Source organism: Pseudomonas bohemica (assembly GCF_002934685.1).
In the GTDB taxonomy this organism is placed as follows: Bacteria; Pseudomonadota; Gammaproteobacteria; order Pseudomonadales; family Pseudomonadaceae; genus Aquipseudomonas; species Aquipseudomonas bohemica.
Genome location: NZ_NKHL01000106.1, coordinates 57,201 through 112,640 on the forward strand (window position 1 = coordinate 57,201; position 55,440 = coordinate 112,640).

At 59.2% G+C, this 55,440-nt stretch carries 58 protein-coding genes, 1 other RNA gene and 1 pseudogene (2 of these 60 running past the window's edge); 32 read left to right on the forward strand and 28 right to left on the reverse strand.

What is annotated here, in order from left to right; all coding sequences use genetic code 11:
• Positions 1-294, reverse strand: the 5' end (the start) of a protein-coding gene (gene argE / locus CE491_RS12905) for an acetylornithine deacetylase (protein WP_110948740.1). It extends 855 nt beyond the left edge of the window; only the first 294 of its 1,149 coding nucleotides appear in the window; the start codon lies at positions 292-294; its stop codon lies beyond the left edge, outside the window.
• Between the two features lie 183 nt (positions 295-477).
• Here argE and CE491_RS12910 point away from each other — a divergent pair, with 183 nt between their 5' ends.
• Positions 478-1,845, forward strand: a complete 1,368-nt coding sequence (locus CE491_RS12910; RefSeq protein WP_110948741.1) for a CYTH domain-containing protein — start codon at positions 478-480, stop codon at positions 1,843-1,845.
• A gap of 337 nt (positions 1,846-2,182) precedes the next feature.
• Here the strand turns inward: CE491_RS12910 and CE491_RS12915 are convergent, their stop codons facing one another.
• The gene (locus tag CE491_RS12915; RefSeq protein WP_093465910.1) at positions 2,183-2,653 is read right to left on the reverse strand and encodes an Lrp/AsnC family transcriptional regulator; all 471 of its coding nucleotides are present in this window, start codon (positions 2,651-2,653) and stop codon (positions 2,183-2,185) included.
• 158 nt (positions 2,654-2,811) lie between these two features.
• On the opposite strand from CE491_RS12915, the gene CE491_RS12920 reads away from it, so the two are divergent.
• Together CE491_RS12920 and CE491_RS12925 are read left to right on the forward strand one after the other, a co-directional pair.
• Complete coding sequence (locus CE491_RS12920; protein ID WP_110948742.1) at positions 2,812-3,159, forward strand: hypothetical protein; 348 nt, start codon at positions 2,812-2,814, stop codon at positions 3,157-3,159.
• A gap of 111 nt (positions 3,160-3,270) precedes the next feature.
• Entirely contained in the window at positions 3,271-5,055 is a 1,785-nt protein-coding gene (locus CE491_RS12925; protein WP_110948743.1) for a GspE/PulE family protein, read from the forward strand.
• A gap of 120 nt (positions 5,056-5,175) precedes the next feature.
• Here CE491_RS12925 and CE491_RS12930 read toward each other — a convergent pair whose 3' ends face one another.
• Together CE491_RS12930 and CE491_RS12935 are read right to left on the reverse strand one after the other, a co-directional pair.
• Positions 5,176-6,222, reverse strand: a complete 1,047-nt coding sequence (locus CE491_RS12930) for an L-idonate 5-dehydrogenase (protein ID WP_110948744.1) — start codon at positions 6,220-6,222, stop codon at positions 5,176-5,178.
• A gap of 14 nt (positions 6,223-6,236) precedes the next feature.
• On the reverse strand, positions 6,237-7,007 hold the full coding sequence (locus CE491_RS12935) for a glucose 1-dehydrogenase (RefSeq protein WP_110948818.1): 771 nt from the start codon (positions 7,005-7,007) through the stop codon (positions 6,237-6,239).
• Positions 7,008-7,166: 159 nt separating this feature from the next.
• Between CE491_RS12935 and CE491_RS12940 the strand changes: the two genes are divergently transcribed.
• The 4 genes from CE491_RS12940 (at position 7,167) to CE491_RS12955 (ending at position 10,077) form a co-directional block, all read left to right on the forward strand.
• Positions 7,167-8,048, forward strand: a complete 882-nt coding sequence (locus CE491_RS12940) for a LysR family transcriptional regulator (RefSeq protein WP_110948745.1) — start codon at positions 7,167-7,169, stop codon at positions 8,046-8,048.
• Positions 8,049-8,134: 86 nt separating this feature from the next.
• Positions 8,135-9,088 carry an SPFH domain-containing protein gene (locus CE491_RS12945; RefSeq protein ID WP_110948746.1) on the forward strand — a complete coding sequence of 318 codons (954 nt, stop codon included), beginning with the start codon at positions 8,135-8,137 and terminating at the stop codon, positions 9,086-9,088.
• A gap of 3 nt (positions 9,089-9,091) precedes the next feature.
• Positions 9,092-9,538, forward strand: a complete 447-nt coding sequence (locus CE491_RS12950) for an NfeD family protein (RefSeq protein WP_110948747.1) — start codon at positions 9,092-9,094, stop codon at positions 9,536-9,538.
• 221 nt (positions 9,539-9,759) lie between these two features.
• Positions 9,760-10,077, forward strand: coding sequence for a DUF2388 domain-containing protein (locus CE491_RS12955; RefSeq protein ID WP_110948748.1), 318 nt, complete (start codon positions 9,760-9,762; stop codon positions 10,075-10,077).
• A 107-nt stretch (positions 10,078-10,184) separates the two neighbouring features.
• On the opposite strand, the gene gcvH is transcribed toward CE491_RS12955, so the two are convergent.
• The 8 genes from gcvH to CE491_RS12995 all read right to left on the reverse strand — a co-directional run bounded on the left by gcvH (position 10,185) and on the right by CE491_RS12995 (position 19,459).
• A complete protein-coding gene (gene gcvH / locus CE491_RS12960) occupies positions 10,185-10,568 on the reverse strand; it encodes a glycine cleavage system protein GcvH (protein WP_110948749.1) in 384 nt (127 codons plus the stop codon).
• A 54-nt stretch (positions 10,569-10,622) separates the two neighbouring features.
• Positions 10,623-11,705, reverse strand: coding sequence for a glycine cleavage system aminomethyltransferase GcvT (gene gcvT / locus CE491_RS12965; RefSeq protein WP_110948819.1), 1,083 nt, complete (start codon positions 11,703-11,705; stop codon positions 10,623-10,625).
• Between the two features lie 330 nt (positions 11,706-12,035).
• On the reverse strand, positions 12,036-13,652 hold the full coding sequence (locus CE491_RS12970; RefSeq protein WP_110948750.1) for an ABC transporter permease: 1,617 nt from the start codon (positions 13,650-13,652) through the stop codon (positions 12,036-12,038).
• Between the two features lie 134 nt (positions 13,653-13,786).
• Positions 13,787-14,788, reverse strand: coding sequence for an extracellular solute-binding protein (locus CE491_RS12975; RefSeq protein ID WP_110948751.1), 1,002 nt, complete (start codon positions 14,786-14,788; stop codon positions 13,787-13,789).
• 251 nt (positions 14,789-15,039) lie between these two features.
• Entirely contained in the window at positions 15,040-16,260 is a 1,221-nt protein-coding gene (locus CE491_RS12980; RefSeq protein WP_110948752.1) for a 2-octaprenyl-3-methyl-6-methoxy-1,4-benzoquinol hydroxylase, read from the reverse strand.
• Positions 16,261-16,309: 49 nt separating this feature from the next.
• Positions 16,310-17,497: a 2-octaprenyl-6-methoxyphenyl hydroxylase gene (ubiH, locus tag CE491_RS12985; protein WP_110948753.1), complete on the reverse strand. Its 1,188-nt coding sequence runs from the start codon at positions 17,495-17,497 to the stop codon at positions 16,310-16,312.
• Positions 17,494-18,828, reverse strand: a complete 1,335-nt coding sequence (gene pepP, locus CE491_RS12990) for a Xaa-Pro aminopeptidase (RefSeq protein ID WP_110948754.1) — start codon at positions 18,826-18,828, stop codon at positions 17,494-17,496. Before pepP ends, ubiH begins: the two co-directional genes overlap by 4 nt.
• A gap of 79 nt (positions 18,829-18,907) precedes the next feature.
• Positions 18,908-19,459 carry a YecA/YgfB family protein gene (locus CE491_RS12995; protein ID WP_110948755.1) on the reverse strand — a complete coding sequence of 184 codons (552 nt, stop codon included), beginning with the start codon at positions 19,457-19,459 and terminating at the stop codon, positions 18,908-18,910.
• A 150-nt stretch (positions 19,460-19,609) separates the two neighbouring features.
• Between CE491_RS12995 and CE491_RS13000 the strand changes: the two genes are divergently transcribed.
• The 4 genes from CE491_RS13000 (at position 19,610) to CE491_RS13015 (ending at position 21,069) form a co-directional block, all read left to right on the forward strand.
• A complete protein-coding gene (locus tag CE491_RS13000) occupies positions 19,610-19,819 on the forward strand; it encodes a TIGR02449 family protein (protein ID WP_110948756.1) in 210 nt (69 codons plus the stop codon).
• Positions 19,816-20,133 carry a cell division protein ZapA gene (locus CE491_RS13005; protein ID WP_110948757.1) on the forward strand — a complete coding sequence of 106 codons (318 nt, stop codon included), beginning with the start codon at positions 19,816-19,818 and terminating at the stop codon, positions 20,131-20,133. Before CE491_RS13000 ends, CE491_RS13005 begins: the two co-directional genes overlap by 4 nt.
• Positions 20,134-20,164: 31 nt before the next feature.
• Positions 20,165-20,343: non-coding RNA, 6S RNA (gene ssrS / locus CE491_RS13010), on the forward strand.
• Between the two features lie 99 nt (positions 20,344-20,442).
• Positions 20,443-21,069, forward strand: coding sequence for a 5-formyltetrahydrofolate cyclo-ligase (locus tag CE491_RS13015; protein WP_110948758.1), 627 nt, complete (start codon positions 20,443-20,445; stop codon positions 21,067-21,069).
• A 156-nt stretch (positions 21,070-21,225) separates the two neighbouring features.
• Here the strand turns inward: CE491_RS13015 and CE491_RS13020 are convergent, their stop codons facing one another.
• A complete protein-coding gene (locus CE491_RS13020) occupies positions 21,226-21,414 on the reverse strand; it encodes a hypothetical protein (RefSeq protein WP_199885095.1) in 189 nt (62 codons plus the stop codon).
• A 156-nt stretch (positions 21,415-21,570) separates the two neighbouring features.
• On the opposite strand from CE491_RS13020, the gene CE491_RS13025 reads away from it, so the two are divergent.
• Entirely contained in the window at positions 21,571-22,020 is a 450-nt protein-coding gene (locus CE491_RS13025; RefSeq protein ID WP_110948760.1) for an EVE domain-containing protein, read from the forward strand.
• A gap of 109 nt (positions 22,021-22,129) precedes the next feature.
• Here CE491_RS13025 and CE491_RS13030 read toward each other — a convergent pair whose 3' ends face one another.
• Positions 22,130-22,540: a flagellar basal body-associated protein FliL gene (locus CE491_RS13030; RefSeq protein WP_110948761.1), complete on the reverse strand. Its 411-nt coding sequence runs from the start codon at positions 22,538-22,540 to the stop codon at positions 22,130-22,132.
• Positions 22,541-22,675: 135 nt separating this feature from the next.
• Here CE491_RS13030 and CE491_RS13035 point away from each other — a divergent pair, with 135 nt between their 5' ends.
• The 7 genes and pseudogenes from CE491_RS13035 to glpT all read left to right on the forward strand — a co-directional run bounded on the left by CE491_RS13035 (position 22,676) and on the right by glpT (position 28,069).
• On the forward strand, positions 22,676-23,653 hold the full coding sequence (locus CE491_RS13035; RefSeq protein WP_110948762.1) for an NADPH:quinone oxidoreductase family protein: 978 nt from the start codon (positions 22,676-22,678) through the stop codon (positions 23,651-23,653).
• Between the two features lie 39 nt (positions 23,654-23,692).
• Positions 23,693-24,226: a hypothetical protein gene (locus tag CE491_RS13040; protein ID WP_110948763.1), complete on the forward strand. Its 534-nt coding sequence runs from the start codon at positions 23,693-23,695 to the stop codon at positions 24,224-24,226.
• Between the two features lie 422 nt (positions 24,227-24,648).
• Positions 24,649-24,702 (forward strand): annotated as a pseudogene (locus tag CE491_RS31235) (hypothetical protein); the annotation flags it as partial.
• Between the two features lie 6 nt (positions 24,703-24,708).
• Positions 24,709-25,176: a hypothetical protein gene (locus CE491_RS31240; protein ID WP_407681342.1), complete on the forward strand. Its 468-nt coding sequence runs from the start codon at positions 24,709-24,711 to the stop codon at positions 25,174-25,176.
• Entirely contained in the window at positions 25,133-25,390 is a 258-nt protein-coding gene (locus tag CE491_RS13050) for a bacteriocin immunity protein (RefSeq protein WP_110948765.1), read from the forward strand. The genes CE491_RS31240 and CE491_RS13050 overlap by 44 nt, the downstream gene beginning before the upstream one ends.
• Before the next feature lie 90 nt (positions 25,391-25,480).
• A complete protein-coding gene (locus CE491_RS30255) occupies positions 25,481-26,320 on the forward strand; it encodes a hypothetical protein (protein WP_199885089.1) in 840 nt (279 codons plus the stop codon).
• Positions 26,321-26,731: 411 nt separating this feature from the next.
• Positions 26,732-28,069, forward strand: a complete 1,338-nt coding sequence (gene glpT, locus CE491_RS13060; RefSeq protein WP_110948767.1) for a glycerol-3-phosphate transporter — start codon at positions 26,732-26,734, stop codon at positions 28,067-28,069.
• Between the two features lie 253 nt (positions 28,070-28,322).
• Here the strand turns inward: glpT and CE491_RS13065 are convergent, their stop codons facing one another.
• The 7 genes from CE491_RS13065 to CE491_RS13095 form a co-directional block, all read right to left on the reverse strand.
• A complete protein-coding gene (locus CE491_RS13065; protein WP_110948768.1) occupies positions 28,323-28,997 on the reverse strand; it encodes a gamma-glutamylcyclotransferase in 675 nt (224 codons plus the stop codon).
• A 185-nt stretch (positions 28,998-29,182) separates the two neighbouring features.
• Positions 29,183-30,151: a CDP-6-deoxy-delta-3,4-glucoseen reductase gene (locus CE491_RS13070; RefSeq protein ID WP_110948769.1), complete on the reverse strand. Its 969-nt coding sequence runs from the start codon at positions 30,149-30,151 to the stop codon at positions 29,183-29,185.
• Positions 30,151-31,617: a 4-hydroxy-3-polyprenylbenzoate decarboxylase gene (gene ubiD / locus CE491_RS13075; RefSeq protein WP_110948770.1), complete on the reverse strand. Its 1,467-nt coding sequence runs from the start codon at positions 31,615-31,617 to the stop codon at positions 30,151-30,153. The genes CE491_RS13070 and ubiD overlap by 1 nt, the downstream gene beginning before the upstream one ends.
• Positions 31,618-31,690: 73 nt before the next feature.
• Positions 31,691-33,655, reverse strand: a complete 1,965-nt coding sequence (locus CE491_RS13080) for an acyltransferase family protein (protein WP_110948771.1) — start codon at positions 33,653-33,655, stop codon at positions 31,691-31,693.
• A 105-nt stretch (positions 33,656-33,760) separates the two neighbouring features.
• On the reverse strand, positions 33,761-35,020 hold the full coding sequence (gene rho / locus CE491_RS13085) for a transcription termination factor Rho (protein WP_110948772.1): 1,260 nt from the start codon (positions 35,018-35,020) through the stop codon (positions 33,761-33,763).
• Positions 35,021-35,248: 228 nt separating this feature from the next.
• A complete protein-coding gene (gene trxA / locus CE491_RS13090; protein WP_110948773.1) occupies positions 35,249-35,584 on the reverse strand; it encodes a thioredoxin TrxA in 336 nt (111 codons plus the stop codon).
• Between the two features lie 309 nt (positions 35,585-35,893).
• Complete coding sequence (locus CE491_RS13095; RefSeq protein WP_110948774.1) at positions 35,894-36,598, reverse strand: FadR/GntR family transcriptional regulator; 705 nt, start codon at positions 36,596-36,598, stop codon at positions 35,894-35,896.
• Between the two features lie 266 nt (positions 36,599-36,864).
• On the opposite strand from CE491_RS13095, the gene CE491_RS13100 reads away from it, so the two are divergent.
• From CE491_RS13100 to ppx, 5 genes are all read left to right on the forward strand, one after another.
• Positions 36,865-37,650, forward strand: a complete 786-nt coding sequence (locus CE491_RS13100; protein WP_110948775.1) for a transporter substrate-binding domain-containing protein — start codon at positions 36,865-36,867, stop codon at positions 37,648-37,650.
• A gap of 41 nt (positions 37,651-37,691) precedes the next feature.
• The gene (locus tag CE491_RS13105) at positions 37,692-38,357 is read left to right on the forward strand and encodes an amino acid ABC transporter permease (RefSeq protein ID WP_110948776.1); all 666 of its coding nucleotides are present in this window, start codon (positions 37,692-37,694) and stop codon (positions 38,355-38,357) included.
• Positions 38,354-39,004, forward strand: coding sequence for an amino acid ABC transporter permease (locus CE491_RS13110; protein ID WP_199885094.1), 651 nt, complete (start codon positions 38,354-38,356; stop codon positions 39,002-39,004). The genes CE491_RS13105 and CE491_RS13110 overlap by 4 nt, the downstream gene beginning before the upstream one ends.
• A complete protein-coding gene (locus tag CE491_RS13115) occupies positions 38,991-39,725 on the forward strand; it encodes an amino acid ABC transporter ATP-binding protein (RefSeq protein ID WP_110948778.1) in 735 nt (244 codons plus the stop codon). Before CE491_RS13110 ends, CE491_RS13115 begins: the two co-directional genes overlap by 14 nt.
• A 264-nt stretch (positions 39,726-39,989) precedes the next feature.
• On the forward strand, positions 39,990-41,492 hold the full coding sequence (gene ppx / locus CE491_RS13120) for an exopolyphosphatase (protein ID WP_110948820.1): 1,503 nt from the start codon (positions 39,990-39,992) through the stop codon (positions 41,490-41,492).
• Here the strand turns inward: ppx and ppk1 are convergent.
• Positions 41,479-43,701, reverse strand: a complete 2,223-nt coding sequence (gene ppk1 / locus CE491_RS13125) for a polyphosphate kinase 1 (RefSeq protein WP_110948779.1) — start codon at positions 43,699-43,701, stop codon at positions 41,479-41,481. The two genes, ppx and ppk1, sit on opposite strands and share 14 nt — an antisense overlap.
• Before the next feature lie 342 nt (positions 43,702-44,043).
• Between ppk1 and CE491_RS13130 the strand changes: the two genes are divergently transcribed.
• Positions 44,044-44,661, forward strand: coding sequence for a DedA family protein (locus CE491_RS13130; protein ID WP_234407586.1), 618 nt, complete (start codon positions 44,044-44,046; stop codon positions 44,659-44,661).
• Positions 44,662-44,733: 72 nt separating this feature from the next.
• A complete protein-coding gene (gene elbB, locus CE491_RS13135; protein ID WP_110948780.1) occupies positions 44,734-45,411 on the forward strand; it encodes an isoprenoid biosynthesis glyoxalase ElbB in 678 nt (225 codons plus the stop codon).
• Between the two features lie 44 nt (positions 45,412-45,455).
• Here elbB and CE491_RS13140 read toward each other — a convergent pair whose 3' ends face one another.
• On the reverse strand, positions 45,456-45,917 hold the full coding sequence (locus CE491_RS13140) for a YaiI/YqxD family protein (protein ID WP_110948781.1): 462 nt from the start codon (positions 45,915-45,917) through the stop codon (positions 45,456-45,458).
• Positions 45,918-46,261: 344 nt separating this feature from the next.
• On the opposite strand from CE491_RS13140, the gene CE491_RS13145 reads away from it, so the two are divergent.
• The 4 genes from CE491_RS13145 to CE491_RS13160 are packed head-to-tail and all read left to right on the forward strand — an operon-like array spanning position 46,262 to position 49,423.
• On the forward strand, positions 46,262-47,665 hold the full coding sequence (locus CE491_RS13145; RefSeq protein WP_110948782.1) for a COG3014 family protein: 1,404 nt from the start codon (positions 46,262-46,264) through the stop codon (positions 47,663-47,665).
• A gap of 13 nt (positions 47,666-47,678) precedes the next feature.
• Positions 47,679-48,050 carry a YcfL family protein gene (locus CE491_RS13150; RefSeq protein ID WP_110948783.1) on the forward strand — a complete coding sequence of 124 codons (372 nt, stop codon included), beginning with the start codon at positions 47,679-47,681 and terminating at the stop codon, positions 48,048-48,050.
• Between the two features lie 35 nt (positions 48,051-48,085).
• On the forward strand, positions 48,086-48,676 hold the full coding sequence (gene lpoB, locus CE491_RS13155; protein ID WP_110948784.1) for a penicillin-binding protein activator LpoB: 591 nt from the start codon (positions 48,086-48,088) through the stop codon (positions 48,674-48,676).
• A 3-nt stretch (positions 48,677-48,679) separates the two neighbouring features.
• Entirely contained in the window at positions 48,680-49,423 is a 744-nt protein-coding gene (locus CE491_RS13160) for a penicillin-binding protein activator LpoB (protein ID WP_110948785.1), read from the forward strand.
• A gap of 133 nt (positions 49,424-49,556) precedes the next feature.
• On the opposite strand, the gene CE491_RS13165 is transcribed toward CE491_RS13160, so the two are convergent.
• The 3 genes from CE491_RS13165 to CE491_RS13175 form a co-directional block, all read right to left on the reverse strand.
• Positions 49,557-50,183, reverse strand: a complete 627-nt coding sequence (locus tag CE491_RS13165) for a LysE family transporter (protein WP_110948786.1) — start codon at positions 50,181-50,183, stop codon at positions 49,557-49,559.
• Between the two features lie 105 nt (positions 50,184-50,288).
• Positions 50,289-50,894, reverse strand: a complete 606-nt coding sequence (locus CE491_RS13170) for a mechanosensitive ion channel family protein (protein ID WP_110948787.1) — start codon at positions 50,892-50,894, stop codon at positions 50,289-50,291.
• A complete protein-coding gene (locus CE491_RS13175; RefSeq protein ID WP_110948788.1) occupies positions 50,894-52,804 on the reverse strand; it encodes an ATP-binding cassette domain-containing protein in 1,911 nt (636 codons plus the stop codon). The genes CE491_RS13170 and CE491_RS13175 overlap by 1 nt, the downstream gene beginning before the upstream one ends.
• A gap of 46 nt (positions 52,805-52,850) precedes the next feature.
• Here CE491_RS13175 and CE491_RS13180 point away from each other — a divergent pair, with 46 nt between their 5' ends.
• Entirely contained in the window at positions 52,851-53,318 is a 468-nt protein-coding gene (locus CE491_RS13180; RefSeq protein ID WP_110948789.1) for a TIGR02444 family protein, read from the forward strand.
• On the opposite strand, the gene CE491_RS13185 is transcribed toward CE491_RS13180, so the two are convergent.
• On the reverse strand, positions 53,315-54,469 hold the full coding sequence (locus CE491_RS13185; protein WP_110948790.1) for an AlgP family protein: 1,155 nt from the start codon (positions 54,467-54,469) through the stop codon (positions 53,315-53,317). The two genes, CE491_RS13180 and CE491_RS13185, sit on opposite strands and share 4 nt — an antisense overlap.
• 180 nt (positions 54,470-54,649) lie before the next feature.
• Between CE491_RS13185 and CE491_RS13195 the strand changes: the two genes are divergently transcribed.
• Positions 54,650-55,327 (forward strand): FKBP-type peptidyl-prolyl cis-trans isomerase, encoded by a 678-nt coding sequence (locus tag CE491_RS13195; RefSeq protein ID WP_110948792.1) that lies wholly within the window; start codon positions 54,650-54,652, stop codon positions 55,325-55,327.
• Between the two features lie 74 nt (positions 55,328-55,401).
• Here CE491_RS13195 and rsd read toward each other — a convergent pair whose 3' ends face one another.
• On the reverse strand, positions 55,402-55,440 hold the 3' end of the coding sequence (rsd, locus tag CE491_RS13200; RefSeq protein WP_110948793.1) for a sigma D regulator. Its footprint extends 420 nt past the window's final position; 39 of the gene's 459 nt are visible here — the last part of the coding sequence; the start codon falls outside the window, past its right edge — the gene reads right to left on this strand; it ends in the stop codon at positions 55,402-55,404.

Here is a 55,440-nt window from a genome sequence, read left to right on the forward strand (position 1 = left end):
GTCAACTTCTGTCAGCTTCAGCGGATCGGTCTTCCATAGCGCGTCGTCATAGGGAACGGTGTCGCTGTGGCCGGACAGCACAAGACCGCCAGGGCCGGAACCAAAAGTCGCCAGCAGATTGAACTTGCCCGGGCTGACTTGCCGGATGTCGCAGGCGAAACCCAGATCGCCGAGCCAAGTGGCCAGCAGGTCGATGACAGTGCGGTTGGATTGGTCCAGCGCGGGCTGCGTACAGCTCACCGAAGGCGCGGCGATCAGGGCCGCGAATTGGTCTTTCATGGACGGCAACGGCATAGGCGACTCCTCTAATGCTGGCGCATGGCGAACCATCATAGGGTGATTGGACAGCAGGAATAAACCGTCACGGGTGATGTCCTGTACACTGCACGACCCACGCAGCTGTGTCGATTCCGGCTGCGTCCCCTTCTTCTCAGAGAAAGAGCGCCTATCAGCGATAGAGCGCCTGGATTCCCGGCCATGCAGAAAGAAACCGAAATCAAACTCCGCGTCAGCCGCGAAACCCTCATTGCCCTGCGCGAGCACCCGTTGCTGAAGAAACGCAACAAAAGCGGCTGGGAGCGGCTGGAGCTGTTCAACCAGTACTTCGACACCCCCGAGCGTGAACTCGCCCACGCCAAAGTTGCCTTGCGCCTGCGCCGTGATGGCGATGCGATCATCCAGACCCTGAAGACTCGCGGCCAGAGCGTTGCCGGCCTGTCGGAGCGCAACGAGTACAACTGGGATCTGCCCAAAGCCAAGCTGGATGTGAAAAAGCTGGACGGCGAGTGCTGGCCAGAGCAACTGGCGAATCTGGACAAGAAAACCATCAAGCCGGTGTTCACCACTGATTTCGTTCGCGAGAAAGCCGAGATCGCCTGGGGTCGTGGCAAGTCCAGGGTGGTGATCGAGGCTGCGCTGGACCTGGGCAAGGTCATCGTGGGCAAGCAGCAGGAAGAAATCTGTGAGCTGGAACTGGAACTGCGTGAAGGCGAGCCTGCCGCACTCCTTGAGCTGGCCGCGGAGCTGGCCGAGAAACTGGCGCTGATGCCGTGTGACATCAGCAAGGCTGAGCGAGGCTATCGCCTGTTCGACGCCAGCAGCTACTCGATCAAGCTGCCAGCCCCAGAGCTGCATGCCGAGACGTCCGTAGACGACGCCTACAGTGCGCTGGCCTGGTATCTGTTGGGCAGCAGCCAGCGTCTGGCCGAGCAATATCGTTTCAACGGGCACTGGAGCCTGTTGCAGGACTGGGTCGAGGTGCTTGCCGAGCTGCGTGCACTGACGGGCAGCCTGGGCCAGGCCGCCCCGCGTGCCACTACTCACGACCTGCGGGCCGCGCTTGACGCGTTGCTGGAAGACTGGCGCACGCTGGTTCAGGCCGGACAGGAAGATGCCGATGTGCGCGCCGCGGCCCATGAACAATTCATCGAAGAACTCGAAGACCCGCGTTGGGGCCTGTTTTCGCTGACCACCTCGCGTTGGTTGATGGCGCAAAGCTGGACCGTCGAGCGCAACAACCGCGGCAATCGTCAGGGCCACGCGATGCTCAGCAGTTGGATGCCGCGTTTGCTCGGTGATGAGGCAACTGCGTTGAATCTTGCGCGCTATCAGCAGCAGCCGGAAGATCTGGCCGAGCAATTGCCGCGTATCGAGCGCATCCAGGTCTGGCTGCACCATGCACGCCACACTTTGGAATTGCCGGAGCTGGATCGTCTGTATGGCGAGTTGAACAAGCTGGAGCAACTGGCGCACCTGGACATCAGCGATGAAATCCTCGAAGCCCGCGTGCAACAGACCATCACCGTGCTGCAAAGCCGGGCCTGGAAGACGTTGTTGAAGATCTAGGTAACGTCACAATCCGCTCACCACTGGGCGGATGAAGCTACCTCCTATGCGAGCTATGTGAAAACCTCAGCAACTCGGTGACTGGTTAAAAAATGAACTGGAAATTGCGCCTCCACGTAAATTCCAGGTCCGCCACACCGGCCGATCTTTTTCAGAATACGTAGAAAGGCGCAGTTCAATCTTTCGCTAGGGTTTTCACACTGTGTGGGAGTGAGCTTGCTCACGAAGGCGTTTTTTCAGATGTCGCCAGGATGACTGACAGATTGCATTCGTGAGCAAGCTTATTCCCACAAATTCCGGTTCCCACCTCTCCCGCGCTTTTTTCCAGGTCTGCGTTTCACCTGACAATCGGCAAACTCGTCGTCGACTTGATCTCCGAAAGCGCCACGGTCGAATTCACCTCCTGAATCCCCGGCACCAGCGATAGTTTTTCGAAGAAAAAACGCTCATACGCTTCGATGTCCGGCGTCACGATGCGCAGCAAAAAGTCTACTGACCCCATCAGCACATAACACTCCAGCACCTCCGGAAATCCGCGAATCGCTTCGGTGAACTCAGTGAAGTTCGAGCGGCCATGGGCGTTGAGTTTTACCTCGGCGAATATCTGCGTATTGAGCCCAATCTTCTTGCGATCCAGCAGGGTCACCTGTCGCCGGATCACGCCCTCGTCCTTCAAGCGTTGAATCCTGCGCCAGCACGGCGATTGCGACAGCCCCACCTGTTCAGCGATTTGCGCGCTGGATAACGAGGCGTCCTCCTGCAGCAATGCCAGAATCTTACGGTCGTAGGCATCCAGCTCGATTTGCATAATCAATTCCCAATAACAGCTAATAGAGCATTAACAAGTCGTACCAAGCGTAATTCAGTCGATCATGGATCAGAAATTTCTTTTTCGGTATGTAAAACTTTCTTTCACTCAATCGCCCGTCACATTCATTCACGTAATCGACGAAACAGGAGTTCAGCATGCCGCACCTCGAAGCCGTCACCACCGCCCCGCTTCGCCACGACGCCTGGTCTGCCAATAACGCCCATTGCCGCTCGCGTTATCAGATCTTCGCCGAAGCCGAGCCCGACCTGATCTGCCGAGTGCTGAACCTGTTCGCCATGCAGTACCTGATCCCGCAGCAAGTTAGCGTGCTGCAGCAGGAAGACATGCTGATGATCGAGGTGGAAGTGGACGGCATGACCTGGCATCGAGCCCAAGTCATTGGTGAAAAAATGCGCAATTTGATCAATGTTTGCACAGTCGCACTGGAACCGATCGGCGATTTCCACGTCCTATCCGAGCCCGTCTCACTCGCCGTCGGTTGAGCGCGCCGAAAATATTGGCAACGCTTCACTACCTGCAGGACGCAACAACTGGCACGCTTGGGACTACTCTTGCTATCTACGAAGCAAGCCGTCTCGTCCAAAGGAGCCCGCATGTCCGTCCTTGCCTCATCTTCTCAGGACCGCTGGCTGGATCTGAATGAAGTGCTGCGCGATCTGGTCGCGCAGGGATACCTCGACCAGGATAATGCCGAATACGCACTGACCTTACGCCGTGCTGGGCAGAATCTGCAGACCCATCCGCTGGAATTCGTCGCTGCGCAGCAGTTCGACAACCTCAAGCGTGCGGGCAAGACGCTCGATCTGGAAACCCTCACCGCCTGGCTGGCCGAACAGGCCGGTCAGCCCTACTTGCGCATTGACCCGTTGAAGATCAACGTGGCCGCCGTCACGCCTTTGATGTCCTACGCCTTCGCCCAACGCCACAAGATCCTGGCCGTCGCCGCGGATCGCGAATGCGTGACCATCGCCAGTGCCCAGCCCTACGTGAAGGCGTGGGAAGCGGATCTGACGCATGTGCTGAAAATGCCGATCAAGCGTGTAGTCGCCAACCCGGTCGATGTGCAGAAACTGGCCGTCGAGTTTTATCGGCTGGCGAAATCGGTCAGTGGCGCCAGTGCGACTGATCAAAAAGTGAGCAACCTGGGTAACTTCGAACAGTTGCTCAAGCTCGGCGCCAGCGACCAGGAACCGGACGCTAACGATGCGCACATCGTCAATATCGTCGACTGGCTGTTCCAATACGCCTATCAACAGCGCGCCAGCGATATTCACATCGAACCTCGCCGTGAGGCCGGGACCGTACGTTTTCGCATCGACGGCGTGCTGCACAACGTCTACCAGTTTCCGCCACAGGTGACGATGGCGGTGACCAGCCGCCTGAAGAGTCTGGGGCGGATGAACGTGGCCGAGAAACGCAAACCGCAGGATGGCCGGGTCAAGACCAAGACACCCGATGGCGGCGAAGTGGAATTGCGCTTGTCGACGTTGCCTACGGCATTCGGCGAAAAGATGGTGATGCGGATCTTCGACCCGGAAGTGCTCCTAAAGGACTTCGATCAACTGGGCTTTTCCGGTGACGACCTGCGTCGCTGGGAAGGCATGACCCACCAGCCCAACGGCATCATTCTGGTCACCGGGCCGACCGGTTCCGGCAAGACCACCACGCTGTACACCACGCTAAAGAAGCTGGCGACCTCGGAGGTCAATCTGTGCACCATCGAGGACCCGATCGAGATGGTCGAGCCTGCGTTCAATCAGATGCAGGTTCAGCACAACATCGACCTGTCCTTTGCCAGCGGCGTACGCGCCCTGATGCGGCAGGACCCGGACATCATCATGATCGGCGAGATTCGCGACCTGGAAACCGCTGAAATGGCGATTCAGGCTGCGCTCACCGGTCACCTCGTACTTTCAACGCTGCACACCAACGATGCGCCGAGCGCCATCAGCCGTCTGCTGGAACTGGGGGTGCCGCATTACCTGCTTAAGGCGACGATTCTGGGCGTGATGGCACAGCGTCTGGTGCGTACGTTGTGCCCGCACTGCAAAGCCCCAGTGGAGATCGATGAGGTCGACTGGCAAACCCTGACCCGGCCCTGGCAGGCACCTGTGCCGAGCGGTGCGCAGCGGGCGGTCGGTTGCGCGGAGTGTCGCGACACCGGCTATCGCGGACGCGCGGGGGTGTATGAAATCATGCTGATGTCCGATGCGGTGAAAACCCTGATCACTGCGGATCTGGATCTCACGGCGTTACGGCGCCAGGGCTTCAAGGACGGCATGCGCAGCCTGCGCTTGTCCGGCGCGCAGAAGGTCGCGGCGGGTTTGACCACGATCGAGGAAGTGCTGCGGGTGACGCCGCAGAGTGAGCAGCGGTAGATCACACCGCCGATCGACGGTAGGAGCGCGCTTGCCCGCGATTGCGTTGTGCCAGGCGATGAAATCGTTTCTGACTCACCGCAATCGCGAGCACGCGCGCGTCTACAGGTTGTTTACCCATTACTCCTTCACCCCAAAATCCAGGACCACTTTCATCGCCTGCTGCTTGTCCCCCGCCAACTCAAACGCCTGCACGGCTTGGTTGAACGCGATGGTGTGGGAAATAACCGGCGTGACATCGACGACTTTGCGATTGAGCAGATCCACCGCCTGCGCGAACTCCGAATGAAAGCGGAAGGTGCCGCGCAGATCGATCTCCTTGCCGACCACCAGATTCAACGGAATCGACACGTCGCCGCCCAACCCGACCGTCACCACCATGCCCCGAGGCCGCACGCAGGTCAGGCCGTCTCGCAGCGCCTGAGCGCTTCCGGATGCTTCGAACATCACATCGAAATGACCTTTGTCTGCGGTATATCGCGCCAGTGCCTCGGGCTCGTCCTTGAGGTTGTGCGTTTCGCTGGCGCCCATGCGGCGAGCACAGGCCAAGGCGCTGTCGCTGAGGTCCGTGGCGACGATTTGCAACGCACCGGCCGCCCGCAGGCTGCCGATCAGCAGATTGCCAATCGGGCCACATCCGGTGACCAACACGCGCTTGCCGAACACCCCGCCGGCGCGCTGAATCGCGTGCAACCCGACCGATAGAGGCTCGGCCAGCGCGCCCTCCGCCAACGTAGTGGCGGGCGCCAGAATATGCGCCTGGCTGCCGTCGATCACCAGGGTTTTGCGGAAGGCGCCCTGAATGTGCGGAAACGGCATTGCACTGCCGTAAAAGCGCATGTTCAGGCAATGATTGGGCAAACCTTCGTGACAGTATCTGCAGTCGCCACATGGCCGCGACGGCGAAACGGAAATACGCTGACCTACGCTAAAAGCGCTCTGTGAATCGCCCACTTCATCGATCACCGCCGAGATTTCATGACCGAGCACCATCGGCTCTTTCAGGCGCACAGCCCCGAAACCGCCGTGCTGATAGTAATGCAGATCAGAACCGCAGATCCCGCCTCGGGCAACCCTTACACGCAACTGGCCAGGCGTTAGCGCAAGCGCTTGCTCTTCAGCTTCTACGCGCAGGTCTTTGGGGGCATGGCAGACAATGGCTTGCATATGAACTCTCCGGATTACAACGACGCCGTGATGGCGCCATCGACGTAAAGAATGTGACCGTTGACGAAGCTTGCGGCATCGGAAGCCAGGAACACCGCAGCCCCCGCCAGCTCCGACACTTCGCCCCAACGACGGCTCGGCGTGCGCTGCACCAGCCAGTCGCTGAACTCAGGATTGGCGACCAGCGCCGCGTTCAGCTCGGTCTTGAAGTAACCCGGCCCGATCCCGTTGACGTTCAGGCCATGCGGCCCCCAGTCGATCGCCATGCCCTTGGTCAGCATCTTCAGCGCGCCCTTGCTTGCGGCGTAGGGCGCAATGTTTGGCCTGCCCAGCTCGCTCTGTACCGAGCAAATGTTGATGATGCGCCCGCGACCACGGGGGATCATGCAGCGGGCCACGGCCTGACCGACGAAGAAGGCGCTGTCCAGGTTGGTGCTCATCAGCTCGTGCCAGTTGGCTTCAGTGAACTCGGCCAACGGCGCGCGACGTTGAATGCCGGCGTTGTTGACCAGAATTTCCAGCGGACCAATGCGGGTTTCGATGTCCTGAATCGCGGCGTTGACCGCTGCGCTGTCGGTCACGTCGAACGACTGAGTGTGGACGTCGTGGCCCTGCGCTGCCAGAGCTGCAGCGGCTGACTGCAAGGTGTCGATATTGCGCCCGTTCAGGACGACCCGCGCACCCGCCTCGGCCAGACCGCGTGCAATGGCCAGACCGATACCAGCACTTGAGCCGCTAATCAGTGCAGTTCTTCCGTCGAGCCGAAAGCTTTCCAGGACAGCCATGTTGTATTCCTCTTGTTCGACCAATCTAGGATCATGCATTGTGATGAATCGCTTAAGAACTCATCATTTAGCAGTCCATACTTCAACGTCGGCTCGGTTCCGGTCCAATGGTCATTACTGATCTGCTGATCACGAAATCTGATAACCAGTGGAGCGTTCATGGAACTCAAACACTTGAGGGCCTTTGTCACCCTTGCCGAGGAGCTGCATTTCGGTCGCGCAGCGCAGCGCCTGGCCATCGTGCAGCCCGCCCTGAGCATGCAGATCAAGGCGCTCGAGGACTGGCTTGGGGTTCGCCTGTTCGATCGCAATCGGCATTCGGTAACGCTCACGGAGGTGGGTCGGCTGTTTCTCGACCAAGCACGTGCCACATTGCACCAGGCACAGCGCTCGGCTGATGTGGCGCGGAGCCTGGGGCGTGGGGAAACCGGCCGAATCCGTCTGGGATTTGTGTCATCGGTGCTGCCGGAATTACTGCCAACGCTGATCCGGCAGGCGCATCAGCTTTATCCCGGCATTGAGCTCGAGCTCAAGGACATGCCGGGGCCGGATCAGGTGCTGGCCCTTAAAAGCGGACAGCTGGATTTTGGCTTGATGCGCCTGCCCGCTCCTCATGCCGGGGTGCAGACTCAGGTCGTGCTGCATGAATCGATCATCGTCGCGTTGCCCGCTGACCACCCGTTGGCCGCGCTGCCGATGATCCAGGTGCAAGCCTTGTCGCACCAGCCTGTGCTGATGCTCGCCCGACGTTATGCAGCGGGGTTTCATGACGGGCTGCTGCGGGCGATTGCCGATCAGGGCGGCAAGCTCGATGTGGCGGATGAACTGGGCGAGTTCACCACCATGCTGGCGCTGGTTTCGGCGGGGCTGGGCATCGGCCTGCTGCCCCACCACGCGGGCCGCGCGCTGCCGCCTAACGTGGTGTCGCGCCCGCTGCAGCTCGGGGATTACCGCGCCGTCACTGGCTTGGCCTGGACCTCGCTGGACACGGCGGTGAAGACCACGATCTTCAACCTCATGCGCGAGCTATTCTTCGGCTGATACAAGAAATATTTCCAGAGCGGAGTGCGGGACCGTACTCCTCGCCGACTCATCTACTCATCAATCGCAATCAACAGGGACAGGTTATGCAAATCGGTAGTGTGGTTTTACTGTTCGTCGCGCTGGCCATCGCCATCGTGTTCATGGGCTTCAAGGTCGTGCCCCAGGGTTATCAATGGACCGTCGAGCGCTTCGGGCGGTACACCAACACCCTCAAGCCGGGCCTGAACATCATCGTGCCGGTGGTGGACCGCATCGGGCACAAGATCAACATGATGGAAACCGTGCTGGATATTCCGCCGCAGGAAGTCATCACCTCCGACAATGCCACGGTGCAGATCGACGCGGTCTGTTTCTATCAGGTAGTCAATTGCGCCCAGGCCGCCTACGAGGTAAACAACCTGCAGCACGCTATCCGTAACTTGCTGCAGACCAATATCCGTACCGTGCTCGGCTCCATGGAACTGGACGCCATGCTCAGCCAGCGCGACGGCATCAACGAACGCTTGCTGCGCATTGTCGACGAAGCCACGGCGCCTTGGGGCATCAAGATCACGCGCATCGAGATCAAGGACATCAGTCCGCCCGCCGACCTGATGGCGGCCATGTCCGGGCAGATGAAAGCCGAGCGGATCAAACGCGCCCAGATTCTTGAAGCAGAGGGGCTGCGAGCGTCGGCCATTCTCACCGCCGAAGGCAAGAAACAGGCGCAGATTCTCGAAGCGGAAGGCGAACGCCAGGCTGCATTTCTGGAGTCCGAAGCACGTGAGCGCCAGGCCGAAGCCGAGGCCCGCGCGACCCAGGTGGTGTCCGAAGCGATCGCTGCCGGTGATGTACAGGCCATCAACTATTTCGTCGCGCAAAAGTACATCGATGCAGTCGGCAAACTGGCGTCAGCCAACAACAGCAAGGTCATCCTGATGCCGCTGGAGGCCAGCCAGATGATCGGTGCCATCGGCGGCATCGGCGAGATCGTCAAGGCGACTTTCGACAAGGGGAGTCTCGACAAGAGCAGGCCCGACACCGGCAAGCGAGTCTGAGCCATGTGGGAATACCTGCAAGATCTGTCGTTCTGGGACTGGCTGGGGCTCGGCACAGTGCTGCTGATTCTGGAAGTCTTTGGTGCAGGCGGTTATCTGCTGTGGATCGGCGTGGCGGCTGCGGGGGTTGGCATTCTCACGTACATCATCCCGGCGATGAGCTGGGAGGTGCAGTTCCTGCTGTTTGCCGTGCTTTCGGTGCTCACGGCGCTGTATTGGTGGCGACGCCAGCGCAGTGTGCTGCGCAAGTCCGACCAGCCGGGCCTCAACATGCGTGGCTCGGAGCTGATTGGCAGGACGTTCGTCGTGCATGACGCCATCGTCAGCGGCCGCGGCAAGATCAAGGTGGGTGATGGCGTGTGGATGGTCGTAGGGCCTGATACTCCGGCCGGGGATCAGGTGAGAGTGATCGCGCAGGAGGGCGCGATTTTGAAGGTTGAGGTGGTGTGATCACCAACGGTGACGCGGATCGGGAACGTTCCGCGGTGGCGCTACAAACTCGGTCGCAGCATGGCTTGCCAGCGGTGACGTCCTTCAGATCGCTACCGCCGCCAAGCCGTGTTGCGGATGTGCCTTGCGAAGCCCACAGGGCTTCAGCTCGAGATATGGAACTAGATCACGGCCGGGCGTATCAAACCGTTTCAGAACAACCAAAGTCGGAGTGCCCTGCCATGCGTCTAAAACTTGCTGTAGCCACGTTAGCTCTGCTTTCCCTGCCGGTCGGTTCAGCAATGGCTGACGGCTTCCTGCGCGACGTTCTTTCGTCCGGCGCAACCACGGGTTCGACCTACCTCACTTTCCGGCATCACAAACTGATCGTTGCAGCGCAGGACGATGCAGGTAGCTTCGTTGCCAGCAACGGCGTCATTCGCGGCCCGTATCTGGAAGCGGCCATGAATCAGCTTCGTCAGGACAACCCAGGCTTGAACGCTTCGGACATGGATCTGGCCAACGCAATTCTCGCAAAAAATCTCGTTGCCGAGCAGTAACACCCTCTAGGAGCGAGTTTGCCCGCGATGGCGATTCATCCGTCACCATCGCGGTTAGATCCAACGCTATCGCGGGCAAGCGCTCCTACAAGCGTTGCGTCACCTGCTTATTCGCCTATCGCAGCCTTGTAGCCAGCAGCATCCAGCAGACTGGCCAGATCGCCATCAGCATTGCTCGCCTTGACCTTGAAGATCCACGACTCGTAAGGCTTGTTGTTCAGCGCTTCAGGCGCATCGCCCAGTGCTTCGTTCACCTCGACAACCTCACCGGCCACCGGGGAGTAGATGTCGGAGGCAGCCTTTACTGACTCGACCACGCCCGCTGCATCACCGGCCGCGAACACTTTGCCGATTTCAGGCAACTCGACGAATACCACATCGCCCAGCGCTTCCTGCGCATGATCGGAAATACCGACAACGATCAGATCGCCATCTTTCTTCGCCCACTCGTGGCTTTCGGCAAAACGCAGTTCGGCGGGAATGTCGCTCATAATTTTTATCCTCTCTACTTCATCAGGTCAGCGGAAAAACCCGCCAGGGAGTTATTAAATCAGGGCCTTGCCGTGACGCACGAACGTCGGCTGAACCACTCGAACCGGGTACCACTTGCCGCGGATTTCGACTTCGGCACGGTCGGCCGTCGCGATCGGAACACGCGCCAGGGCAATCGACTTGCTTAGCGTAGGAGAGAAACTACCACTGGTGATCTCTCCTTCGCCAACTTCCGCTATTCGGACGACCTGATGTGCACGCAAAACCCCGCGCTCCTCAAGGACAAGCCCTACAAGCTTCGAGTTGACGCCTCTTGACCGCTCCGCCTCCAGCGCAGCACGGCCGATGAAATCGCGCTCTTGCGGCGCCCATGCGATGGTCCAGCCCATGTTGGAGATCAACGGTGAAACCTGCTCGTCGATTTCCTGCCCGAACAAGTTCATGCCTGCCTCCAGACGCAGCGTATCGCGCGCACCCAGGCCAATCGGCGAGATGCCGGCACCCACCATGTCGTTGAAGAAGCTGCAGGCCTGATCGCTCGGCAGGATAATTTCCAGCCCGTCTTCACCGGTATAGCCGGTGCGGGCAATGAACCAGTCGCCTTCCTGCTGTCCTTCGAAGGCTCGCAAAGTGTGGATAAGTTCGGCGCGGGCCTGGGTCACGAGTTCAGCGATTTTCTGGCGGGCGTGTGGCCCCTGGATGGCCAGCATGGCCAACTCGGAGCGGTGAGTCAGCTGCACGTCGAAGCCGGAAAGGTGGGCGTTCATCCAGGCCAGGTCCTTGGCGCCTGTGGCCGCGTTGACCACCAGTCGATAACCCTCGTCGGTGAGGTAGACGATCATGTCGTCGACGATCCCGCCCTGGGCGTCGAGCATCGCGCTGTAAAGCGCACGCCCGGTTTGCTGCAGCCTGCCGACGTCGTTCGCCAGCAGATATTGCAACCAGGGCTTGGCCTGGCTGCCTGAAACGTCGAGCACATGCATGTGCGACACGTCGAAAATTCCACAGTCGCGGCGCACCTGATGATGCTCTTCGACCTGTGATCCGTAGTGCAACGGCATATCCCAACCACCAAAATCGACCAGCTTCGCGCCGAGCGCGAGGTGCAAGTCAAAGAGCGGCGTACGCTGTCCCATGGGTTTCTCCTTCCGGGCCAGGAATGTGAAAACTACTGCGGGCTGGGCACCTTCGGCGTTACGCACGTATTGCTGCGTTAGAAACAGGCGAAAAATGCTCATTTAGAACACCTGGAGTCGAACGCGCCCCCGGCGCTTTTCGCCTGTTTTGCCTTGTATTACCTTCGCTCGCTACGTTTTCATACCCCTGGGGCGTGGCGAAGACGTGATCGTCAAAAACAACGGCAAATCCTCCGTAACTTGGGGTCTGGAACCTTTGTAATTTGCAGAATTGTCTGACAGACCGCGTCGATTGCGGCGCATTGTAGCCGCAAGGTTGTGACCCCGCACCTAGCCGATCGGTCTGGCCGAGCGTCTGATCAGGCCAATTACCGGTAGCAAACCGACCATCACCAGCGTCAGCGCTGGTAAAGCGGCTCTCGCCCACTCACCTTCGCTGGTCATTTCGAAGATGCGCACGGCGAGCGTGTCCCAGCCAAACGGGCGCATCAGCAAGGTGGCGGGCATTTCCTTGAGCACATCGACAAACACAAGCAACGCTGCGCTCAAGGTGCCGGGGATCAATAGCGGCAAATAAATCTTGAAAAACAAACGTGGCCCACTGACACCCAGACTGCGTGCCGCCTCGGGCAATGACGGGCGAATTCGCGACAGGCTGTTCTCCAATGGCCCGTAGGCAACGGCGATGAAGCGCACCAGATAGGCCAGCACCAGCGCGGCCAGGCTCCCAAGCAACAACGGTTTGCCCGCGCCGCCGAGCCAGCTGGACAACGGCACCACCAGCTCACGATCCAGATAACTGAACGCCAGCATGATCGACACCGCCAGCACAGAACCCGGCAGCGCATAGCCGATATTGGCCAGGTTCACACCCGACCGGATGGCGCGGGTGGGCGCAAGAAGACGGGCGAACACCAGAATCATCGCCACGCCGACCGTAACCAACGCCGCGATGCCCCCCAGATACAAGGTATGCAGAATGAGGCCCGTATAGCGATCATCCAGATCGAATCGCCCGCGTTGCCAGACCCAGACGATCAGTTGCAGCATCGGCACCACGAATGCACAGGCAAAGACCAGCCCGCACGCGGTACTGGCCGCAATCGCCTTGAGTCCGCCCAGGTGATACAGCGCTTTGGCCCGCGGCCGCTCGTTGCTCGCACGACTGGCACCCCGGGCACGACGCTCGCCGTACAGCACCAGCATGACTGCCAACAGCAGCAGGCTGGCCAGCTGGGCTGCGCTCGACAGACTGAAGAAGCCGTACCACGTCTTGTAGATAGCGGTAGTGAAAGTATCGAAGTTGAAGACTGCAACAGCGCCGAAATCGGCCAGGGTTTCCATCAAAGCGAGTGCGACGCCAGCACCAATCGCAGGCCTGGCCATCGGCAGCGCGACCCGCCAGAACGCCTGCCACGGCGACTGCCCGAGAATCCGCGCGGCTTCCATCAAGCCTTTGCCCTGAGCGAGAAAAGCGGTGCGCGCCAGCAGGTAAACGTAGGGATAGAACACCAGCACCAGAACGATGATCACTCCGCCAGTCGAGCGCACCCGGGGAAAGCGGATGCCACTGCCAAACCACTCCCGCATGAGAGTTTGCAAGGGGCCGGCGAAATCAAGCAGGCCGACGAAGACGAAGGCCAGGACATAGGCAGGAATGGCGAACGGCAGCATCAGCGCCCAGTCGAGCCAGCGCCTGCCGGGGAACTCACACAAGGCCGTGAGCCAGGCAAGGCTCACGCCCAGCAGCGTCACCCCGATACCGACGCCGATCGCCAGCGTAAGGGTGTTGCCCAGCAAGCGGGGCATCTGGGTTTCCCAGAGGTGCGACCAGATTTCGTGGTCGATGGTTTGCCAGGACAGCAGCAGGACGCTCAGGGGCAGGAGCACCAATGCCACGATGGTGAAGACCAGGGGATACCAGCGGCGCTGGGCAGGATGGGCCAAGTGGGATTCTCAAATGTCGGTGGCTTCAGTAGGAGCGCGCTTGCCCGCGATGCGGTGTATCAGATACGAATTCGCTATCTGGCTACCGCAACCGCGGGCAAGCGCGCGCCTACAGACAGGCGGCGTGTTTTAGATCAATTCCAACCCGCACGATCCATCATGCGAATCGCCTCGGCCTGGCGCCGTCCAGCGACCTCGACAGGGATGGTGTCGGCCTTGAACTCGCCCCAGCTCGCAACTTCTTCAGACGGCGCGACCTTCGGGTTAGCCGGGAATTCCTGGTTGGTGCCGGAGAAGATCGTCTGCGCTTGCGGCCCGGTCATCCATTCCACCAGCGCTTTGGCCGCATCGGCGTGGGGCGCGTATTTGGTCAGGCCGATGCCCGACAGGTTCACGTGTACGCCGCGATCGGACTGGTTCGGCCAGAACAGACGCACGGCCAGATCAGGGTTCTGCTTGTGCAGACGGCCGAAGTAATAGGTGTTGACGATCCCAACGTCGCACTGCCCGGCGTTGATTGCTTCGAGCACTGCAATGTCATCGGAGAACACGTCCGTGGACAGGTTGTTGACCCAACCCTTGAGGATCTTCTCCGATGCTTCGGCGCCGTGGGTTTCGATGAGCGTGGCGGTCAGCGACTGGTTGTAGACCTTCTTCGCGGTCCGCAGGCACAGACGCCCTTCCCATTGCTTGTCAGCCAATGCCTCGTAGGTCGTCAGATCTTCGGGTTTGACCCGGTCGGTGGAATACGCAATGGTCCGCGCACGCAGGCTCAGCCCGGTCCAGCTGTGAGTCGAGGAGCGATATTGCACCGGGATGTTTTCATCGATAACCGGCGAGGTGAATGGCTGGAGGATGCCCATCTGCTCGGCCTGCCAGAGGTTTCCGGCATCGACGGTAAGCAGCAGGTCAGCGGTGGCGTTCTGACCCTCGGCCTTGATGCGCTGCATCAACGGCGCTTCCTTGTCGGTGATGAACTTCACCTTCACGCCGGTCTTGGCGGTATAGGCATCGAATACCGGCTTGATCAGCTCGTCGATCCGGGAGGAATACACCACCACTTCATCAGCGGCCTGGGCGGTGCTGCCGAGCACGGTCAATGCCAGGGCAGCCAGAAGACGCTTGCTCGCCTGCATGCTGATTTCTCGTCTTGGGAAAATGAGGCGAAATGGTAGTGAATCGCATCTGGCATCTCAACCGAAGTCCAGATTGAGCAGTTACCAGATGTTGCAAGGGGCCAAACCTGGGAATTTACTGAAGAAATGCCGAAAATTGCAGGAGCGCGCTTGCCCGCGGTGTCAGGGAACAGATTGGTTCCTGACACATCGCCATCGCGGGCAAACGTGCTCTTACATGGGATTCGGTTTCAAGTCCGGACTGCGCCGTGTCAGAGCTTCGCCAACTCCGGCAAATCCCCAGTCAACCCCAGCGCCTGACGCACGAATATCGCCTTGGCCTCGGCCGATTGATCGACCATCTTCAAACCGGTATTGCGCACCCAGCGCAGCGGCAGCGGATCGGCCTGGAACAACCGTTCGAAGCCTTCCATTGCCGCCATCAATGCCAGATTGTGCGGCATGCGGCGTCGTTCGTAGCGGCTGAGGACCTTCTCGTCAGCAATACGCTCGCCGCGCTCGATCGCGCCCTGCAGCACCTCGGCCAGAACCGCCGCATCCAGAAAGCCCAGATTCACGCCCTGGCCCGCCAATGGGTGAATGGTATGCGCTGCATCGCCGATCAGCGCCAGACCCTCGGCCACATAACGCTTGGCATGACGCTGACGCAACGGCACGCACAGGCGCGGATCGGCGGAAATCACCTGACCAAGGCAGCCTTCGAACGCGTTCTCAAGCTCGCGACAGAATGCCTCGTCCTGCAGCTTCATCAATCGCTCGGACTCGGCAGGCGTCACCGACCAGACGATCGAACACCAATGCTCCCCTTCTCGATCAAGGGGCAAAAACGCCAGCGGACCTTCATCGGTAAACCGCTGCCAGGCGGTCTTGCGGTGGGATTGGTTCGTGCGCACGCTGGTAACGATGGCGTGGTGCATGTAGTCCCATTCGCGCGTCGCAGTGCCAGTCATCCGTCGAACCGTGGAATTTGCCCCATCTGCGGCGACCACCAGGGGCGCGCGCAGGGTGCGGCCGTCGGACAGCGTCAACAGCCAGTCATCCCCGGAATGTCTTATCTGCTCGAGACGCGCGTTGGCCAGCAGGCCGATATCAGAGTCGTGCAAACGCTCGATCAAGGCATCCTGAACCACACGATTTTCGACAATGTGGCCGAGCACCTGAGCGTGCACACTGGATGCCGAGAAATGCACCTTGCCCGTGCCGCTACCATCCCACACATGCATCTCCCCGTAAGGGCTGACGCGTCGCGAAACGATGCCGTCCCAGACGTTCAAACGCTCGAGAATGCGCTGACTGGCCGCGGACAGGGCACTGACTCGCGGCTCGAACGGCGCGGCCCGGTCGAACGGTTTGACGCTCAACGGGCTGCCGTCGACCACGAGGATATTCAGCCCCCTGTTTTGCAGCGCCAACGCGAGTGCGCTTCCGACCATTCCGGCCCCGACAATCAGCAGATCTGCGCGCGTTTCCATGCTTTAAATCGTTCTCGCGGGTGGCATCGGCCACAGATGGAGGAAGGGGTTAGACATCGGCTCGTGTTCCCAGCCCCATGGCCTGACGGGCAAACCAGCTCTTGGCCGATGGCAGCAGATCCAGACCCAACAAGCCGATATTGCGGCCCGCCGTGATCACCGGTTGCTGGCTGCCGAACAGCCGCGTGACCTGATCGGAAAAGCCCACTGTAAGCTTCTGGTCCAGATACTGGCGATCGCGATAAGCCTGCAAAATCGCCAGATCTCCGGGCGCGGCATCGCTGGCGAGCAGGGCTTCAGCCAGCGACGCGGCATCGCGCAGGGAGAGGTTGAAGCCCTGTCCGGCAATTGGATGCAGGCTATGCGCCGCGTTACCCAGCACGACCAGATGCGAGCGCACTTGCTCCTCGGCCTGGATCAGCGACAACGGATAGGTATGTCGAGCGCCGACCTGTTTCAGCGCGCCAAGGCGATAGCCGAATACATTCTGCAATTCGTTGAGAAAGCTGCGATCGTCCAGCGCCAGCAGGCGCTTCACTTCGTCTGCCTTGCGGGTCCAGACCAGCGCACAGCGATTTTCCGGCAGCGGCAGCAGCGCCATCGGGCCTTCTTCGGTGAAGCGCTCAAAGGCCTGGCCGCCGTGAGCCTCACCCGGCGTGATGTTGGCGATCAACGCGCTCTGATCGTACGGCGTGGCCCGCACGCTGATGCCCAATTGTTCGCGCAGACTTGAGCGCCCGCCGTCGGCGAGCACCGCCAGGTCGCAGTCCAGTTGAGTTTCATCGTTCAGAGTGAGGCGATAGCCGTCGGGCAGCGCTTGCATCTGTTTGACTTCAGCCGGCACGCGCCAACTGATCACGTCTTTATCCAGCGCTTGCCACAGGCATTGGCCGAGCCAGGCGTTCTCTGCCACGTAGCCCAGGGCAGGGACGCCTTCCTGCATCGCCGATAAGCGCGCCGCGCCGAAGCGGCCTTTGTCGGATACGTGAATCTCGCGAATGGGCTCGGCCCGGCGACTGATCTGCTGCCACAACCCAAGACGTTCGTAAATCTGCCGCGCGCCGAAAGACAGCGCCGACGAGCGTGCGTCGTAACTGGGCTGCCAGGTATCGCCCGGAGCGAAGGGCTCAATCATGACGATCTTCCAGCCCCGCTCCCTGGCCCCGGCCTGCAACGCCAGCGCCAGACTCGCGCCGACCAGCCCGCCCCCAACAATTGCCAGATTGAAGCGGCTCATGCGGCTTCGGTACGCGCAGCGGCCATCAGGCCCTCGATGTCAGCGACGGATTTGGGCACGCCACCGGTGAGAATCTCACAGCCTTTTTTGGTCACCACGACATCGTCCTCGATTCGCACACCGATCCCGCGCCATTTCTTCGCGACGTTCAGATTGTCCGGCGAGACGTAAATTCCGGGTTCGACGGTCAACGCCATGCCGACCTCCAGCACCCGCCATTCGCCGCCGACTTTGTATTCGCCGACGTCGTGCACATCCATGCCCAGCCAGTGCCCGGCGCGGTGCATGTAGAAAGCTTTGTACGCCTCACTGGCGATCAGTTCATCGACATCGCCCTGCAGCAGACCCAGCTCCACCAATCCGGCGGTGATCACCTGCACCGTGGCCTCATGGGCCTGGTTCCAGTGATTGCCCGGTTTGATCGCTGCAAAGGCCGCTTCCTGGGACTTGAGCACCACCTCGTAGATCGCCTTCTGTTCTGCCGAAAACTTCCCGTTGACCGGGAACGTGCGGGTGATATCGCTGGCATAGCAGTCGATCTCGCAACCGGCATCGATCAGTACCAGATCGCCACCCTTCAACGGCGCGTCGTTTTCCTGATAGTGCAGGATGCAGGCGTTACGGCCCGCCGCGACGATAGAACCGTAGGCAGGCATCTTCGCCCCCCCCTTGCGGAATTCGTAATCCAGCTCGGCTTCCAGGCTGAATTCGTACAACCCGGCGCGACTGGCCTGCATCGCTCGAACATGAGCGCGCGCGGAGATCTGTGCCGCTTCGCGCATCACCTTTATTTCCGCCGCCGATTTATACAGGCGCATGTCGTGCAGCAAGTGATCCAGAGCAACGAACTCTTTCGGCGGTTGCGCGCCCAGGTGCGCCTTGGAGCGAATGACGTTGATCCACTCCATGGCGTGCCGGTCGAACTCGGGGTTGCTGCCCATCGACGAATAGACCCGGTCACGACCTTCGATCAGGCCCGGCAAAATGTCGTCGATATCGGTAATCGGAAACGCGTCGTCAGCGCCGAAATCGCGGATGGCGCCGTCCTGTCCAGCGCGCAGGCCATCCCACAGCTCGCGCTCCGGATTGCGCTCGCGGCAAAACAGCACGTACTCGCCGTATTCACGGCCAGGAATCAGCACGATCACCGCTTCAGGCTCGGGGAAACCACTCAGGTATTGGAAATCGCTGTCCTGGCGGTACACATGTTCGACATCACGATTTCGAATGGCCACAGCGGCTGCCGGAAGGATGGCGATGCTGTTGGGCTCCATCTGCTCCATCAAGGCTTTGCGACGACGAGCGTATTCGGCTTTCGGGATATGGATCATGGGCAAGTGCGGTCCTCCGGATTGGCGGTCCGGTCATCGACGCACGCAGGCAATGATGACCGGACGGCAGCGATGGTGATCAGTGCAAAGACGGTTTCGCTTCAGGTTCCGCTTTCTTGTTGAACTCGGTGAACAACAGCAACGGCGCGACGCGCAGGTATTCCATAACTTCCATATAGTCACTCTCGCCGTCTTCGGATTCTTCCAGGGCGTCCTGAATCTGGGCGATGGCTGCGAGGTCCTGCAACACGTCCCTGGCATCTTCGCTCAGCGACTGGCCACCAACCCGGGCGAACCCGTTTAGGAAACCCTGGCACCATTGGCCCATCGCGGCTGTACGGGCAGTCAGCGGTTCATCGTCACCGGGCAACAGCAGCACGACGGCCATGTCGTCACCGGTCAGCTCGTTTTTGACCATTTCCTGCAGGCCGATCAATGCCTGGCGGACATTGGCCTCAGGTTCTGTTTCCAGCAGCAGGAGCGCATCGGCGATCCAGTCATCGGCGTCGAAGCCTGCGCCGGCGCAGCTGCGGCCCAGCAACAGGCCCTGCAGCTCGGCAGGAGAGACGGGATGACCGCTGCTGTTGAGCAGGGTAGCGAATGCGTTGTACGGGGAATTCTGATTAGGCATGGGCAACTAGGCGCCAAGCGGCGCAATGTCTAGAATGAAGGCCTTGTATCGTAGCACCGGCAGACGCGCCCAAGCTATCCAGGCGATATTGAAGGCAGTTCCTGAGGCCAGCACCTGCACCACTCATCAGAAAATAATCAGTGGAAAACGATGGAAGACAACGATCTGCAAGCGCTGATGGCTCGACTGGAGTTATTGATCCATCGTGTCGAGCAACTAAAAAGTCAAAATGGACTCCTATTAGCTCAGGAAAAAACCTGGCGCGAGGAACGCGCTCACCTCATTGAAAAAAACGAAATCGCCCGGCAGAAGGTCGAGTCCATGATTTCGCGCCTCAAGGCCCTGGAGCAAGACTCATGAGTAATGGCAACAGCATCACCGTGCAAATCCTCGACAAAGAATATTCGATCATCTGCCCTCAGGAGGAGCGCACCAATCTGGTCAGCGCCGCACGTTACCTGGATGGCAAGATGCGCGAGATCCGCAGCAGCGGCAAAGTCATCGGCGCCGATCGAATCGCGGTCATGGCAGCGTTGAACATTACACACGACCTGCTGCACAAACAGGAGCTGCCTGAAACCCAGGCCAACGGCTCGACCCGTGAGCAGGTTCGTGACCTTCTCGACCGTGTGGACCTGGTCCTTGCCACGGATGAGCCTAAAGCACAAGGCTGATTGTTCGGACATGTTTCGGTATACTTGGCCCCGCTCCCTGGAGTGCTTGCCAGTCGGTCATGTCCCTGAGCCGATACGCACAACCACGGGGGTTGCACGTTGGGGTTGGTGTGCATGTCCGCTCGACGGAAAGCCTTAAAGCCTCCTGCAATCTCCACCTTGAACTTTCGGGTTCAAGGGCTACACCGACAGCGGTTCGTCGGGGAGTCTCGAATCTTCAACCCATTGCCAGGCGTCCTGTCTGGCGATGGGGGTCGTGAATCACACCTGATCGCACGATCCCTCTCCAAACCTCATGGACCCGCCTGCATGACCTCTTCTGGCGCTGCTTCCCTGAACGATCCTTCTTCGCTCTCCCGTCCTCAACTGCGTCGTCTTTTGCGCGCGGCCCGGCGCGCGCTCAATCGAGCCGAACAGCGACGGGCGGCACAGGGTCTGTATCGGCAACTGGCGCAAAATCCGCTTTTCCGACGTGCGCGGCACATTTCTCTGTACCTTCCGATGGACGGTGAAATCGATCCGCGCCTGCTTCTGGGTGAGGCCCAGCGTCGTGGAAAAGCGACGTATCTGCCGGTGCTCAGCGCGTGGCCGCGGACCAAGATGGTCTTTCAGCGGGTGCAACCGGGGGACAGATTCAGACCCAATCGCTTCCGCATTCCCGAACCTCGCTTCAACCCAAGGCAACAGCGCAAGATCTGGGCGCTGGACCTGATTCTGATGCCGCTGGTGGGGTTCGACGATCAAGGTGGCCGACTGGGCATGGGCGGCGGTTTCTATGATCGCAGCCTGGCCTATCAGGCACGCCGAAAAGGCTGGCAGAAACCCGTTTTACTGGGATTGGCTCACGAATGTCAGAAGGTCGCAAAGCTGGCCGTGGCCAGTTGGGATGTACCGTTGCAGGGAACGGTGTCGGACAAGCGTTGGTATCTGGCGTAGCTGGCGTGAGGTGCAGCTGATATTGCGGCTGATGGGGTCTCTGTGGGAGTGAGCTTTCTCACGAAGGCGTCACTGCATCCGTCGCGTCTACGACGCCTGGAAATCCGTTTTCATGAGCAAGCTCACTCCCACTGTTTGATCCAATCAGGCTATGACTTATCGGCGCCCTTGCGGCGACTGTTGCTGAGTGACTTCAATCGGTGCATCCGGCTTGGCGGCCCACAAACTTTGTGCGTAACCGGTGGTGACAATGCCCAAGCCGAACAAAATGACCAAAATCCAAAGTAAATCCGGCTTGCGTTGCATTGATTGCCCCCCTTTGGCAAACAAAAAGCTGACGTCCACGGCTTGTTTCTGTAGGCCGCGTAACGGTGTAACCCTTAAAATCCCGGCATTCTGCGATAACGTGAACTAACACGCAAATGCTGGCGTCAACCGACTGTCGGTTTGTCATAAAAGCGTAGGACAACCTGTCCATAACGCCTTCAGGAGCCCCGATACATGGCCTATTGGCTGATGAAATCCGAACCCGACGAGCTGTCTGTTACTGGCCTGCAAACGCTCGGCCAAGCCCGCTGGGACGGCGTTCGAAACTACCAGGCGCGCAACTTTCTACGTGCAATGGCCGTCGGTGACGAGTTCTTCTTTTATCACTCAAGTTGCGCGGAACCCGGAATCGCCGGCATCGGAAAAATCATCAAAGCCGCCTACCCCGATCCCACGGCGCTGGACAAGAAAAGCCACTACTTCGACGCCAAGGCCAGCCAGGAAAAGAATCCCTGGAGTGCCATCGATGTGGCATTCGTCGAAACCTTTCCCAAGGTCCTGAGCCTTGGCCACTTGAAGCAGCAGGCCGCACTCGAACAATTGCCGCTGGTGCAAAAAGGCAGCCGACTTTCAGTCATGCCGGTAACGCCCGAGCAATGGGCGGCCGTCCTGGCGCTACGTTGATCTTAACGACCGAAGCCATGTAGGAGCGCGCTTGCCCGCGATTGCAATCTGCCTGTGAGGCATTCTTTGAATGACACACTGCAACCGCGCTCCTACACGATCAGATGTATCACTGCGCAATAAAGTTGTTGAACAACAAATCCTCGACCACAGGCTTGCCAGTCTCCTGAGTCAACACCTGCTGCGTCTGCTTCAACGCTTCCTGACGCAATTTCTCTTTGGCGTCGACATTGCTCATGCTGTCGACCGTCTGCTGAGAGAACAGCGCCACCAGTTGATTACGAATCAGCGGCTCGTTCGCCTGGACCAGCTTCTGCGCTTCAGCACCGGTAACACGCAAGGCCACATCGGCTTTATAGACGTGCAGCTTGGGACTGCCATCCAGCGCGTAGTTACCCACGAACGGTGGCGTCAGCGCCACGTAGGACACCTTGTTCGGGTCGTCCTTCTCGCCGCCTTCTTCGGCCATTGCCACGACAGGCATCGACAAGGCCAACAACATCAGAATCCACGCTTTCACAGTCCACTCCTCAATCCGCTTCGCGCCATAGCTTACTTCAGCTTATGCACGCCTATCAGGCCGGGGCATGCTCATTGACCCCGCAACCTCTCTACCTACACTTATCGGCCATCACAGGAAAAGGAATAGCCCCCGATGAAAGCCGTGCTCTGCAAAGCCTTCGGCCCCGCCGACAATCTGGTGTTGGAAGACATTCCCGCACCGGAACCGAAGAAAAACGAAATCCTGCTGAACGTGCACGCCGCTGGGGTCAACTTCCCCGACACCCTCATCATCGAAGGCAAATACCAGTTCAAACCGCCCTTTCCGTTTTCACCAGGGGGCGAGGCGTCAGGCGTGATTGCGGCGCTAGGCGAAAAAGTCAGCCACCTGAAAATCGGTGATCGGGTCATGGCGCTCACCGGCTGGGGCAGCTTCGCCGAACAAATCGCCGTCGCCGGATACAACGTTCTGCCAATTCCCGAGGCAATGGACTTCACCACCGCCGCCGCTTTCAGCATGACCTATGGCACTTCCATGCACGCACTCAAACAGCGCGCCAACCTGCAACCTGGCGAAACCCTCCTGGTGCTCGGCGCCTCCGGCGGTGTTGGCTTGGCAGCAGTGGAAATCGGCAAAGCCATGGGTGCCCGCGTCATCGCCGCCGCTAGCAGTGCCGAGAAACTGCAAGTCGCCAAAAACGCCGGCGCCGACAACCTCATCAACTACAGCGAAACCAACCTCAAGGACGAACTCAAACGCCTCACCAACGGCAACGGCATCGACGTCATCTACGACCCCGTAGGCGGCGACCTATTCGACCAGGCCGTACGCTCCATCGCCTGGAACGGCCGATTCCTCGTCGTCGGCTTCGCCAGCGGCCGCATCCCCGAACTCCCGGTAAACCTCGCACTATTAAAAGGCGCATCGGTGATTGGCGTGTTCTGGGGTTCATTCGCACAGCGTCAGCCGCAGGACAACGCTGCAAACTTTCAGCAGTTGTTCAACTGGTTTGGTGAGGGGGAGTTGAAGCCTTTGGTGTCGAAGGTTTATCCGCTGGAACAGGCGGGAGAAGCGATTGATTCGTTGGGGCGGAGAAAGGCGGTCGGGAAGGTGGTGGTTGAGGTAAGGTGATTTGAGAATCATAAATAAAACCCCGCCGTGAGGCGCCGCTTGCGCCTTCAAGACAAACGCCGCCGGGAATGGGAGGCACGTCACCGGGCGGAAGCTGAACGGATCAAGGCAGAGGCTGCTGCGCAAGAGCAAGCAGATGCCCGAGCCAAAGCCATTGCACATGCCCAAGCGCAGGCGCATGCACAAGTCGAAGCTCAAGCCCGGCAAATGGCGCATGCTGCGGAGCAAGCCCGGGAAGCTGCGGAAGAAGCGAACGCAAGGGCTGACCGCGAACGAGCAGTAGCCGCTCATCGCGAAGCGTTAGAGTTACTTCCACAAGTCCAAGCAACTCAAAAGCAAGAGCTAGAGCGCAAGCACGCTAATGATTTAGCGGCACTGCCGAATTCATTGGCCGTGGAGACGCAACGAAGCTCGGTTCTAGAAAACTTGCGCGGCGCGGAGCTCCTCAACTCGATTCTGGAGGAAAAGGCTCGAATAAACTATTTGATTGCGCACAAGTCCCAGATATCTGAAAACCGGCATGAGAGAGCACTTCTATTTGTTGGAACTGACCCCCTCGAACTTACCAATTAACAATACAAAGCAATTCTAGGTTCAAGGAGCGTTAATGCCGGGCAGGCCCATCAAGTTCACCAAGCGTGGGCACAGGCATACGCCGATGCTCTAGATGCGAAACTGTGCTCTTATGCCGTCACACAGCTGAATGATAGATCTGCCTCACTCTCTGAACACTACGCAAAGGCAAGCTGGACGACCCAACAAAGCGCAAATAATGATGAGAAACTAAGCCTCAAGAAGTTGGCTGAGACAGGCCGGTTTTGGTCAGTAGTCGCCGGGCCCACTGCGCCAAGCAAGGAGTTCCCTAGTGCGGCAGATAAAGCGAAGGCAGTGGCAGAAAAGTTTTTTACTCGGCAGGCTTCCAAGATATTGGGCCGAGCACTGCCTCGCTTGGCTCTATATCCAACCGAACTGGCTAACAGACCTATGACGTTGAGGAGATCGAAGACTACATATTGGTTTTCCCGGCTGCTTCCGGGCTGGATCCCGTTTATGTCATGTTCAAAAGCCCCAGGTATTTACCTGGGGTGGTTAGCGGCATGGGAGGTCCCGTTGATCCAAGCTGGGAAGCCGCCGCGTCCAAACGGCTAGGTTCATCGATACCGTCGGCCGTAGCAGATGCTCTTCGTGGTAAAGAATATTCAGAATTTCGAAGCTTGAAAAAAGCGATCTGGAGAGAAATGTCAAAACTTCAAGCGATCACTAAAGATATGGATGAGAGTAACATTGCGCTTATCCGAAGCGGCAAATCTCCTATCGTTCCAAGAGGCGAGCGCAAAGGCAGTCGGATTCGGTATGAAATCCATCGCAGAATTCCAATTTCCAAAGGAGGAGACGTTTATGGAATTGATAATCTAGTGTTTAGTACGCCAGCAACCATGACAATATCCACAGAGACTTGCGTCATAAGGAGAGTGCCCAATGAACAATCTCATTCAACACATGAGAGAGGAAGACTTTCTTGAGTTAGTAAAGAAAATCTGCTCTGCCGAACAAATGACTGAGCGGCAGCATACTAAGGCGATTTTAGAATTCGAGAGACTGAGCGAGCATCCGGATGGTTCAGATCTCATCTATTACCCCAAAGCCTTGGCAGACAATTCGCCCGAGGGGATCGTCAATACGATTAAAGAATGGCGCGCAGCAAACGGAAAACCTGGCTTAAAAACTGACAACTAAGCAATCCGGTAGTAAATGCGCTATTGATATAGGGACATTCCAAATGACTCATTACAACACCTTGTTTCAACAGCTCCCCAACGGCTGCAAGTGGAAATTTCTGCGCACCTGGGTTCAACCGCAGGTATGTCAGAGGTTCAGATCGCCACACGATACAAAGACGTCGCTTGGTGGCTGAGGTCCGTAAAGCTCGCAACGCTGCCGCCAAGCTATGCACCTCACAGCGGCCACCTGACTGCGCAGGAATTCAATGGTTTGGGGGCGCCGGTCGGCGTAGCGCCAGAACTCGCTGAAATCCTGAATCAGTTCATTGCCTACGAAAGCTCCTGGCATCTGGACAATTTCGTCCATCAACTGCTGGCGGTGATAACCCAACTGCATGAAGCTGCACGTCAGCAGACTCAACGCGAAGCCGAACAAGCCGCGCGCCAACTGGCCCAACGCCAAGCCGAAGAAGCAGCTCGTCAGCTTGCACAGCGTCAAGCTGAAGAAGCAGCTCGTCTGTACGCTCAGCAGCAGGCTGAGGAAGCGGCGCGCCAATTGGCGATGCGTCAGGCTGAAGAGGCCGCTCGGTTGGCAGCCCGTCAACTTGCCGAGCAACAGACTCACGCATCAGCCCAAGCATTGGCCCAACAGAAAGCGCAAGAAGCAGCTTTGCAGGAGGCACGCCGGGCGTTAGAGATAATGTCCGCAGTCCCAGTTAAACCGGCAGGTGCGCCCGCCCAGACAGCTTCTACTTCTGTAGAGACCGCATCACGTGGACGTGCAGCTCAGGCCATCTCTTTTGTTCCCGGGCCTGCGGCGATGGCTGAAATCGACCGCGCTACGTTGGTGCTCAAGCAAGGTATCGAGGCCGCTCTAACGCAGTATGCACTGGCGATCGCGCCATACCTGAATACACCTGAAATTGCTGCGAACGTTACTCATTGAGTGCGCGCGCGGTGAGTCAAAACTGATGAGAAACGCAGACCGAGGATCTGCGTTTTCCGCGCGTGGCACTCTACCCGATGCCGGAAATCAATACCGCCCAAGCACGCAGTTCCAAGGCTACCGCTTGCGCGACACTGACCTTGCGGTAGTGCCTCAAAACCTGAACGCCTTAAGGCAGAGGGCCGCGATGGTATGGCGCGGACCACCTGGCAGCAACGTTATCGATTCCTGTTCTCAAGAAGACAGATCTGAAACGCAAGCATCCAGATACACATTCACGCCATGTTCATATTCCAACATGTCTGATCGCCTGAATCTGGAGCTTTGATCGACCAGAAGCCTTTCTATTTTCTGTAACGAAAATGTAATATTCGGATTCGCATAACAATACAAAAAATGTGGAGTGTCTCGATGTTTGCCTTTTTCAAACCTGCCGCGCATCAGGCCCCGTTGCCTGCCGAGCGTGTCGATAGCACCTACCGCCGCCTGCGCTGGCAGATTTTCGCCGGTATTTTCTTTGGTTATGCCGGCTACTACCTGCTGCGCAAGAACTTCTCGTTGGCCATGCCTTACCTGATCGACCAGGGGTTTACCCGAGGTGAATTGGGGGTGGCGATTTCGGCAATTGCCATCGCGTATGGCTTGTCGAAATTTCTGATGGGGCTGGTGTCGGATCGCTCCAACCCACGTTATTTCCTGCCTTTTGGTCTGCTGATTTCGGCAGCCACAATGTTTGTGTTCGGTTTCGCGCCTTGGGCGACGTCGAGCGTGACGATCATGTTTACTCTGCTGTTCATCAACGGCTGGGCGCAGGGCATGGGCTGGCCGCCAAGCGGGCGGACGATGGTGCATTGGTGGTCGCAGAAGGAGCGCGGCGGCGTGGTGTCAGTGTGGAACGTGGCGCACAACGTCGGCGGTGGCCTGATCGGCCCGCTGTTCCTGTTGGGCCTGGGTTGGACCAATGACTGGCATGCGGCCTTCTACGTGCCTGCGGCTGTGGCGCTGTTCGTGGCGCTGTTCGCCTTCATCACCATGCGCGATACCCCGCAATCAGTGGGTCTACCGCCGGTTGAGGAGTACAAGAACGATTACCCGGAAGGCTACGATGCGAGCCACGAGGAAGAATTCAGCGCCAAGGAAATCTTCGTCAAATACGTGCTGCGCAACAAAATGCTCTGGTACATCGCGCTGGCGAATGTGTTCGTTTATCTGTTGCGTTATGGCGTGCTGGACTGGGCACCGACCTATCTGAAAGAAGCCAAGCACTTCAATGTCGACACCACGTCGTGGGCGTATTTCTTTTATGAGTGGGCGGGTATCCCGGGCACGTTGTTGTGCGGCTGGATGTCGGACAAGATTTTCCGCGGCAACCGTGGCCTGACCGGCATCGTGTTCATGTTGCTGGTGACTGTCGCGACACTGGTGTACTGGCTCAACCCTCCGGGCAACCCGACGATCGACATGATCGCGCTGATTTCCATCGGCTTCCTGATCTACGGCCCGGTAATGCTGGTCGGTCTACAGGCACTGGAATTGGCACCGAAGAAAGCAGCGGGCACGGCTGCAGGCTTCACGGGGCTGTTCGGTTACCTGGGTGGTTCGGTCGCGGCCAGTGCGCTAATGGGCTACACCGTGGACCGTTTCGGCTGGGATGGTGGTTTTGTGATTCTGGTGGCGGCGTGCGTCCTGTCGATCGTGTTCCTGGCGCCGACGTTGCGGCATACGCGGGTGGCGAGCCAGTCGCGTTAAGCGTGGCATAAGAGGTCTAGCGCGCCAGTGGCTACACGACGGCGAGCTGGCTAGTCGGCCAAGCGGTATGTCAGATAGATAAATGCTGACTGGCTTACCGCGTTCGCTGCCGTCGTAACCTCCGACGTCTCCTACATACCGCGTCGTTCCAAGAGGTGCGAACCACAGCATCGGTCCTAGAATTGCGAGTGACTACAGCATCGGCCCGAGGTGCGAGTGAGGCGGCGTTGCGCTGCGGTTTTGGATCAAGGCGTTAAACCGCCATTACAATCGGCTTACACCGCTTGAATCGCTCTTCAAGGCTCAAATCCGGCATCGCGTGGTTACGCAGTGCATGAATCGTCTGCTCGACATATTCCCAAGTGGTGCCGTAGCGGCCGCTGGCGCTTGCCAATACCTGAGTGAGCACGCTGTCGGGCAGGTTGCCGGCGTAGCTGGGAAGGTGCCGTTCGAGTACGAAACCCAAGGCCTGGACTTTGCTGCCATCTTCAAGTCGACAGCTGAGCCAGTGCGGGCGATAGGAGGGGAATGGCATTTCACGCTCCCACAACGCCAGCAACGACGCCTGGATATTTTCTTCAGGAAGGCGATAGGCGAAACCGCTGCAGGAGCCACCGCGATCGAGGCCAAAAACCAGACCGGGCTGCTCCGGTGTACCGCGATGTTCGTGAGACCACAGGTAGAGGCCCCGATGGTAGCCATACACCCGACCGCGCTGACGCTCCACGGCAGAGCATTCAGGGCGCCAGATCAGCGAGCCATACGCAAACAACCACACAGGACCGCCGTCGTGCCGGCTCATGGTGGCGCGCATGGAGGCAAGGAGTTGTTCGCGGGTCAGTTTCGGCCCAAGGTCGATAACGGGTGGATAGGACAGCCCAAGACCGTCGTGTACGGCCTCCACCAAGCTATTGATTTGATTCTCCATCTGGCTCCCTCACTGGCTGAAATAATGCCAGTGCAGTGCTGAACACTTTCAAAGCGGCTCGGGCAACAGTGAATCAACACTCTGCGGTTGCTGCGAGCAATGTGCAGGTCGAAACGCCTTAAAATGACACCTGCCCACATTCTGATGCAATTAACTCTCCACCGCTGCTGCCGTCGGGCGAACGGTCAGCTGCGCGGTGCGTAGGCGAATACGTCGGCGCGCATCTGGTGGGCATCCATTCCGGCGACGACCAGGGCGTCCAGTGTGGAATAGACCATCGCAGGGGAGCCGCTGGCGTAAACGTAAATGGATTTCAGATCGGCGAAGTCTTCGCAAACCACCTCGTGCAGCATGCCGCAGCGACCTTCCCAGCCACAAAGGTCACTGACGATTTTATGCAGGTACAGGTTGGGCAGGGTTTTCCATTCGTCCCAGTGCTTGAGCTCGTAGAAATCCTCGGGGCGGCGCACGCCCCAATACACGTGCACCGGGTACGGGAAGCCCTTGGAGCGGCAATGCTCGATCAAGCTATGCATCTGGCCCATGCCGGTGCCCGCAGCGATCAACACCAGCGGGCCGTCAGGCAGCTCACCCAAATGAGTGTCGCCAAACGGCAGTTCGACGCGGGCCATGCCCTCACGCTGCAATTGCTTGATCAGACTTTGCGCGCTGGCTTCGCGAGCCAGGACGTGAAATTCCAGGTCGCGGCCGCTTTCCGGCGACGAGGCCATGGAGAAGGCGGATTTCTCGCCGTCATCGCGCTCGATCATCAGGTACTGACCGGCGTGATAGCGCGGCGGCTTGCCGGCCGGGGCGCGCAGCATCACGCGCCAGACATCGCCGCCGACTTCGACGCACTCGGTCACCTGGCATGGGAACTTGCGCACCGGTAATTCCCCTAAGGGCAATACGCTGTCCCACAGCACTACACAGTCTTGCTGCGGCACAGCCAGGCACGTGTAGATTTCGCCATGGCCCTTGACCTCGCCCGCTTGCTCGACACTGCCTTCGACCAATAGCGCAGAGCAGATATGGCAGTTGCCGTTGCGACAGCTTTGCGGACATTCGTAGCCCAGGCGCTGGGCGGCATCGAGGATCCGCTCGCCGGGGAAGGTCTCAAGTACTGCACCCGATGGCTGCAAGGTTACGCGCATCAATCTATTCCCAGCTGATTCCAGATATCGTCGATCCGGCGAGTGACGGCTTCGTCCTTGACGATGGCGCGACCCCATTCACGAGTAGTCTCGCCCGGCCATTTATGCGTGGCATCGAGCCCCATCTTCGAACCCAGCCCTGAAACCGGCGAGGCGAAATCGAGGTAGTCGATCGGTGTGTTGTCGATCATCACCGTATCGCGTTTGGGGTCCATGCGCGTGGTGATCGCCCAGATGACGTCGTTCCAGTCCCGGGCGTTGATATCGTCGTCGGTGACGATAACGAACTTGGTGTACATGAACTGTCGCAAAAACGACCAGACACCCAGCATCACGCGCTTGGCATGGCCAGGGTACTGCTTCTTCATGGTCACTACGGCCATGCGATACGAGCAACCTTCGGGCGGCAGATAGAAGTCGGTGATCTCCGGAAACTGCTTCTGCAGGATCGGCACGAATACTTCGTTCAGCGCCACGCCCAGAATCGCGGGCTCATCCGGCGGACGCCCGGTATAGGTGCTGTGGTAGATCGGCTTGATGCGGTGCGTGATGCGCTCGACGGTAAATACTGGAAAGCTGTCGACTTCGTTGTAGTAACCGGTGTGGTCGCCGTAAGGCCCTTCGTCGGCCATTTCGCCAGGGTGAATCACGCCCTCCAGCACGATTTCCGCACTCGACGGCACCTGCAGATCGTTGCCACGGCACTTGATCAGCTCGGTGCGGTTGCCACGCAGCAAACCAGCGAAGGCGTACTCAGACAGGCTGTCGGGCACGGGCGTTACAGCGCCGAGAATCGTCGCGGGGTCAGCGCCCAGTGCCACGGAAACCGGGAATGGCTGGCCGGGGTGTTTGTCGCGCCATTCCTTGAAATCCAGCGCGCCGCCACGGTGGCTCAGCCAGCGCATGATGACTTTGTTGCGGCCAATGACTTGCTGGCGGTAGATGCCCAGGTTCTGCCGTTCTTTGTTCGGGCCTTTGGTGACGGTCAGACCCCAGGTGATCAGCGGGCCGACATCGCCGGGCCAGCAGGTCTGCACCGGCAGCATGCCCAGATCGACGTCATCGCCTTCGATGACCACTTCCTGGCAGGGGGCGTCCTTGACGACTTTCGGCGCCATGGAGATGACTTTCTTGAAGATCGGCAGCTTCGACCAGGCGTCTTTCAGGCCCTTCGGCGGCTCAGGCTCCTTGAGGAAGGCCAGCAGCTTGCCGATCTCGCGCAGTTCTTCGGTCGATTCGGCGCCCATGCCCATCGCCACGCGCTCCGGCGTGCCGAACAGGTTGCCCAGCACCGGAATATCAAAGCCCGTCGGGTTCTCGAACAGCAATGCCGGGCCCTTGTTGCGCAGGGTTCGGTCGCAGACTTCGGTCATCTCCAGCACTGGAGAAATGGGCACCTGAATGCGTTTCAACTCTCCGCGCTGCTCAAGCTGCTGCACGAAATCCCGTAGATCCTTGAATTTCATTAACCCGGCCACTTAACAAATAGATGCACATCCTACCTGCTCTGACGGCCAACAGCAGCTGTCGAACGTGCAATCAGCCGCCTGGAACGGCATTTTCGCTGAGGAAAATCGGCGCCAGCAGAGGCTTCATGCGTTCGGCGCCATAATCGGAAAGGTGATCTTCGTCCTTATATTGGGAAACTCCGTCCAAGGCGGCACGACAGATGCCGTCCGGACACATGATAGGAGCCGGATCGAGCACATGCACGTTCGGGTCGGCAGCACTCAGGCTGGCAAATAGCTGACTGATGAAACGCTGTCGCGCCACATGCTCGGCTATCGGACGGCCAACGTCGTCCGCTGAACGCCCAACCATTGCAAGGCTGCTCAGTCGCGCGATCGTGCCTTGTCGCTGCAGAGGCACCTCTTTGACCAGCCAGACCTGCGCACCTGTCTGTCGTACGCTGGCAACGGTCTCCTTGATCTGCGCTGCCAGACGCTGCTCGGCGACCAGACGGCTGTCGTGCTTATAAATCGCGTTGCGCATGTCGCCGTCTTCCGCCCCATAAAGGTAAAGACTCCAGCGTGCGGCGAGCACGACATCGTGAATCTGCTTGTGCTGGATCAGATCAATGACTCGCTTATTGAAGTCCCCACACTGCTTGCGCGATACCTTGCCCGGAATAGGCGGACAGCCCGATAGCGATATCAACCAGGCTGGCTCGCCATAGCGTTCAGCGTCCGACTTGATCGCTGGCAACAGGTGAGCCGCATGGCTATCCCCCCAAATCAACAGCGCGGGCGAATCCTGCCGATCCGGGCCGAAACGACAGACCTTCTTGGGCTCCTTGCTATCGCTGTCCATGAGGCATTGCAACTGACCGGCCTGCCACTCTCGCGAGTCGGCATATGCCTTGGCTTGCCCCGAAAGTCTGCTGGGTATGCCATTGGCAGACCGAATAACCTGCCCCACAGTCGCCAGCACGACAATGGCTGCCAGCCCGCCAACCAATATGGGTTTTATGCCTGCGAGCAGGCGCCGATCCCGAAACGGCAATTCAACGAATTTCCAGCTCAGGACAGCTAGCACGACACACAAGACAATCCAGAGCAGTGATTCCCCCCAGCTCATGGCATCTACCGATACCGCGTTGGCGTACACGAACACCGGCCAGTGCCACAGATAAAGCGAGTAAGAAATCAGCCCCACGCCAACCATGGCTGGATGACTGAGCAATCGCGCGACACCCGTCTGGCGATGGCCGTTGCCCCATATGATCGCCACCGTTCCCAGTACCGGCAACAGCGCCGCCCAGCCGGGAAACTGCGTGAATTTGTCCAAATCGAACATTGCACAGAGCACCGACAACAGGCCCAACCCGCTGACGGCTTCATAAACCCAAGGTATGAATCGCGACACAGGCGAGGGTACTACCGCCAGCATGGCGCCGCATAACAGCTCCCACGCCCGCATCGGAAGCAGGAAAAACGCCGCGTCCGGGTTGCGATTGATGACCCAGACATTCAGCCCAAAGGACAGGAGCAAGACGCCGAATAAAGCGATGCGCCAATGCTTGAAGAATCGGGTCAGCACGACCATGAGCATCGGGAAGAACAGGTAATACTGCTCTTCAACTGAAAGCGACCAGGTGTGCAGCAGCGGTTTGAAATCCGATGCCGGATTGAAATAGCCGTCTTGCCTCATGAACAGAATGTTGGACATGAAGGTGGCCTGATAACGAACCGCCCTCCCCAGCTGCGAAAAGTCCTTGGGGGTCAGCAGTAGCCAACCGACAACAAGACAGGCCAGCAACACCACGCTCAAGGCGGGCAGGATGCGGCGAGCCCTGCGCGCCCAGAAATCAACGAAACTGAAGCGTCCTGCGTTGATTTCCCGAAAGATGATCGAGGTGATCAGGAAGCCCGAGATGACGAAAAATATGTCGACGCCCACGAAACCGCCGCTGAAGGCACCAAATCCGAAGTGGTAAAGCACAACGGGTATGACAGCCAGAGCCCGCAGTCCGTCAATATCACGACGAGTGCCAAAGGTGTGCATGACGCTCCTTGTCCGCTTTCTTGTTATAAAAAGTCAAAAAAAAATGGTGCCCCAAAGGGACACCACTTTGCTACAGCCGTTCAGCGCATGACGTGCGCCTCTGCGTTACTTGCGCTTCATCGACAAGAAGAACTCATCGTTGGTCTTGGTCTGTTTCAGCTTGTCGACCAGGAACTCGATGGCAGCGACTTCATCCATCGGGTGCAGCAGCTTGCGCAGAATCCACATGCGTTGCAGCTCATCGTCGGCCGTCAGCAACTCTTCGCGGCGAGTACCGGATCGGTTGATGTTGATGGCCGGAAAGACGCGCTTTTCAGCGATCTTGCGATCCAGAGGCAGTTCCATGTTGCCTGTGCCTTTGAATTCCTCGTAGATCACTTCGTCCATCTTCGAACCGGTTTCAACCAGCGCGGTGGCGATGATGGTCAGCGAGCCGCCTTCTTCGATGTTGCGAGCGGCACCGAAGAAGCGTTTTGGTTTTTCCAGGGCGTGGGCGTCGACACCACCGGTCAGTACCTTGCCGGAGCTTGGAATAACGGTGTTGTAGGCGCGAGCCAGACGAGTGATCGAGTCGAGCAGGATGACCACGTCTTTCTTGTGCTCGACCAGGCGCTTGGCCTTTTCGATCACCATTTCGGCGACCTGCACGTGACGGGTTGGTGGTTCATCGAAAGTGGAGGCAACCACTTCGCCGCGCACGGTGCGCTGCATTTCGGTCACTTCTTCCGGACGTTCATCGATCAGCAGCACGATCAGATGAACTTCAGGGTTGTTACGGGTGATGTTCGACGCGATGTTCTGCAGCATGATGGTCTTGCCCGCCTTCGGGGGCGCAACGATCAGACCACGTTGACCTTTGCCGATCGGGGCGCACAGGTCGATGACGCGACCGGTGAGGTCTTCGGTGGAACCGTTACCGGCTTCCATCTTCATGCGAATGGTCGGGAACAGCGGCGTCAGGTTTTCGAACAGAATCTTGTTCTTCGCGTTTTCAGGACGGTCGAAGTTGATGGTGTCGACCTTGAGCAGTGCGAAGTACCGCTCGCCTTCCTTCGGTGGGCGAATCTTGCCAACGATGGTGTCGCCGGTGCGAAGGTTGAAGCGGCGGATCTGGCTCGGCGAGACATAAATGTCGTCCGGGCCGGCAAGGTAAGAGGCGTCTGCAGAGCGGAGGAAGCCGAAGCCATCCTGGAGGATCTCCAGCACGCCATCACCCGAGATTTCCTCGCCGCTTTTAGCGTGCTTCTTGAGCAGGGAGAAGATCACATCCTGCTTGCGCGAACGGGCCATATTTTCTATGCCCATCTGTTCGGCCATTTCGAGCAGATCGGTAATAGGCTTTTGCTTGAGTTCAGTCAGGTTCATATAGGAATGACGTAATCATGTATGGAGGGGGAAATTAAGCTTTTGGCTTAATGAGGCCGCGCCGCAGAGAAGGCGACAGGATCGCGTACAAATCGAAAGGAGAGCGTCGGCGACGGCTAGCAGGGGGCAACGGAGAAGCCGTTGCGGGGCCGAATGTACCACTTGATTTTCCAAGCGTCTAGTGCAACGCCTGAAAAAAGCCCCGCTATTTGCGGGGCTTTTGCGCCATCAGATGTTGGCGTCGAGGAAAGCTTGCAGCTGGGACTTGGACAGAGCGCCCACCTTGGTCGCCGCGACTTCACCGTCCTTGAACAGCATCAGGGTAGGAATACCGCGCACGCCATGCTTGGCCGGGGTTTCCTGGTTTTCGTCGATGTTCAGCTTGGCGATGGTCAACTTGCCTTTGTACTTCTCGTCAGCAGAGATATCGTCCAGAACCGGGGCAATCATTTTGCATGGGCCACACCACTCAGCCCAGTAATCAACCAGCACAGGACCGGAAGCCTTGAGGACATCGGCTTCGAAGCTCGCGTCGCTGACGTGTTTGATAAGGTCGCTACTCATGAGATTTCTCCGAGGTCATTAGGCAAAAAAACGTGGACCATCATAACTGTGTCACGCCGTGACAGGAAGGCGGAGGCGATTGTCTCTTGCTATGGATGCCGATGACTACGCTTATTGAAGTGACTTGGCCTGGCTTCTGACTGGAGGCTGCCCGGACGTATCGGCGATCTGAAGATCACCCAAGAGTAACTGTGGGAGTGAGCACGCTCCCGACTGGTGGCGCATCCACCGCAGGCGTTGGATCCTTAAGGCAGCCTTCTGGGCAAGCTCACTCCCGCATGTCACGCGTCCATATTTCCATGGCTGTATTCAGGTCGAAGGTGCAACGAAGACGATGCCGGTTCTCAGCGCGGCGCCTCTTATATGTTCCTGCATCGCCTTCTGCGCAGGGCCCGAGGCGTTGCGCGCGAGGGCGCGGAGGATCTTGCGGTGCTCCTGCCAGGTTTCCATCGCCCTGCCCGCCCGGATGAACGGCAACTTCTGGCTCTCCAGAAAGATATCCGCGCTGGCCGTGATGATGCCCAGGATCGCCTGATTACCGCTGGCTACCAGAATGCGCCGGTGAAAGTCGAAATCCAGTTTGGCAGCGCAGTCGAAGTCCCCGGCCTTTAATTCCAGGCGCATGGCTTCGACGTTGTCCTCCAGCACATCGCGCTCATCCGCGGTCAAGGTCACCGCTGCCAGGCCGGCAGCAAAGCCTTCGAGCGCATAACGAAGTTGAAAGGTTTCAGAAGGCGACGCGTGGGCCGCGTAAGGCCAGGAAAAACCACTCGTGCGCCGTTCTGGTTCAGAAACCGCCTGAACGAACACGCCTTTGCCGGGCTGCACACTAACCACGCCCAGCGCGCTCAACGAAGACAGCGCCTCACGCAGTGAAGCCCGGCTGACCCCCAGCCGAACCGCCAGATCCCGCTGCGAAGGCAGGCTGTCGCCGGGACCATAGCCCTGCTCGGCGATCAGTTTGCGGATCGCTTGAAAGGCCGCTTCGGGTACCGCAATCGGGCTCGGATGCATGGAATTCAGGCGTGATAATCGTCAAAAATTCCTCTTTTATAGTCATCCCACGGATTCGGCAAGCGACGCCCAAGCAAGGGGCGCCGGGGCTTTGAGACGCGCCAAAGCGGGGCGAGCGATTTGCCAACTGTTCAGACCAGTTAGACCGCCTCATCGCTGAAACCCGCATTCCTTGGTCGCGAATTCGCGAATGGCATGGGCTGTGCACTGGTGGTTCGTCATTACACACGCTTTGCCTACACACTCGTTCGATTCGGAGACGTCACATGACCAAGCGTTACAGCGCTCTGCTTGCCGCCCTGTTTGCCAGCCTGATGCTCGGCCAAGCCCCCGCCCACGCCAATGGCCTTGACGATGTGACCACACGCGGCACGCTGAAAGTCGCCGTACCCCAGGACTTCCCGCCCTTCGGCTCGGTCGGCCCAGACATGAAACCGCGAGGTCTGGATATCGACACGGCGCAGCTGATCGCCGACAAACTCAAGGTCAAACTGGAGCTGACTCCGGTCAACAGCACCAACCGCATCCCGTTCCTGACCACGGGCAAGGTGGACCTGGTGATTTCCAGCCTCGGCAAAAACCCGGATCGTGAAAAAGTCATCGACTTCTCCCGCGCGTACGCCCCTTTCTACCTCGCCGTGTTCGGCCCGCCTGACGCTGCGATCAGTGGCGTGGACGACCTGAAGGGCAAAACCATCAGCGTCACCCGTGGCGCCATCGAAGACATCGAGCTGACCGCCGTGGCGCCTAAAGAAGCCACCATCAAGCGCTTCGAGGACAACAACTCCACCATTGCCGCCTACCTGGCCAATCAGACCGACCTGATCGCCAGCGGCAACGTGGTGATGGTCGCCATCAGCGAGAAAAACCCCAAGCGCATCCCGGCGCTGAAGGTGAAGCTCAAGGATTCGCCGGTCTACGTCGGCGTGAACAAAGGTCAACCGGAACTGCTGGCCAAGGTCAATGAAATCCTCGAAGCGGCGAAGCAGGACGGCGCGCTGGAAAAGAATTCGCAGACCTGGCTGAAGCAGCCTCTGCCTGCCGATCTCTGATCGCTGCTCTTTAGTCACTGCATCTGATCCGGGGCTTTTAGATGGCTTATCAGTTCGACTTCATTCCGGTCCTGCAAAATGCTGACCTGCTGCTGCGCGGCGCCTTGTTCACCCTTGAGCTGACGGCCATCGGCACCTTGTTGGGGGTCAGCGTCGGCATCGTCGGCGCGATTGTCAGGGCCTGGAAAATCCAGCCGTTCTCGGCGCTCTTCGGCGTCTACGTCGAGCTGATACGCAACACGCCGTTTCTGGTGCAGTTATTCTTCATTTTCTTCGGCCTGCCGTCGCTGGGGCTGCAGATTTCCGAATGGCAGGCCGCCGTGTTGGCGATGGTGATCAACCTGGGCGCGTATTCCACCGAGATCATCCGCGCGGGCGTACAGGCGATTCCTCGCGGGCAGCTGGAGGCTTCGGCGGCGCTGGCGATGACGCGCTTGGAGACCTTCCGCTACGTGGTGCTGGTGCCTGCGCTGGGCAAGGTCTGGCCAGCACTGAGCAGCCAGATCATCATCGTCATGCTCGGCTCGGCGGTCTGCTCGCAGATTGCCACCGAGGAGCTGAGTTTCGCGGCGAACTTCATTCAGTCGCGCAACTTCCGCGCCTTCGAGACGTACATCATTACCACGCTGATTTACCTGTTCATGGCGCTGATGATCCGCCAATTGCTGGGCTGGATCGGTCGCCGCTACATCGCGAGGAACAGCTGATGGATTTCACGCTCTGGGACATCGTGCGTAACCTGCTCACCGGGCTGCAATGGACACTGGCCCTATCGCTGGTGGCCTTCATTGGCGGTGGCGTTATCGGGTTGATCGTGATGACCCTGCGCATCTCCGAGACCTCGGCATTCCGCACTCTGGCCCGCTGCTACATCGAGCTGTTTCAAGGCACACCGCTGCTGATGCAGTTGTTTCTGGTGTTCTTCGGCGTGGCGCTGATGGGTGTGGATATCTCGCCCTGGGTCGCGGCGTTGCTGGCTCTGACGCTGTTTACCAGCGCATACCTGGCTGAAATCTGGCGCGGTTGCGTGGAGTCGATTTCCAACGGCCAGTGGGAAGCGTCGGCGAGTCTGGCGCTTACCCCTTTCGAGCAGTTGCGCTATGTAATCCTGCCGCAAGCCCTGCGCATTGCCGTAGCGCCGACCGTGGGGTTTTCGGTGCAGGTGGTCAAAGGCACGGCCGTGACCTCGATCATCGGCTTCACCGAATTGACCAAAACCGGCGGCATGCTCGCCAACGCTACGTTCCAGCCTTTCATGGTCTACGGCTTCGTCGCCCTGGGCTACTTCCTGCTTTGCTATCCGTTGTCGCTCAGCGCGCGCTATCTGGAAAGGAGACTTCATGCCTCTGCTTAGAATTTCCGCCCTGCACAAGTACTACGGCGACCACCATGTGCTCAAAGGCATCGATCTGAGTGTCGAGGAAGGCCAGGTCGTGGCAATCATCGGCCGCAGCGGCTCGGGCAAGAGTACCTTGCTGCGCACGCTCAACGGCTTGGAGTCGATCAACGACGGCGTGATCGAGGTCGATGGCGAATACCTGGACGCTGCTCGCGCCGACCTGCGCAGTCTGCGGCAGAAAGTCGGGATGGTGTTTCAGCAGTTCAATCTGTTCCCGCATTTGACGGTCGGCGAGAACGTCATGCTCGCGCCGCAAGTGGTGAAGAAGGTCTCCAGGGCCGAGGCGACCAAGCTGGCGAAAGAGATGCTCGAACGCGTGGGGCTTGGGGAGAAATTCGATGCGTTTCCTGATCGCCTCTCGGGTGGACAGCAGCAGCGCGTGGCAATTGCCCGGGCGCTGGCGATGTCGCCAAAAGTGTTGCTGTGCGATGAAATCACCTCTGCGCTGGACCCGGAACTGGTCAACGAAGTGCTCAGCGTGGTGCGTGCACTGGCTAAAGATGGCATGACTCTGATCATGGTGACCCACGAAATGCGCTTCGCCCGCGAAGTGGGGGACAAACTGGTGTTCATGCATCAAGGCAAGGTGCATGAGGTGGGCGATCCACGGGAGTTGATGGCCAATCCGAAGACACCGGAGCTAGCGAATTTCATCGGGTCGGTTGAGCAGGTTTGAGCCTAGGCGCGCATTTCGCAAACGACACACCAGCTGTGGGAGTGAGCTTGCTCGCGAAGAGGCCAGTACATCCACCTTATGTGTGAGACCTGAACGTCAGCCTTCGTGAGCAAGCTCACCCCCACAGGGCGATGAAGCCTTTTGCAAGAAAGCTGGATACCGGCAGAAACATCTGCCAGGCCTTTGATGTTTATCTGTGTGCCGTTTGGCGCCAGTGATGGTTCGTGGCACGATGTCGAAGTTATCGACCGAGACCTTTTGACCATGCCGCCATCCACAGCCAAAAACCTCTCGCTGATCGCCGCGATCGACCTGGGCTCCAACAGCTTTCACATGGTTGTTGCCAAAGCGAATCAGGGTGAAATCCGCATCCTTGAGCGGCTCGGTGAGAAAGTGCAACTGGCCGCCGGAATCGACGAGGAGCGCAAGCTCAACGAAGAATCCATGCAGCGCGGGCTCGATTGCCTCAAACGTTTCGCCCAACTGATCAACGGTATGCCGCCTGGCTCCGTGCGCATCGTCGGCACTAACGCCCTGCGCGAAGCGCGCAACCGCAACGAATTCATTCATCGCGCCGAAGAAATCCTCGGCCATCCGGTCGAAGTCATCTCCGGCCGCGAAGAAGCGCGCCTGATCTACCTTGGCGTCTCCCACACATTGGCTGACACACCGGGCAAGCGCCTGGTGGCGGACATCGGCGGCGGCAGTACAGAGTTCATCATCGGCCAACGCTTCGAACCCTTACTGCGCGAAAGCCTGCAAATGGGCTGCGTGAGCTTCACCCAGCGCTATTTCAAAGACGGCAAGATCACCCCGGCGCGTTACGCCCAGGCCTATACGGCGGCGCGGCTGGAAATCATGAGCATCGAACACGCCCTGCATCGCCTGAGTTGGGATGAAGCCATTGGCTCGTCCGGCACCATTCGCGCCATCGGTCTGGCGTTGAAGGCCGGCGGACACGGCAGCGGCGAGGTAAACGCCGAGGGTCTGGCGTGGCTCAAACGCAAGCTGATGAAGCTGGGCGAAGTGGACAAGATCGACTTCGATGGCCTCAAACCCGACCGCCGCGCGATCTTTCCTGCGGGGCTGGCGATTCTGGAAGCGATTTTCGACGCTCTCGACCTGCAACGCATGGACCACTGCGAAGGCGCGCTGCGTGAAGGCGTGCTGTATGACCTGCTGGGTCGCCATCACCACGAAGACGTGCGCGAACGCACGCTCAGCTCGCTGATGGAGCGTTATCACGTCGATCTGGAACAGGCTGCACGCGTCGAGCGCAAGGCGTTGTCGGCGCTGGATCAGGTCGCCAAGGCGTGGGAGCTGGAAGGCAACCTGTACCGTGAACTGCTGAGCTGGGCGGCCAAAGTGCATGAGGTAGGCCTGGACATCGCCCACTATCACTACCATAAACATGGCGCGTACCTGATCGAGCACTCGGATCTGGCGGGGTTCTCGCGGGCGGACCAACAGATGCTCGCGCTGCTGGTGCGCGGCCATCGTCGCAATATTCCCAAGGACAAGTTCGCCGACTTCGGCGATGAAGGCGTGAAGCTGATTCGTTTGTGCGTGCTGTTGCGCTTCGCGATCCTGTTCCATCACATTCGCGGCACCCAAGAGATGCCGCAACCCGTGCTGACCGCCAGCGGCAATCATCTGGACATCCTGTTCCCCGATGGCTGGCTGGAAAACAACCAGCTGACTCAGGCCGATTTCGGCCTCGAAGCCGACTGGCTGACCCGAGTCGGGATCGTCCTCAGCGTACACTGAGGACCGGGTTGCTCAACTTCTCCAGAAGCATCGCCTGCACGTTGCGGGCGTTCTGGTTGCCGGTCGGCGTGCTGCGCAGATAGCGCCCGTCCGGCTGCAGCAGCCAGGCGTGGGTGTTGTCGGTCAGATACCCCTCCAACTCTTTCTTGACCCGCAAAATCAGCTTCTTGCCTTCGACCGGGAAGCAGGTCTCGACGCGTTTGTCGAGGTTGCGCTCCATCCAGTCGGCGCTGGAGAGGAACATCTGCTCGTCGCCGCCATTGAGGAAATAGAACACGCGAGTGTGCTCCAGGAAGCGGCCGACGATCGAGCGCACCTGAATATTATGTGACACCCCTGGCACGCCCGGTCGCAGGCAGCACATGCCGCGCACCACCAAATCGATCTTCACACCCATCTGACTGGCCTTGTACAACGCGCGGATGATCTTCGGATCGGTCAGGGAGTTGAACTTGGCAATGATGTGCGCAGGTTTGCCGTCCGTCGCGAACTGAGTCTCGCGAGCGATCATGTCGAGCATGCCCTTCTTCAGGGTGAACGGCGCATGCAGCAGCTTTTTCATACGCAGCGTTTTGCCCATGCCAATCAGTTGGCTGAACAGTTTGCCGACGTCTTCGCACAGGGCGTCATCGGAGGTCAGCAGGCTGTAGTCGGTGTACAGGCGGGCGTTACCGGCGTGGTAGTTGCCGGTCCCCAGATGCGCGTAACGCACGATCTCGCCCGCTTCACGACGCAGAATCAGCATCATCTTGGCGTGGGTCTTGAAGCCGACCACGCCGTAGATCACCACCGCCCCCGCCGCTTGCAGACGGCTGGCCAGTTGCAGGTTGGACTCTTCATCGAATCGCGCACGCAGCTCGATGACCGCCGTCACTTCCTTGCCGTTACGCGCGGCATCCACCAGCGCGTCGACGATTTCCGAGTTGGCGCCACTGCGATACAGCGTCTGGCGCACCGCCAGCACATGAGGGTCTTTTGCCGCCTGGCGCAGCAAATCCACTACTGGAGTGAAGGATTCGAAGGGGTGCAGCAGCAGAATGTCCTGCTTGCTGATCACGTTGAAGATGTTTTCGCTGTTTTGCAGCAGCTTCGGAATCGCCGGGGTAAACGGCAGGTATTGCAGTTCCGGGTGACTGTCCAGACCGGTGATGCTGAACAGACGTGTGAGGTTCACCGGGCCATTGACTTGATACAGCTCGGTCTCGCTCAGGTTGAACTGCTTGAGCAGGTAGTCCGACAGGTGTTTGGGGCAGGTGTCGGCCACTTCCAGACGCACCGCATCGCCATAACGACGGGAGAACAGCTCGCCACGCAGCGCGCGGGCCAGGTCCTCGACATCTTCGGAGTCCAGCGCCAGATCGGCGTTGCGGGTCAGGCGGAACTGGTAGCAGCCCTTGACCTTCATGCCCTGGAACAGGTCGTCGGCGTGAGCGTGAATCATCGACGACAGGAATACGTAGTTGTCGCCAGCGCCGCCGACCTCTTCCGGCACTTTGATGATGCGCGGCAACAGGCGCGGAGCCGGAATGATTGCCAAGCCCGAATCGCGACCGAAGGCGTCGATGCCTTCCAGCTCAACGATGAAGTTCAGGGACTTGTTGACCAGCAACGGGAACGGGTGCGTCGGGTCCAGGCCAATCGGCGTGATAATCGGCGCGATCTCGTCGCGGAAATAACGGCGCACCCAGGTTTTAAGCTTGGTGGTCCAGTTACGCCGACGAATGAAGCGCACCTGATGCTTTTCAAGTTCAGGCAACAGAATGTCGTTGAGAATTGCGTATTGGCGGTCGACGTGGCCGTGGACCAGCTCGCTGATGCGCGCCAGCGCCTGATGCGGCTGCAGGCCGTCGGCACCGGCCTGTTCACGGGCGAATGTGATTTGCTTTTTGAGGCCCGCGACGCGGATTTCGAAGAATTCGTCCAGGTTACTGGAGAAGATCAGCAGGAACTTGAGCCGCTCGAGCAAAGGATAGGACTCGTCCAGTGCCTGCTCGAGTACGCGAATGTTGAACTGCAGCTGCGACAGCTCGCGATGGATATAAAGGCTGCTGTCGTCCAGATTGGGGATCACGATCGCAGGCGCGGGCGGCTGATGCGGCTCGACGGCCGGTACCACCTCGATGGTCGGTTCGACCACGGATGTGACCTCCCGGGACAGGGTCTGGGGTTCAAGTTCGATTGCGGCTTCGGTGGTTCCTTCGGTACTCATGAATAATCCTGTAAGGCTATTGCCCTGTAACAGTTGGGCCGCGGGACGGCCGAAGAGATCGATCTGTCGATCCCTTCACGACATAAGGGACGATCAGCAGCGCGGACCGGTCACACCGGACTCCTGCAGGCCCCGGCGCGCGGGCAAACGTGACAGTTATAAGCCAGCATTATGACTCCTGCATGACAGACCGATGTCCACCATACCTCTTAGGACTTAAACGTGCTTTCCAGACGACAAATCTGCGGCGGCTGTAGGAAACTTTAACGCGGTGACACATTTCCACACTTTCCTGAATGTCTTCGGCGCGTTAGGCTGCGCGTTCATTTCGCCAGCACCCACATGATGCTCCAGCATTTTTTACAAGAATTTGGCTACTTCGCCCTCTTCCTCGGAACCTTCTTTGAAGGTGAGACCATTCTGGTTCTCGCTGGATTTCTGGCGTTCCGTGGGTACATGGACATCAATCTGGTCGTGGTGGTTGCCTTCTTTGGCAGTTACGCAGGCGATCAGCTCTGGTATTTCATGGGACGCAAGCATGGCCGCAAGCTTCTGGCACGCAGACCGCGCTGGCAATTGCTCGGCGACCGCGCGCTGGAACACATCCGTCGGCACCCGGACATCTGGGTGCTGAGCTTTCGCTTTGTCTACGGTTTACGCACGGTCATGCCGGTTGCCATTGGTCTTTCCGGCTATCCGCCTGGGCGTTATCTGTTGCTCAACGGTATTGGTGCGGCAGTCTGGTCAGCGGCGCTGGGCGCGGCAGCCTACAAATTCGGCGCAGTACTTGAAGGTATGCTTGGCAACGTCAAGAAGTACGAGCTGTGGGTGCTTGGCGCCTTGCTGGTCATTGGCGGGCTGCTGTGGATCTGGCGCCGAATCAAGAACGCCCGCATTGCCAAGGAAGCCAAACTCGCAGTGCCCGCCACGGTCGAAGTCAAGAACCGGCCAGACGAGTAGCATCCCGAAAGCGCAATTCACTGCGATTGCGCGTAGCTGTCCCATCTGGATCGCCCACGAGAGGGAACAAGCATGAGCAAGAGAGTAGCCGTCATTCTTTCCGGCTGCGGCGTCCAGGACGGCGCGGAAATTCATGAAAGCGTGCTCACCCTGCTGCGTCTGGACCAGCGCGGCGCCGAGGTGAAGTGCTTCGCGCCGAACATCCCCCAGCACCACGTGATCAACCACCTGACCTGCGAAGAAATGCCCGAGACGCGCAACGTCTTGGTGGAGTCTGCGCGTATTGCCCGAGGCGCGATCGAAGACATTCGCGAGGCCGACATCACCGAATTCGACGCGCTGATCATTCCGGGCGGTTTCGGCGCGGCGAAGAACCTGTCCAACTTCGCTGCCGAGGGCCCCAGCTGTAAGGTTCAGGCGCAAGTATTGGCCATGGCGGAGGCATTCGCTGAAGCCGGTAAACCGATCGGGCTGATCTGCGTATCCCCGGCACTGGCCGCCAAGATCTACGGCCCGGGCGTAACCTGCACCATCGGCAATGACCCCGCCACAGCAGCGAAGATCACCAAAATGGGCGGCAAGCACGAAGAGTGCGAAGTGGGGGATATCGTTGAAGACAAGAGCCGCAAGCTGGTGAGCACCCCGGCTTACATGGTCGCCAAGTCCATCGGCGAGGTGGCGACAGGGATCAACAAGCTCGTGGATCGGGTGTTGGAGTTGGTGCAGGAGAACGAGGAAGTTTCAGCCTGACACTTCTCTCTGAGCCGGCTTGGCTGGCTCCTACACCTAGTCGGTCAAGCCGGATACTCTCGCGCCAACCGCGTTAGAATCCGGTCCAGTGAGTTGGCGAACGCCTGTTTCTCGCGATCGCCATAAGCACCCTGCCCGCCACTGGCCTGCCCCTGCTCGCGCAGATCGGTAAACAGGTTGCGCACGGCCAATCGCTCGCCCATGTTCTGCGGGTCGAATTCCTTGCCGCGCGGGTCCAGCGCGGCGACGCCCTTCTTCACCAGTCGATCGGCCAGCGGCACATCGCTGCAAATCACCAGCTCCCCCGCAATTGCGTGCTCGACCAGATAATCGTCGGCGGCGTCCGGCCCGCTGGGCACGACGATCAGCTTGACCAGCGCAAAACTCGGTTTGCTCAGACTTTGACCCGCCACCATCACCACTTCGAACTGACGCTTTAGGGCGAACTTGATGACCTGGTCCTTGGCTGCCTTCGGACAGGCGTCGGCATCGATCCAGACGCGCATGATTTAACTCCGTGATCAGGTTTTTCATAGGAGTTCGCCGCTTCTGGCCCTCCGAATGCGACCATACAGCACCACCATTTGGTCTCAACCAAAAATTGTCAGTCGATAGCTCGGCTCAGCTCTGCAAGCCTCAGACTCTTCCGTCAGAAATATCCGAAAACATCGTGCGCCATCAAAAAGCCATTGTATTCATCGCCCTGCTCCTTATAATCCCCCGCCGCCACTTTGTGGCATTCAGCCATCACTCGACGGCTGCACTCATCGGAAGCAAATCGCTCCCTCAAATGGAACTCCACAGCCGGATGTCATGACGACGCTGGCCGTTACTTCAAGGACCGATCTCGATGCTCCCCCGCACCCTCGGCATACTCGTGCTGATCGTCGCTGTGCAATTGACCGGCTGTGCCGCGTTCCGCAGTTACGACACTGAGTTGCAGCAAACCAATCAGCAACTCACCAGCGGCAATGTCGACGGCGCGCTGATGCTGCTGGAAAAACACAACACCAGCGATGACAAGGACCTGCTCTACTACTTCGAGAAGGGCGAACTGCTGCGCTCCAAGGGTGACCTGGCAGGCAGCCAGACCGCTTGGCGCCACGCCGATCAGAGCGTCATTGCCTGGGAAGACGCAGTCAAGCTGGACAGCGGCAAGTACCTGGCCCAGTTCGGCAGCTATCTGGTCAACGACAAGGTCCGCCGCTACGAGGGTTATGACTACGAAAAAGTCATGCTGACGACGCAGATGGCGCTGAATCTGCTGGAGAAGAACGACTTCGACGGGGCCCGCATCGCGATCAAGAAGACCCACGAGCGTGAAGCCGTCATCGCCGAGCTGCGCGACAGGCAATACCTCAAGAGCGAAGAAGAGGCCCAGAGCCACGGCGTGACGTTGCAGTACAAGGACCTGAAGGGCTATCCGGTGGAATCCCTCGATGATCCGGAAGTGGTCGGGCTGAAAAACAGTTATCAGAGTGCGTTCAGCCATTACCTCGCCGGCTTCGTCTATGAGGCGCTGGGGGAAAAGGATCTGGCCGCGCCGGGCTATCGTCAGGCCGCCGAACTACGGCCTAACACACCGCTGCTGGATCAGGCGCTGATCGACCTGGACGCCGCTGGCAGCCAGAACACCGGAACCGACGGCAGTGAAGTGCTGCTCGTGCTACAGACCGGCTTCGCCCCGGCGCGGGACTCGATTCGTATCCCCCTGCCCTTGCCGATCGACAACAACCTGGTGATCACCACACTGTCATTTCCGGTCATCAGGTCCGACACTTCGACGCCCTTCTTCAATCAGGTGGGCATAGACGGTCAGCCGGTCAATCTGACTGCGCTCAACAGCACCACCGCCATGTCGCGCCGCGCCCTGCGTGACGATATGCCCGGCATTCTGGTGCGCACGACCGTTCGTGCAATCAGCCGCGGCGTGGCCCAGAAGAAACTCAACGAGGTCAACCCGCTGGCTGGCCTCGCGTTGGGCATCGCTTCGGCTGTGACCGAAGGCGCTGACACCCGCACCTGGCGCACGCTGCCAGACAACACGCTGGTGGCACGTATTCGCCTCAAGCCTGGTGAGCATCAGGTCGTCCTGCCCTCGTCGCTGGGTGGCACTCACGTGCGGCTCAAGATCGACCGGCCATATCAAGTGGTCACCCTGCGCGCCATCGGCAATCAGGTTTACAGCGGCGGGCTCGCGGCGCAGGTGATCCCGTCGAATCCGCCACAAGCCGTGGCCATCAACATTCCCTGAACGGAGAGAGTTCATGCTTCGCAAGCTTTTCGGCCTGATGGCGCTGGCGTTGCTCGCCGGCTGCGCCACGCCACCACCGCCAGCCCCCGACAGCGCCGCCAGCAAGGTCGTCGCCATGGGCAGCCTTAAAAACATCGAGATCGGCCCGATGCGCGTCGCCCGTGAAAACGGCTTCATGACCGTCAACGTCTCGCTGAACAACACCAGCCGTTACAACAAGACGTTGTATTACCGCTTCGCCTGGCTGGGCAACGACGGCTTCCCGGTCGCTGAGCCGGAAGCCTGGAAGAGCCTGACGCTGTATGGCGCTCAGAGCAGCTTCCTGCCTGCCATCGCCCCGGTTCCGAAGGCCACTGACTTGCGCCTCGAAGTCAAAACCCCCTGATCGCTCCCTGTTCGCTCAGCCAAAGAGACCTGCACATGCCGTTCATTCGCCTCTCGCTCGTTGCCGCCGTCGCCCTCCTGGCCACCGGTTGCGCCAATAACTCGCCCGCTCTGGGCAGCAAGAACATCAGCTACGGCGATACCAAGGCCGTTGAAACCGTTACCAACGAGTTCGGCTCCACGGACTTGCAGATGATCGCCGAGAGCATGACCCGCTCCCTGGCGCAGTCCGGCACCCTGCAAGGCCGTCCTGTAGTGCAGGTCTACGACGTGAAGAACAAGACCAGCGAGTACATCGACACCCGCGAGATCACCACGTCGATCAAGACCCAATTGATGAAGTCCGGTACCGCCCGTTTCGCCAGTGACAACACCGACATGCAGAGCCAGGTCGATCAACTCAAGCTGCAGAACCAGAGCGGCCTGTACAAGCAATCGACCGTCAGCAAGACCGGCAACATGGTCGCCGCCAAGTACCGTCTGGAAGGCTCGATCAGTTCCATCGTCAAGCGCAGTAGCGATTACAAGGATGTCTTCTACAAATTCAGCCTGCAGTTGATCGATGTCGAAAGCGGCCTGGCTGAGTGGATGGACGAAAAAGAAATCCGCAAGACCACGGAGCGCTGACCGATGCGTGCATGGATCGGAATTCTCGGCCTGATGTGCGCGTTTGGCGGCCAGGCGGCCCCTAAAGTCGCAGTCACCGACATGGCGTTCGAACAGCAAGTGAAGGAGTACATCCATACCGTATCGGCGCAGACCAGCTTTCACGCCAACGCCTACAGCGCCAGCGGTTCGGCCAGCTACAACGAGGACGAAGCGCGCAATACGTACATCGAGCAGGGCGAGCTGCGCAAATTCAGCGGCGACATCAAGGGCGAGATTCTCAAGTCCGGAATGTTCCAGCTCGTACAAGGGACGCCATACACCGCTAACGCGAAGGAAGACGTGTACGACGTCATCAAGCGCATCAAGAACGGCAACTTCAAGGGCGCGGACTACGTGCTGTTCGGCACCGTGTCGGACATCGACTTCCGTCAGGACGTCAATGAAATCGCCAATACCAATACCCATTCCGCGGTACTGGGGCTGACGCTTGTGGGTGATTTCAGCCTGATCAACACTCGCACTTTCGAAATTACTTCGGCCTTTACGGCGATGGGCGAAGGTCAGGACACCAAGCTGGTCAATGGTAATGACGTGCGCGTCACGCCCAATCGCGGTCGCGTGGTGAAGGAAGTGTCCAAATCGATCGGCATGGATGTCGCGCGTCAGCTGCGTGAGCAACTGCGGGGTGAGGTGGAGTATTCACAGGAACAGCCTGCGCCACGTAGCAATTTGCCGCGTGACGAGGCGCCGAAGATTCTGCGTTGATCTTAAGGCCTACGCATATCAACTGTGGGAGTGAGCTTGCTCACGAATGGGAACTACAACCGATACATCTCTAGCGGTTGAAATTCAGCATTCGTGACCAAGCTCACTCCCACAGGTCTTTTATCGTCCCACGTTATGCGCGATGCAGCGTCGCCAAAAACGCCGCCGCACTGACGAACAATCCGGCAAACGTGCGGTTCATCCGGCGTTGCTGCCGGGGGGTCTTGAGCAAGCGCAACACCTTCGAGGCAAGCCCTGTATAGCCTGCCATCACAATCAGATCCACGCAGACCATTGTCACGCCAATAGTCAGGTACTGCGGCAGCAGTGGCAGTTGGGTGTCGATGAATTGCGGCAGGATCGCCAGCATGAACACCAGCGCCTTGGGGTTGCTGATGTTGACCAGAAAGCCGCGTGTGACCAGCGCCAGCGGCTTGCCGATGGGGCGAATGGCAGAATTATCGGATAGATCGCTCGGCAGCGCGCGCCATTGCTTCACGCCCAGATAAACCAGGTACGCGACGCCAAACCATTTGATGAGGGTAAACGCCATTGTCGAGGTGGCCAGCACCGCGCCCAGACCGGCAGCGATAATTGCAATCTGAACGATGAGCGCCAGTTGCAGACCCAGCGCGTTCCAATAGCCGCGCCAAAACCCGTATTGCAAGCCGCTGGACATCGACGCGATGGCGCCAGCGCCCGGAGAAAGACTGATGACCCAGCAGGCGGCGAAGAAAGCCAGCCACGTTTCGAGCGACATTGCACACCTCAGGCAGAATCCAGAACTGCTCCTAACCTAGTGTCTGCGGGGGCCAAAGGCCAATGATTTCTAACTGTTACGCCGTGTTCGCACACAACTGTGGGGCTATTTCGGCGCCGAGGTTTCGCCTGCACGCTTCTCGCCCGAGATGATCGCCATGCCATCGTGACCGCGCCAGCGGCGGATCGATTTCTGAAAAAACTGGCTGTTGGGCACCTGCACCAGTGTGCCGCCCAACTCGGCAGGTTCGACCAGCGTGGTAAACATCAGATTGATGGCGGTGACACGCCCCTTGATGCCGGGTTTGTCGGTGGTATCCACCAGTTCGACCACGTCGCCGATACGAAACGGCCCCATGGTGAAGATGAACACCGCGCACAGCAGGTTCGACAGCACGCTCCACATGGCGAAGAACGCCACTGCCGCCACCGCTACGAACCCCGACAACGCTGCCCACAACACAGAAGCCGATACACCCAGGCGTCCGAGCACGGCCACGAATGCGGTGCCCATGATCAACCAACGCAACCCGCCGCGAAGCATAACCAGCAGCTCTGGCGGCAGCAGCGGGTAACGCTCGGCGAGTCGGGTAAGAAACCGCGCAACCGCTCGTTGCAGGGTGTAACCCACCAAAAGAATCAACAGGATCTGCAACGCGACCAGAATCGGTTCGATCCAGTAAGCCGGTACCGGGAGTGCCAACGATTCCATCAGGACAGCGCTTCCAGTTCGGCCTGCATCGATTCCAGCAACTCCAGCGCTTCCATCCACGCCTCTTCCAACTCCGATTCGCGAACCTTGAGCCTGGCTTGATCGGCCAGCAAATCGCGCAGCTTGTCTTTGTTGGCGGCTTCATAAATAGCGCTGTCGCCCAAGGCTGCTTCGATCTTCGCCAGTTTCTCGTGCAGCGTGCCCAGCTCCTTTTCCAGCTTCTCGGCCTCGCGCTTGTGCGGTGCCAGTTGCTGACGCAGGGCCGCTGCTTGCTGACGCTGGGCTTTCTTGTCGGTCTTGTCAGCGTTGACCGGCGTATTGCTGACCGGCGCATTGCGTTGACGATAATCCGCTAGCCAGCGGGTGTAGTCGTCCAGATCGCCGTCGAACTCCTCAACCACACCGTCGGCGACCAACAGGAAGTTGTCGGTGGTGCTCTTGAGCAGATGACGATCGTGGGAAACCACCATCACCGCGCCGCTGAATTCCTGCAACGCCATGGTCAGGGCCAGGCGCATTTCCAGGTCCAGGTGGTTGGTCGGCTCGTCAAGCAGCAGCAGGTTGGGTTTGTCCCAGGCGATCAGCGCCAGTGCCAGACGCGCCTTCTCACCACCGGAGAAATTCAGCACCGGCTCTTCGAGTCGCGCGCCGCGGAAGTCGAAGCCTCCGAGGAAGTCGCGCAGGGTCTGCTCGCGCTCGGACGGCGCGATGCGTTGCAGATGCAGCAGCGGGCTGGCCTTGGCGTCGAGGGAGTCCAGTTGATGCTGGGCGAAATAGCCAACAACCGTGTTCTCGCCCCGGAACAATCGCCCGCTAAGCGGTTCGAGTTCGCCAGCGAGGTTTTTGATCAGAGTGGACTTACCAGCGCCGTTCGGCCCCAGCAGACCGATGCGCGCACCCGGCGTGAGTTGCAGTTTGACCTTCTGCAGCACGGCCTTATCGCCGTAGCCCAGGCGCGCGTCGGAGAGGTCCAGCAAAGGGCTGGAGATTTTGTCGGACTCGCGGAAGGTGAAGTCGAAGGGAGAATCGACATGCGCCGCCGACAGTTCTTCCATTCGCTCCAGTGCCTTGATGCGGCTCTGTGCCTGACGGGCCTTGGTGGCCTGAGCCTTGAAGCGAGCGATGTACTTTTCCATGTGCGCTCGCTGCGCCTGCTGCTTCTCGTAGGCCTGTTGCTGCTGGGCCAGACGTTCGGCGCGGGCACGTTCGAAAGCGCTGTAGCCGCCGCGGTAAAGCGTGATCTTTTTCTGTTCGACATGGGCGATGTGATCGACCACCGAGTCGAGGAAATCCCGGTCGTGGGAGATCAGCAGCAAAGTACCCGAATAGCCCTTGAGCCAGTCTTCGAGCCACAGAATGGCATCGAGGTCCAAGTGGTTGGTTGGCTCATCGAGCAGCAACAGGTCCGACGGACACATCAGTGCCTGCGCAAGGTTCAGACGCATCCGCCAGCCACCGGAGAAACTTCCGACCTGCCGTTCCATCTGGTCATTGGTGAAGCCAAGACCCGCCAGCAGTTTGCGAGCACGGGCATCGGCGGTGTAGCCATCGGCGCTGTCCAGCTCCGAATGCAGACGCGCTTGAGCCGCGCCGTCGTGCGCTGCTTCGGCAGCTGCCAGATCATGCTGCACCTGACGCAGGCGCAGGTCGCCGTCCAGGACGTAGTCCACGGCCAAACGCTCGAGGGTGTCGACCTCTTGGCGCATGTGCGCGATGCACCAATCGGCGGGCAGCGAGCAGTCGCCATTGTCGGGGGACAGCTCACCCCGCAGCAAGGCGAACAGGCTCGATTTACCGGCGCCATTCGCGCCGATCAGGCCGGCTTTCTGGCCGGCGTGCAGGGTCAGCTCGGCGTCTTCTAGCAGACGTTGCGGACCACGCTGTAAGGTGAGGCTTTGAAGTCTGATCATAATGGCGGCGGAGTCTACCAGCTTCGTCCAAAACAGGTAGATGACTATGCTCTGCGACCTTTGGAGTTTCACCCTGGATTTTTACGCCCGCCCAGGCGTGGAGCAGGCCTGCCTGACGCTGCAAGCTGGCGGCGGCAACGTCTGCGCGCTGCTGTGCGGCGTATGGCTGGACCAGCGCAGCATCGTCTTCGACCCGAAGCGGGCCGAGGAAATCAGACAATTGGCCACCCCGTGGCACGATCAGGTTGTCGGGCCGATCCGAGCGGTGCGCACACAGTGGAAAGCCGCGGCTACGACTGACGAAGAACTCAGTGCGCTGCGCAAACGCTTGAAAGGGCTGGAGCTGGATGCCGAGCGTGAGCTGCTGGTGAGACTGCAACGACTGGTCCAGGACTGGCCTGGACAAGAGGCTCAACACACCGGCGCCTGGCTGGAAGCACTCGCGGGAGAAGCCGCGAAAGAGGCGCCCGACGCGCTGCAGATTTTGCGGCGCGTCGGGGAGGATCTCGCTTAAGAAGCGCTGTTCGAGCTCGAACCGGTCGCCGGAGTAGCTGCCGAGGTAGTCGGCGTCACTGTGGCGGCTGAAGCGGCGGTCGAAGTGGACGCAGCTGGAGCAGGGGTCGCAGGCTTGGCTGCAGCGCCAGGAGCCGGAGCTGGCTTGGCTGCCGGCTTGGCAGCGGGCTTGGTCGCGGTCGGTTTGGCTGCCGGTTTGGCGGCTGGCTTGCTGGCTGCAGGCTTGGCGACGGCGGGCTTCGCGGCTGGTTTCGCAGCAGCGGTCGCTGGCTTGGCTGCCGGTTTAGCAGTTGCTGGCTTCGCGGCGGCACTGGCGGTTGGCTTGGCAGATGGCACTTTTGCAGCAGGCTTGGCTGCAGATTTAGCTGCCGGTTTCGCAGCAGCGGCTGGTTTGGCTGCCGGTTTTGCTGCAGCTGTTTTAGCAGGAGCTTTGGCAGGAGCTTTAGCAGCGGCCGGCGCCTTCGCAGCAGGTTTGGCGGCTGGTTTGCTGGCTGCCTTGGCGGCTGGTTTCGCAACGGCTGGTGCTTTGGCGGCAGCAGGTTTGGCAGATACAGCCCTGGCAGCTGGCTTGGCGCCCGGCTTGGCAGCAGCGGTTTTCAACGGCGCTTTTGCAGCAGGTTTTGCGACGACGCTCTTCGCGACAGGCTTGGCAGCGGTGGCCTTGGCGGGCGCTCTTGCCGGAGCCTTGGCGGCTGTCTTGGCTGCGGCCTTGGCGGCTGATTTAGTCGTTGCCTTGGCAGGAGCCTTGGCCGCACGATCACTCAGTGCCTTGCCGACAGCTTCCTTTACACGGCCAATACCCTGCGCCAGCTTCAGGCTTTCCTGAGCATCGCGTTTGAGGTTGAGGATGTAGGTGCGGGTCTCGGTCTGACGGTCTTTCAGTGCATCGAGCAGCGCTTCGAGTTCAGCGACTGCATCTTTGGCCTTGGCTTGAGCCTTGGCTTTGCCGGCCGTAGCGGCGTCCTGCAATTTGGAGCGGGATTTGTGCAGTTTTTCCTGGGCTTTGCCGCGTTGTTTTTCAAGCTTGGCGAGCAGCTTCTCGGCATCAGCCAAAGCTTGAGAGCAGGCGTCTTCAAGGTGTTCGAGCAAGCTGCTCGAGAGCTGTTGGAGCAAATGCAACGGAGTGTTTACTGGCTTCTTGGTGGCCGACATGACTTACCTCCTGGCTGATTTGAATGCGGCTCATACTAGACCTCTGCCCGCACCGCCGCTAGGCCATCTTGACACTACAAATCCAGCTCTGTTGCAAGTTGGCCAAAAACCCTGCACATCACCATCACATTCCCCATTGCGCGCTGGCATAATCGCCACTTCCCAGGCCGGAGAGCATTCATGTCGCGCTACTTGTTAATGTCGTTGTTCCTCTTGGTATCCATTGCCCACGCGAACGATGCTCCGCCCTCCGACAATGCCCATGACCTGGCGTACAGCCTGGGGGCGAGCCTGGGCGAACGTCTGCGCCAGGAAGCACCGGACCTGCAGCTGCCCGCCTTGATCGAAGGCTTGCAGCAGGCATATCAAAACAAGCCGCTGGCGATCAAGCAGGATCGCATGGAGCAGATCCTGAGCGACCATGACGCTGCGTTGGCGCAGGCGGAAAATTCCGGTCAGCCCGAGCCGCAGACCGAAGCCGCGCTGAAGGAAGAGCATCGTTTCATGGATGCCGAAAAAGCCAAGCCTGGCGTTCGCCAACTGGCCGACGGCATCCTGATGACTGAACTGACACCCGGCACCGGCCCCAAACCCGACATCAACGGCCGCGTTCAAGTGAAATACGTCGGGCGTCTGCCCGATGGGACGATCTTCGATCAGAGCCAGCAGCCACAATGGTTTCGTCTGGACAGCGTGATCGCAGGCTGGACCACCGCGCTGGTGGACATGCCGGTGGGAGCGAAATGGCGGCTGGTGATTCCTTCGGCGCAAGCCTATGGCGCAGAAGGAGCGGGAGATTTAATCGACCCGTATACACCGCTGGTGTTTGAAATTGAGCTGCTTGCGGTATCACAGTAGACGCGGAATGTGTGGCGTCCAAAGCCAAAAAAGGGCGCCGCATGGCACCCTTTTTCTTTTAACCGCAAAACCGATCAGGCCTGAACCGCGTCCTGGTGCTTATGCGCGTTGTG

What these genes read in the sequence shown, in the direction of transcription:
- ubiD (WP_110948770.1), bottom strand. Translation starts at nt 31,617, where the DNA reads ATGAAATTCAAGGATCTACGGGATTTCGTGCAGCAGCTTGAGCAGCGC.
- CE491_RS31240 (WP_407681342.1), top strand. Translation starts at nt 24,709, where the DNA reads ATGTTCAAAAGCCCCAGGTATTTACCTGGGGTGGTTAGCGGCATGGGA.
- CE491_RS12930 (WP_110948744.1), bottom strand. Translation starts at nt 6,222, where the DNA reads ATGCAAGCCATTGTCTGCCATGCCCCCAAAGACCTGCGCGTAGAAGCT.
- rho (WP_110948772.1), bottom strand. Translation starts at nt 35,020, where the DNA reads ATGAACCTGACTGAACTCAAGCAAAAGCCTATTACCGATCTGCTCGAA.
- pepP (WP_110948754.1), bottom strand. Translation starts at nt 18,828, where the DNA reads ATGATCCATATCCCGAAAGCCGAATACGCTCGTCGTCGCAAAGCCTTG.
- CE491_RS12940 (WP_110948745.1), top strand. Translation starts at nt 7,167, where the DNA reads ATGGAACTCAAACACTTGAGGGCCTTTGTCACCCTTGCCGAGGAGCTG.
- CE491_RS13100 (WP_110948775.1), top strand. Translation starts at nt 36,865, where the DNA reads ATGACCAAGCGTTACAGCGCTCTGCTTGCCGCCCTGTTTGCCAGCCTG.
- trxA (WP_110948773.1), bottom strand. Translation starts at nt 35,584, where the DNA reads ATGAGTAGCGACCTTATCAAACACGTCAGCGACGCGAGCTTCGAAGCC.
- CE491_RS13150 (WP_110948783.1), top strand. Translation starts at nt 47,679, where the DNA reads ATGCTTCGCAAGCTTTTCGGCCTGATGGCGCTGGCGTTGCTCGCCGGC.
- CE491_RS13115 (WP_110948778.1), top strand. Translation starts at nt 38,991, where the DNA reads ATGCCTCTGCTTAGAATTTCCGCCCTGCACAAGTACTACGGCGACCAC.
- CE491_RS13170 (WP_110948787.1), bottom strand. Translation starts at nt 50,894, where the DNA reads ATGGAATCGTTGGCACTCCCGGTACCGGCTTACTGGATCGAACCGATT.
- CE491_RS13005 (WP_110948757.1), top strand. Translation starts at nt 19,816, where the DNA reads ATGAGTAATGGCAACAGCATCACCGTGCAAATCCTCGACAAAGAATAT.
- lpoB (WP_110948784.1), top strand. Translation starts at nt 48,086, where the DNA reads ATGCCGTTCATTCGCCTCTCGCTCGTTGCCGCCGTCGCCCTCCTGGCC.
- CE491_RS13105 (WP_110948776.1), top strand. Translation starts at nt 37,692, where the DNA reads ATGGCTTATCAGTTCGACTTCATTCCGGTCCTGCAAAATGCTGACCTG.
- CE491_RS13195 (WP_110948792.1), top strand. Translation starts at nt 54,650, where the DNA reads ATGTCGCGCTACTTGTTAATGTCGTTGTTCCTCTTGGTATCCATTGCC.
- ppx (WP_110948820.1), top strand. Translation starts at nt 39,990, where the DNA reads ATGCCGCCATCCACAGCCAAAAACCTCTCGCTGATCGCCGCGATCGAC.
- CE491_RS12910 (WP_110948741.1), top strand. Translation starts at nt 478, where the DNA reads ATGCAGAAAGAAACCGAAATCAAACTCCGCGTCAGCCGCGAAACCCTC.
- CE491_RS13165 (WP_110948786.1), bottom strand. Translation starts at nt 50,183, where the DNA reads ATGTCGCTCGAAACGTGGCTGGCTTTCTTCGCCGCCTGCTGGGTCATC.
- CE491_RS13145 (WP_110948782.1), top strand. Translation starts at nt 46,262, where the DNA reads ATGCTCCCCCGCACCCTCGGCATACTCGTGCTGATCGTCGCTGTGCAA.
- CE491_RS13070 (WP_110948769.1), bottom strand. Translation starts at nt 30,151, where the DNA reads ATGCGCGTAACCTTGCAGCCATCGGGTGCAGTACTTGAGACCTTCCCC.
- gcvH (WP_110948749.1), bottom strand. Translation starts at nt 10,568, where the DNA reads ATGAGCGACATTCCCGCCGAACTGCGTTTTGCCGAAAGCCACGAGTGG.
- CE491_RS13080 (WP_110948771.1), bottom strand. Translation starts at nt 33,655, where the DNA reads ATGCACACCTTTGGCACTCGTCGTGATATTGACGGACTGCGGGCTCTG.
- CE491_RS12920 (WP_110948742.1), top strand. Translation starts at nt 2,812, where the DNA reads ATGCCGCACCTCGAAGCCGTCACCACCGCCCCGCTTCGCCACGACGCC.
- CE491_RS13175 (WP_110948788.1), bottom strand. Translation starts at nt 52,804, where the DNA reads ATGATCAGACTTCAAAGCCTCACCTTACAGCGTGGTCCGCAACGTCTG.
- glpT (WP_110948767.1), top strand. Translation starts at nt 26,732, where the DNA reads ATGTTTGCCTTTTTCAAACCTGCCGCGCATCAGGCCCCGTTGCCTGCC.
- CE491_RS13050 (WP_110948765.1), top strand. Translation starts at nt 25,133, where the DNA reads ATGAACAATCTCATTCAACACATGAGAGAGGAAGACTTTCTTGAGTTA.
- CE491_RS13185 (WP_110948790.1), bottom strand. Translation starts at nt 54,469, where the DNA reads ATGTCGGCCACCAAGAAGCCAGTAAACACTCCGTTGCATTTGCTCCAA.
- CE491_RS13160 (WP_110948785.1), top strand. Translation starts at nt 48,680, where the DNA reads ATGCGTGCATGGATCGGAATTCTCGGCCTGATGTGCGCGTTTGGCGGC.
- CE491_RS12950 (WP_110948747.1), top strand. Translation starts at nt 9,092, where the DNA reads ATGTGGGAATACCTGCAAGATCTGTCGTTCTGGGACTGGCTGGGGCTC.
- CE491_RS13035 (WP_110948762.1), top strand. Translation starts at nt 22,676, where the DNA reads ATGAAAGCCGTGCTCTGCAAAGCCTTCGGCCCCGCCGACAATCTGGTG.
- CE491_RS13065 (WP_110948768.1), bottom strand. Translation starts at nt 28,997, where the DNA reads ATGGAGAATCAAATCAATAGCTTGGTGGAGGCCGTACACGACGGTCTT.
- CE491_RS12935 (WP_110948818.1), bottom strand. Translation starts at nt 7,007, where the DNA reads ATGGCTGTCCTGGAAAGCTTTCGGCTCGACGGAAGAACTGCACTGATT.
- CE491_RS12925 (WP_110948743.1), top strand. Translation starts at nt 3,271, where the DNA reads ATGTCCGTCCTTGCCTCATCTTCTCAGGACCGCTGGCTGGATCTGAAT.
- CE491_RS13140 (WP_110948781.1), bottom strand. Translation starts at nt 45,917, where the DNA reads ATGCGCGTCTGGATCGATGCCGACGCCTGTCCGAAGGCAGCCAAGGAC.
- CE491_RS13180 (WP_110948789.1), top strand. Translation starts at nt 52,851, where the DNA reads ATGCTCTGCGACCTTTGGAGTTTCACCCTGGATTTTTACGCCCGCCCA.
- CE491_RS13025 (WP_110948760.1), top strand. Translation starts at nt 21,571, where the DNA reads ATGGCCTATTGGCTGATGAAATCCGAACCCGACGAGCTGTCTGTTACT.
- ubiH (WP_110948753.1), bottom strand. Translation starts at nt 17,497, where the DNA reads ATGAGCCGCTTCAATCTGGCAATTGTTGGGGGCGGGCTGGTCGGCGCG.
- CE491_RS12955 (WP_110948748.1), top strand. Translation starts at nt 9,760, where the DNA reads ATGCGTCTAAAACTTGCTGTAGCCACGTTAGCTCTGCTTTCCCTGCCG.
- CE491_RS12975 (WP_110948751.1), bottom strand. Translation starts at nt 14,788, where the DNA reads ATGCAGGCGAGCAAGCGTCTTCTGGCTGCCCTGGCATTGACCGTGCTC.
- CE491_RS13000 (WP_110948756.1), top strand. Translation starts at nt 19,610, where the DNA reads ATGGAAGACAACGATCTGCAAGCGCTGATGGCTCGACTGGAGTTATTG.
- CE491_RS13130 (WP_234407586.1), top strand. Translation starts at nt 44,044, where the DNA reads ATGATGCTCCAGCATTTTTTACAAGAATTTGGCTACTTCGCCCTCTTC.
- CE491_RS13095 (WP_110948774.1), bottom strand. Translation starts at nt 36,598, where the DNA reads ATGCATCCGAGCCCGATTGCGGTACCCGAAGCGGCCTTTCAAGCGATC.
- CE491_RS12945 (WP_110948746.1), top strand. Translation starts at nt 8,135, where the DNA reads ATGCAAATCGGTAGTGTGGTTTTACTGTTCGTCGCGCTGGCCATCGCC.
- CE491_RS12995 (WP_110948755.1), bottom strand. Translation starts at nt 19,459, where the DNA reads ATGCCTAATCAGAATTCCCCGTACAACGCATTCGCTACCCTGCTCAAC.
- CE491_RS12915 (WP_093465910.1), bottom strand. Translation starts at nt 2,653, where the DNA reads ATGCAAATCGAGCTGGATGCCTACGACCGTAAGATTCTGGCATTGCTG.
- CE491_RS12980 (WP_110948752.1), bottom strand. Translation starts at nt 16,260, where the DNA reads ATGGAAACGCGCGCAGATCTGCTGATTGTCGGGGCCGGAATGGTCGGA.
- elbB (WP_110948780.1), top strand. Translation starts at nt 44,734, where the DNA reads ATGAGCAAGAGAGTAGCCGTCATTCTTTCCGGCTGCGGCGTCCAGGAC.
- CE491_RS13015 (WP_110948758.1), top strand. Translation starts at nt 20,443, where the DNA reads ATGACCTCTTCTGGCGCTGCTTCCCTGAACGATCCTTCTTCGCTCTCC.
- gcvT (WP_110948819.1), bottom strand. Translation starts at nt 11,705, where the DNA reads ATGGGACAGCGTACGCCGCTCTTTGACTTGCACCTCGCGCTCGGCGCG.
- ppk1 (WP_110948779.1), bottom strand. Translation starts at nt 43,701, where the DNA reads ATGAGTACCGAAGGAACCACCGAAGCCGCAATCGAACTTGAACCCCAG.